Below are 57,671 nucleotides of genomic sequence, written 5' to 3'. Positions count from 1 at the left end.
AACGACCTCGACGAGCACGCCATCGCGGCACTGGGGGCGGCCCCCGTGGACTCCTATGGCGTAGGTACCAAGCTCGTCACGGGGTCGGGGCGCCCGACCGCGGCACTCGTCTACAAGCTGGTGGAGCGCGAGGGCGCCGACGGCACCATGGAGGAGGTCGCTAAGTTCTCCTCGGGCGGCAAGTCCACCGTGGGTGGCCGCAAGTGGGCCGGCCGCACCCTCACCTCCGAGGGCACGGCCTCCGAGGAGCTGGTGGTCTCCTCCAGCTCGCAGGACCAGGGACTGTCGGCGTTGAGCCAGGCCGGCGCCCGGCCGCTTCAGGTGCTCCTGGTCGATGCGGGCCGGATCATCGAGGAGCACCGCGGCAAGGAGGCCTTGAGCGCGGCGGCGGAGCGGCACCGGGCATCCCGCGCCGAGCTTCCCTATGACGCCTGGCGCCTGAGCGACGGCGAGTCGGCACTGCAGACCCGCCACGTCGATCTCGATGGGCGAGGTGCCACTCGACGCTGAACAATGGCAGAGGCGCCTTCGAACCCTGGTCAGCGCTGCTTGTCAGCGCTTGCCGACGAACCAACGCCGCAGGGTCTGGATGCGCTTCTCGATCTCCTCGGTGGAGGCCGCCGCGACCTCCGGCCCCCCGCACACGCGTCGGAGCTCGTTGTGGACGACGCCGTGGGGCTGGCTCGAACGGCGGGCCCACGCGGCCACCAGCTGGGAGAGCTCCTTACGGGCCGACGCCCGGCGCCGGGCGTCGTCGACACCTGAGTTCTTCCGCCTCTGCGCCTCGGCGGCGGCTTGCTTCTTCTGGGAGGCGATCTGCTTGTCCTGGCGCTGGCGTAGCAGGGCGGTCACCTGCTCGGGCTCCAACAGACCCGGCAGCCCCAGGTACTCCTGCTCCTCGATGCTGCCCACCACGGCACCGGTGCCGAACTCGCCGCCGTCGAAGAGCACCCGGTCGAACTCGGCCTGGCTGTCCATGGCCTCGAAACCGGGCAGCAACTCGGCCGAGGCATTCTCGGTCTTGTTGGCCTCGGCGAGCAACCGATCCTCGGGGCTGAACAGGGCATCCTCCTGCGTCGCCGAGTCGGGGCGGCTCAGGACGTGGTCACGGGCCACTTCCATCTCACCGGCCAGGGCCAGCAGCGGCGTCACTGAGGGGAGGAAGACTGAGGCGGTCTCACCGCGGGCTCGCGAGCGCACGAACCGTCCCACTGCCTGCGCGAAGAACAGTGGGGTGGAGGTCGAGGTGGCGTAAACACCAACCGCGAGCCGGGGAACGTCCACTCCCTCGGAGACCATGCGCACGGCCACCAGCCAACGGTCGGTGGAGGCGGAGAAGGCCTCGATACGACTGGAGGCGCCGTTATCGTCGGACAGGACTACGGTGGGGGGCTCGCCAGTGATGGCGCGCAGCTGCTTGGCGTAGGCCCGCGCCTTGGCCTGGTCGGAGGCGATGACGAGAGCTCCAGCATCGGGTACCTGGCGACGCACCTCGCTCAAACGCTGATCGGCGGCGGCCAGGACCGCGGGGATCCACTCCCCTGCCGGATCGAGCGCGGTGCGCCACGCCTGGGCCTCCAGGTCCTTGGTGAGGGGCTCCCCCAGACGGGCCGCTACCTCATCACCCGCTTTGGTCCGCCACCGCATCTGCCCCGAGTAGGACATGAACATCACCGGACGCACGACGCCGTCGCGCAGCGCGTCGGAATAACCGTAAGAGTAGTCCGCCTGGGAGCGCTTCGAGCCGGAAGCGTCCTCCTGGTAGCGCACGAACGGGATCGGGGAGGTGTCGGAACGGAAGGGCGTTCCGGTCAGGGCAAGCCGCCGGCGCGCCGGAGTGAAGGCTTCCCGGATCGCGTCCCCCCAGCTTAGGGCGTCCCCACCGTGGTGGATCTCGTCGAGGATGACAAGGGTGCGGGCCTGGTCCGTGCGGGCACGGTGCAGGTTGGCGTTGGCGGCCACCTGCGCGTAGGTCAGGGCGACGCCGTCGAAGCGCGATCCGAGCGCCCCTTGAGAGTTGGAGTAGGAGGGGTCGACGTGGATGCCGACGCGGGCGGCGGCCTCGGCCCACTGGTACTTGAGGTGCTCGGTGGGGCAGACGATCGTCACCTTGTGGACGTCGCCGGAGCTGAGCAGCTCGGTGGCCACCCGCAGTGCGAAGGTCGTCTTTCCCGCTCCGGGCGTGGCCACAGCCAGGAAGTCCTGGGGCATCGCCTCCAGGTATTGCCCCAGGGCCGCGGCCTGCCAGGCGCGCAGCGACCCGGCCGTTCCCCAAGCGGCGCGGCGCGGGTAGGCCGGAGGGAGGTTCTGGGCCGCTGATGTCGAGGCCCGTGTCGGGATGGGGTGGGTCGCCTGGCCGCCGCGAGCGGCGTTCACCGACCGCCTCGCCCGAACGGGAACCGGGGGAATCGGGGGCCTTTGCCGCCTGAGTCGTCCCCGCTGCGCATCTCCTCATAGATGGACTTGCAGGTGGGGCACACCGGGTACTTCGACGGGTCGCGACCGGGCGTCCACACCTTGCCGCACAGGGCGACAACGGGGCGCCCGGTGACAGCGGCCGCGGCGATCTTGTCCTTGCGGACGTAGTGCGCGAAGCGGTCCGCGTCACCGTCGTCGGTCGACTGGAGCTCCTCGCGCTCCAGGACGGCCGTACCAACGCCCTGCGTGGGCTCGGCCGCAGGGTCGGTGGGGACTCCGGGCGCTCCTGGATCAGCACTGGCGAGGACGTCTGTCATGCCGCCCAGTGTAGGTCGGACGGTGCGCACCGACAGTCGCCCACCCCACCCTGGTCCTGTGGGGAGGCTCTCCCTGAGACGCACTGCGCCTCCGTCAGGGCTTCGAGGTGAGCTGGCCGGCGGCGGCGGGATCGACCAAGACGAGGGCGTCGTCGTGGCGCTGCATGACGGTCGCCGGCCACTGGGTGCTGACCTCTCCCTCGACGAGCTGGGCGATGGCCTCGGCCTTGCCCTCGCCGGTGGCGATGAGGACTAGCTTGCGGGCCTCCATGATGGTGGCCAGCCCCTGGGTGATGCACCGGGTGGGCACGGCCTCGGCGTCACCGCCGAAGAAGCGGGCGTTGTCCCGGCGGGTCTGCTCGTGGAGCTCGCCGACGTGCGTGCGCGAGTCGAGGGCGCCGCCGGGCTCATTGAACCCGATGTGCCCGTCGGAGCCGATGCCGAGGATCTGCAGGTCGCAGTATCCGGCCTCGGCCATCTGCGCCTCGTAGTCCCGGCAGGCGGCCTCGAGGTCCTCGCTCAGCGCGTCGGGGCCGTGGAGGGCGCCGGGGCGCATGTCGACGCGGGAGCGCAGATTGGTCTCCATGAAGGTGGCGTAGCGCTCCGGATGGCCGGCGGGCAGGCCGACGTACTCGTCGAGCATGAATCCGGTGACCTCGGCGAAGCTGAGGCGTCCGGCGGCGCAGCGAGCAGTGAGCTCGTCGTACAGGGGCAGGGGTGAGGAGCCTGTGGCGGTCCCCAGCACGGCTGCCGGTTTGGCCTTGAGCAGCGCCTCGATCTCGTCGGCCGCCCGCTGCGCGATCGCCTGCGCGGATTCCAGAATGACAAGCTGCACGGTGATGTCCTCTCTGACACAGCAACTGATGGTACGGAGTTTACTAATCTCTGAGAGCCGCTACCCGAATGAGCGACTTTAAAGCAATCCTACCCCGAGTCATCAGAATCAATCACCACGCGGCAGTGTGACCAGCGCGATCACACCGGCTGGGAGTGTCCTGGCCAGGTGCGGATCGTGGCGAGAACCTGAGGCCCTCGCTGGTCCAGCATCCGCCCGCCGACGACGACTCCGCCCCACAGCAGCAGACCGCACCACGCGGTCCCTGCGACAAGTGCCACCCAGCCCCACACCGGCGCGCCTTGGACAACGCCGTAGACCGCCGCTCCCAGAACCGGGGAGCACACGGCCAGGAGAAGCAGGATCGCTGCCATCTGAATGAGCGCGGCCAGGAAGGCCGTCCCCGAGGTCCGCGAGCGCATGGGGCTGTCCCCGGGGGCGAGTGTCTCGTAGGGCAGCAGGACGCTGGCGAGGCAGGACCAGGCCAGCGCGCAGCCGTAGAGGGCCAGGCAGGCGCCGGTGACGGCGGGGAGCGCCTCCCATCGTCCTGTCCACGCGACCATGAGCAGATCGATGACGACCAGGGCGGGAGCCTGCCATACGGCGGCCCCTGTTACCCGCCCCAGACGGTCGTGTGCTCCACGGATCCCGGCACTGATATGGCTCCACAGGGCGGTGGAGTCCAGACCGAGGTCATCGTGGATCGCCCACCCCATGAAGACGGCCAGGGCGGGCGCCATGAACAGCAGCGGGGCCGGCGCGTGCCCGAGGGCGAAGCTGACGTCCACCGGCTGGCCGTTGACGCTGCCGCTGAATCGGCTGGAGTTGAGAGCGGGACCCAGAACGATCACGACGGGAAAGAGCAGGACGGACAGGAACTGAACCAGGTACCTGGGATCGGTGCGCCAGTAGCGCAGGCTGCGGGCCGCCACGGCGGCTGCGGGCACGGACAGGGCGGCGCTGAGTCTGCGGGCCCATGGCAGCACGTCTGGCAGGCCCTGATGCCGTGCGTCGGAGCCCGCGCCGTCGGCTGCGTAGGCCCGCGTCCGAGCGTGCGACGCCCCCGGAGAGGTCATCACCTTGCCCACCACGCGCTGCCACAGGGGCAGCAGGATCACGGGGAGGATCCACGCTCCGATCGCCAGCGCCAGCGCCGGCAGCACGGAACCGGTGGCCATGAGTCCGGGCGCGGTGAAGGCCCAACCGAATGGACTCAGGCCCACGACCTTTGCCAGGGTCCGGAGCTGTCGAAGAAAGCCGGTGGGATCGTCCCCGAGGATCCGGGGGATCAGATTCGGTGCCTGCGTCACCAACAGGAAGGCGACGAAGGCGATGATCGCCGTCGTCTCACGCCCCCGGCGCGAGGAGGAGACGCCCGCGGCTGTCACGATGATCCGGGACAGCAGGACGCAGGCGGCCAGGGCGGCCGGAGCGCACAGCAGTGCCAGGAGCGCCGCCACGAGCTGGCCCGCCAGCAGCCAGGTGAGGACCGGAATGAGGCAGACAGCAGCCGTGATGCAACCGGGTATCCCCAGGGCGCCGGCGGCCAGTAGGCCGAGCGCCAGCCCTCTGGACGGAGCGGCCCAGGCCGCCATGGCGCGGGGGTCCAGGGTGGAGTCGATCCCGGTGACGAGCAGGGGCACCACGGCCCAACCGGCCACCAGCAGCGCCCCAAGAGCCCCGAGAACCAGCATGATGACGTCGGGGTCGGCCTTGAGCCCCAGTCCGACGGCGCCGGCCAGCACCATGGCGAGCGTCCCCAGCCCGTAGAGGGCCCCGAACACGGTCCCGATGATGGCCCAGACGTTCTTGGTCAGCGCGTTGAGGGTCAAGCGCCACTTCAGCTTGACGAGGGTCGCAACCATGACAGCCCCTCCGTCCGCACGTGGCCCCCCACCAGCTCGGTGAAGCGCTGTTCGAGGTCTGCTCCGGCGGCGACCTGCTCCGTCGTGCCTGCGGCGACGACCCGGCCGGCATTGATGATGGCCACGTGGTCGCACAGGCGCTGCACCGTGGCCATGACGTGGCTGGAGATGACCACCGTGCCGCCGGCAGCGGCGTAGTCCCGCAGGATCGCCTGGATCGTCTGGGCCGAGATCGGGTCGACGGCCTCGAAGGGCTCATCCAGGACCAGGATGGAGGGCGAGTGCACCATGGCGCAGGCCAGGTGGATCTTCTTGCGCATACCCGCCGAATAGTCGGCGACCAGGGTGGTTCCGGCATCCCACAGCCCCAGCACCTTGACCAGCTCGGTCGCCCGGGGCACGACGACGTCGCGCTCGAGCCCGCGCAGGAGTCCGGAGTAGGTGACGAGCTCAAGGCCGTTGAGACGGTCGAAGGTGCGCAGCCCGTCGGGCAGAACCCCCAGAAGGGTCTTGGCCCGCTGAGGCTGCGTCCACACGTCAACGCCGTGAACGAGTACCTGACCGGCGTCGGGGCGGAGCAGCCCGGTGGCCATCGACAGGCTGGTCGTCTTGCCCGCCCCGTTGGGGCCGACGATGCCGTAGAAGCTGGACACGGGGATGTCGAGACTCAACCGATCCACCGCGACCTTGCGATCGAAGGCCTTGACCAGCCCCCTCATCTGAAGCGCTGGAACGGAGGCGGGAGCGGGCGAGGCCCCGGCCAGTGCGGCAACCGCGTCTGTACCGTTGGGCGAGCTCACCGCGAATGTGGAAGCAGACATGTTTCCACTGTAAAGGAATCTGCCCGTTCAGCCCTCCGCCAGCAGGAGGAGATCAGTGGCTCTCATCAGCCTTCAGGAGCGCGTACGAACATTATTCAGCAACGCGCCCTACATCACCGACCGCATATGACGACGTATGAGAGCGAGAAAACGATTCCGATCCGTCACCGTACCTCGAACTGGACAGCGACGGACCGGAATCAGGACGTCAGGGGCGCGGCCCCACGTATCACTCGGCGACAGCCTTCTTCAGCGAGGAGCCGACGGTGACCTTGACACCATAGCCGGCGGGGATCTGGATCTCCTCACCGGTACGGGGGTTGCGGCCAGTGCGTGCGGCACGCTCGACGCGCTCGATGCCCATGAGACCGGTGATCTTCACAGCCTCACCCTTGGCGACGTTCTCAACGAGGACATCCTGGAAGGCTCCCAGGAAGGCGTCGGCGTCGGTCTTGGTCAGGCCGGCCTTCTCGGCGATGGCGGCGATGAGCTCGGTGCGGTTGACGGACATGTCTTCCCTCTCGATCGTGGACGGACACCCTTATGTGGTGCCACTTCTGGTAACGCTACGCATAAAACCTTGGGTTTGTCAGGTCAGACCGGGGTGTCGCGCTGGATAGCGAGTAACAATTCGCACATTTACGTCCCAGCAGTCACACCTGTCACATGCGGAGCAAGTCGCGGAACGACGCCGTTTCGACCGCCCCTTCCGTCAGTCCTTCCACAGGGCACCGGGCAGAGCGCCGGCGAACCACGACGTGATGGTGGTCGGGTGGGTGATCGCGGTTCCGACGACGACAGCGAAGGCGCCGTGTTCCATGGCGGCCGCGGCCTGCGCCGGGGTGTGAACCCTGCCCTCAACGACGAGCGGGACCTCCGCGACACCGGCGACCTGATCGACGAGCTCGAGGTCGGGACCCTCGGTCTTGGGGCGCTCCCCGGTGTAACCCGCCAGGGTCGTCCCCAGGATGTCCACCCCTGCGTCCTGTGCGGCCTTGGCATCATCCAGGGAGCCGCAGTCGGCCATGATGAGGACCTCGGGGCGGGCCTGACGGAGGCCCTCGACGGTCTGGGCCAGGCTCAGCCCGTCGGGGCGGGGGCGCCGTGTGCCGTCCAGAGCCACGATCTGGCTTCCGGTGGCGGCCACGGCGATGGCGTGGGTGAGGGTCGGAGTGATGAAGACGCCGTTGTGCCCGTCCTTCCACAGACCGATGACAGGGACGTCAACGTGCTGACAGATGAGGACCAGATCCGCCAGCCCTTGCGCGCGAATGCCGACGGCGCCTCCGGCGACGCAGGCCTGGGCCACCTGGTCCATGGTGCGGGGGTCGCGCATCGGCTCGCCCGGGTAGGCCTGGGCGGAGGCGATGAGTCCTCCTTTCAGGCGTTCCAGGACGGGATGGATCCCTGCAAAGGCGGCCTGCGCCTGCGTTGACGACTGTGAAGGTGACTGCTCGGTCATAGGTGTGTCCTGTCTGATAGCGCCCCAGCCCGACGGCTACGGGCGGTGGTTGTCGTTGCTGCCGGCCAGGGCGAGGGCACCACGAGCCGCACCGACGATCGGCGCGGCGGTCCCCAAGGTGGCGGGAATGATCTTGATGGGGGCCAAGGGGTCGATGATCTCTGCGGCGAAGGTCTGCCTCAGGGGCTCCCACCACAGGTCGCCGGCTCGGGCCAGGCCACCGGAGACGACGACGACGTCGGGATCGATGACGGTGACCAGTCCTGCCAGCGCCCTGCCCAGGCACACCGCCGAGTCGCGGTAGACCTTCTGAGCGATGCCGTCTCCCGCGGTCGCACGTTTCTCCACCTCTCTGGCGTCGGGGACGTCGGGGGCTCCCCCCTTCTCCAGGTAGCGACGGTGGATCTGCGGGCCTGCGGTGATGCCCTCGAGGTGCCCTGGCCTGCCGCAGGTGCAGGGCTCACCCTGCGCTCCGGGAACGGGTACGTGCCCGATCTCACCCGCAACGTGGTGGGCGCCTCTACGAGTTCTGCCCTCGATGACGAGAGCCCCGCCAACGCCGGTGCCCACCGCCACCATGAGGACGACCTCGGCCCCAGCGCCGGCACCGAGCCACGCCTCCCCCGCGGCATAGGCATCGACGTCGTTCTCGACGTGGACCGGGAGCACCCCCAGCCCTGCAACGGCGAGCCTTTCCTGCACACCGGCAACGATCCGCGTGCCGGCCCATCCGGTGATGGCGTCGGTGGCCGACAGGATCATCCCGCCTTCAACGTCGACGACACCGGCGGTACCGATACCGACCGCTGCAACGGATACGGGCAGCCCCGGAGCCTCACGGGTCCCGGACGTCACAACCTGCTGCACGAGTGCACTGATGGAGTCAAGCATGGCGGCAGGGCCGTCGTGAGCCGGAGTCGAGCAGGAGGCCACCGAACCTCGCAGGACCCCATCGGCGTCCACTAGAGCTGCGGCCATCTTGGTACCACCGAGGTCGAGTCCGACGACAAGTGGGGTCTCACCGGATGACGATGAGTTGAAGGGGGCGGATGGGCGGGCATCCTGGTTCATGACGCTCTCCAAACTGGCGTGCGGCACGGATGCGCCGACTCTAAAAGGAGGAAGAAAAATAGTGTGGAATGGGGCGACAGCCACTCGCGACCGCCCAGAACCCGATCGACGATTGCCCGCCGATGCGGCTACCGGCTGCGGGCCCGACCCGTTCGACAGCGAGGCCGCCGTCGGACGCGCAGCCGGCAGAGACCTCAGATGAGGCCTTGCGCCTTGACGATCTCCAGGACGGCGTCCTTGGTCTCCCCCTGAAGCGCCTTGACCGGGAAGGCCATCTCGTTGGTGGCGATAACTCCAATCGCCTCCATGGCGGTCTTGAAGGCACCGATACCGGTCGCGTCAGCGGAGCGCCCCTGGGGAACGAAGACGATCTCGAAGCCGGCGCAGATCTCGTCCTGAAGGCGGCGCACCTCGTCCCACGCACCCTCACGGGAGGCCTTCCACATCTCGGCGTAGCGGACCGGGTCCACGTTGCCGTATCCGGGGACGAGACCGTCGGCGCCCAGCAGGAGCATGCCGTCGACGACGCACTCGTGGCCGGTCAGAAGGGCCAGGGGGTGACCTGCGGCCTCGTTGGCGGCGACCAGCCTGCGGAAGGCCACGTCGTTGCCTGATGAGTCCTTCACTCCGGCGATGACGCCTTCCCTGCCCAGCTCGACGAGGAGGTCGCAGCCGAGCTTGGCCCCGCCCAGCCGTACAGGCACGTCGTAGGCGAACACGGGAACGTCAATGGCCGCGGCGATGGCGCGGAAGTGGGCCTTGATCTCCTCGGTGTCGTTGAGCGCGTAGAAGGGGCAAGTGGCCACGATCGCCTCGGCGCCGAGAGCGGCCGCCCGACGGGCCTGGTCAATGACCCGGTGGGCGGTGGTGTCAATGGCGCCGGCAAGCACCGGAACGCGCCCTGCCGCGGTCTTGACGACTCGTTCGATGACGGCGTCGCGCTGGGCGTCGGTGAGATAGGCGACCTCTCCGGAGGACCCTAGGGCGAACAGGCCATTGACGCCACCAGCGATGAGGTGCTCAACGACCTTGTCCAGGCTGTCGAAGTCAACCTCGCCCTCGGCGGTGAAAGGGGTGACGACCGGCGGGATGACGCCGGTGAAACGGTTGTCCATGTGGTGACTCTCTTCATTGAAAGGTTATCGGACGTCTGACATCTGACGTCGATGATCATTGTTGCAGATGTTCCCGTTCCACGCCACTCCGGCACGCGCGAACGAGCGATCACTCTCGCCGCACGCACCGGAGCAGCAGGAGGGCAGGACTGGGACAGGCCCGCCGGAGGGACTATTTGACGGACCCCTCCGAGAGCCCACCAGAGATGTGCTTCTGGATAACCATGAAGAAAACGACCGAAGGGACGATCACGATCACCGAAGCAGCCATCATGGCTCCCCAGTCGAGAACCTCCGACCCCTGGAGAGAGTAGAGGCCGACTGCAACAGGCATCCTGTCCGACTCGGTGATGAACAGGAGCGCATAGAGGAACTCATTGAACGTGTTGATGAACGTGTAGACAGCGGTGGCCACGATCCCAGGAAGGACAATGGGCACAGAAATCTGCCAAAATACCCTGAACCGGTTCGCCCCATCAACGGCAGCCGCCTCCTCCACCCCGATGGGAACCGTCTGGAAGAAGCCGATGAGCATCCAGATCGCATACGGGATCGAGAACGAGAGATAGGCAATGATCAGCCCGACGTAGCTATTCATGAGCCCGATTTTAACCATGATGATGGTATACGGGATGGCCAGCAGGATGGGCGGGAACATGTAGGTGCCAATAAGGAGCTTGGTCAGCTGCCTCCCGACCCGCGGAAAAAACCGCACGATCCCGTAGGCACCGAGCATCGACACCACGACCGTGATGACTGTCGAGCATCCCGCTATCAGTAGCGAGTTCTTCAGATTCGTCAGGAACCCGATCTCCTCGATCACCTTGCGGTAGTGCTCGAGCGTCGGCGAGGTCGAGAACAGTTGCAACGGGTTCTGCGCGAGCTCATGAGAGGTCTTGAATGACGAGGAGATGACCCACACGAGCGGGAACACCGCTACGAAGGCGGCAACGACGAGAATGAGGTACACGCAGGCTGTCCCCCACGGACTACGGCCGGCACGTCTCATGATTCAACCCCTTTCCTTTTCCCAGCGATTGAGCATCCTGAAGGCACCGAAGGCCAGAGCCAGCAGGAAGATGAGCAGCAGGATCGTCACAGTGGATGCGACACCGAGCTGGCGCAGGTTCCAGCCCTCCTGGTAGGCGAAGATCGGCAGCGTCGTCGTCCTCTCCCCCGGTCCTCCACCCGTCAGAAGGAAGAGCATGTCGAAGTTGTTGAAGACCCAGATCGTCCGCAGAATGACCAACAGGCCGATCACCTCACGGATATGGGTCAGAGTGATGAACCTGAACCGTTGCCACCCAGAGGCACCATCCACCATCGCCGCCTCGTACTGCTCTTGGGGAATAGTTTTGAGAGCAGAGAGGATGTTGACCATGAACATAGGGGCGCCGAACCAGATGTTGATCAGTAGCGCAACCCAAAAGGTTGTTCCAGGATTGCCCAGCAGTGCCACATTCTTGTCAGTCACCCCGAAAGACGTCAAAAGATTCGGCAGGAATCCGTAGACGTCATTAAGGATCCATTTCCAGGAGAATGCTGTAATAATAGCCGGAAAAGCCCAGGGAACGATCAGAAGAGTGCGGAACAGCCCCGATCCTCGTGGTACCCGGTCCAGCGCGAGGGCCAGGACCATACCCACAGCGAGCTGGCCGATGATCGATGCCGCAGTCCATTTAATGGACACACCGAATGCGTTCCAGAAGCTGGAGGAACCGAGCAGGTCCGTGTAGTTGGAGATCCCGACCACATGATAGCCGGTACGCAACAGGTTCTTGTCCGTGAAGGAGTACCAGATACTGGAGAATACGGGGTAGATCAAGAGGGCAAGAACGACAATCATTGAGGGCGCGACGAAGCACACACCCGTCCAGTTCATTCGTTTGATCCGTGTCATGAGCTCACCTTTCGGACTGGCTGGCGGGAACGAGACCTCATCCCCGCCACCGCGCCGATTCACTTGATACTGGCTCCTGCGGCCTTGAACGCTTCATTGAGCTTCTTCTCGCAGTCCTTTGCCGCGGTTTCGACCTCAGCCCCGTCGATGATGATTGAGTGGTACATCTTTTCGACAAGCCCCTGACTGGTGAGCACACCAGCCTGGACGAGTGGCCCCTTCTCCATACCGATCGCGCTGCCGACGTCGACCTGGTCCTGAATCACTTTGATCGAGTCCGAGTACTTCTGGATTGTCTCGTCGCCCATATAGGTCGCGTCCTGCGAGATGTCACTGAGAACGGGGAGCATTCCTCCGGGAACCGAGTGCAGGAACTCGATGTACTTGTCCTTGGTGAACAGGAACTCCAGGAAAGCCTTGGCCTCCTTCTTGACCTTGGAGGCCTCCCACACCACCAGCGGTACATTAGACACCTCCGCCGGGTAGTTGACGGGATCGGAAGCCTTCATCCTGGGAAGCGGTGCGGCGGCGATGGAGTCGACCAGGTCGGGACGGTTGGAGGAGACCCCGGAGATGTGGAATCCGGAGTTGAAGTCGAAGGCAGTTTTTCCCTGATAGAAGAGCGTCGCCTGATCGAGAACCGCATAATCTAGGGATCCCTGCGGTGAGACCGACTTGTACAGGTCGGTCCAGTACTTGATGCCGTCCAGGGCGACCTCGGAGGTGAGGTTGGCCGTCCCATCATCCTTGAGCAGCCTCTGGCCGGCGGAGCGGACGTAGAAGCTGAGGTAGCGCGCCCCCAGCATGTCTCCCGTACCCAGGGGAACCGACAGGCCGTACAAGTCGTCAGACCTTCCGATCTCCTTAGCCGCCGCGGCCAGCTCCTCCCAGGTTGTTGGAACCGACAGCCCTTTGCCCTGAAGGAGGTCCGTTCGGTACCACATCACCTGAGCGTGGGAGTATATCGGCACGGAGTACGACTTTCCGTCCTGCTGCCCCTCGGCCAGTGCCGGCTTGGGGAACCGGTCACGGCCGATGGAGTCGATGACCTTGTCGAGTGGCACCAGCGCTTCGGAGTTGATCATCTCCACGACGTTGTTGGGCAGGGCTGTGGAGATATCCGGCACCTGTCCGGCAGTGAGCCCGGTGGTCCACTTGGTGTTGAACTCGGACCAGGAGAACTGCTCGATCTTCACCGTGACATCGGGATTCTTGGTGTGGAACTCCTCGGCCATCTTCTTCATCCAGTCGGCGCGCGGACCTTGTGTGAAGGACGACCACATGGTGACCGTGCCGCGCAGCGGACCGGTCTCCTCATCCTCGGAGGAGCTCTGACCGCCGCATGCGGCGAGCGCCCCGCAGATACCGACGCCTCCGAGGATCATGAAGCTGCGACGGTTGAAGGCGGGTGATGGGTGAGGCGGAACAGGGGTTGACGGCGCCATAACGGTTCTCCTTTGAACGGTCATTGAAACGGGGATAGGTTGAGCGGTGTGAGACGGATCGAGGCGTTGGCTTCATAAGCGCCCACCCTGATCCGCAGTGGTACGCGGCCCGATGGCTTCGATGTCGGCGTCGAACCAGCTCAGGGGAAGGCGTGAGAAATAGAGCCCCTGGCACTCGTTCTCCCAGAGCAGCCCAATCCTTCCGTCGGGTAGGACGCACATGCACTGGTAGACGTAGTGACCGGGGTTGAAGGTCCGCGAGCGCTTCCATGTGCGCCCCCCGTCAAGGCTGAGCCGAATGACGCCACAGCCCCGGAAGGGGAGCATGAGCGAGGCGTTGGCGAAGACGATGCGGTCCTCACCCTCGGCCGAGGGAAGGCGGATCGCGTTGGGTTGGCACCAGATCTCGGGGAGGTTTTCATCGAATCGGATGGCTCCCCAGGTCTGTCCCGCGTCGTGGGACTCGCTGACCGCGACGTGGCCGTGAGGGTGCTGGTTGCGCATGAACAGCAGGAGCACCCCGTCCTGCCGCTCAACGACGGCCGCCTCGTGCAGGGACCAGGTCTCATCAACGAACGTCTGCGGGTCGAGCGGGCCGTCGGAGGTCTCTCTGCCCTCGTTGGGACCGTGACTGAGCTGCCAGGTCTGCCCGTGGTCGTCGGAATAGGCGACGGTGGCGCACATCGCCAACCAGTTCCTGTCATTGTTGAAGTAGAGGGGGACAACGAGACGTCCAGCATGGGCGCCGTGCCGCAGGGCGATGCCGTTACCTGGGCAGGTGCCCAGGAACCTCATCCACGGTCGCTTCAGCTGGGAATTGAGATCTTGCGGCTTGCTCCAGGTGAGACCATCGTCGTCGGAATGGACGATCTGCAGGTAGCTGGTCGGAATGGCCAGGAGGCTCTCAGCCGGGTCCGCCCCAGGGGCGAGCTCGAAGTTCCCGGCCGGCCGGCCGTCGCGGAGCACGCTGCCGTCATCCTCAACCCGAAACTCGGTTGCCTGCCCATCGATCGTTGTGACTGCACCGTTCTCCTCGACGACGTAGCGTCCGTCGTCGAGGTCCCGCAAGAGTCTTCGTCCCTGCTCGTCGAATCCGGTGGACGCCCAGCAGTTGGGCTGCCCAATTCCACCCGGGAAGTGATCGATGAGAACGTGGATCCTCCCCGTGTTCGGGTCCTGGACCATGCAGGAGTCGATCACCGACGAGGCGTCCTCTCCGCTACCCGGACAATCGATGACGGTGCGCGCCGGTTCCCAGCTCTGCCCTCCGTCGAGGGAGCGACGTACAACGAAATTGATGTCGTTGGGAGAGTCGTTGGCGTTGGAGACGCGCTGGTCGGCCCCAGCCAGGATGGTGCCGGAGGCCAGCGCGAGGAGGGATGGGATCCGATAGGACGCCGAATCTTGGTATCCCCGGTCGAAGAGCGCATCGGTCTCGATCGGCTCGACCTCACACAGACGCTTGATCTGGGCGTCGCCGAGTGAGTAGTCGTAGATCCCCGCTCGTTGCACCTCTCCGGACAAGCGCACACCGTCGCAGTCCTGCCCGACGACGATCTCGTCAAGTCCTTCGACCTCCCCGAGGAAAAACTCGCCGGGAGCATGCTGCTCACGAAAGCCGTCAACGTAAAGATCGACCGCACCGTGCCCCACGGTGACCACGACCTCGTGCCAGCCGCCGTCGCTCCATGCGCCGCTGGCCGTGACCTCTCGGCGCCTGCCTGCCAGGCTCACGCCGGTGTAGGTGATCCCAGCAGGTCCGACCGTCACGGCGAGTTGCTCACACCCTCGCCCGCCGGCAGCGAGTAGGGCACCTTGCTGCATACGACCTCGCACCCGGAACCGAAGCCAGAACGACCCATGCCGAGAGTCCGAGAACCGGCTGACGTCGTAGGAGCTCAAACGGTTGGCGGCGAACTCGACCAGCGGCTCGGCACGTCGTGACAGTGCCATGACCTCCCGTGAGGTCAGTACTTCGGGGTGCACTGCGAAGGCGACGACCTCGGGGCTGTCCCCCTGTCCGAGCACTGTCTCTATCACCCCGGGAAGATCTTTGAGAAACGCCGTCGTCGTTCCGCAGAAGACCTGATAGCCGTCGAGATAGAGACGGGTACCGGCGGGACTGACGGTGACTGCGGCGCTATGCCAGCGCCCGTCGTCGAGCGACCGCACATCCTCGGCCTCCAACTTGTTCCACCGGTCCGGAACCCTCGCCTCGTACACGAGCGATGATCCGACAATACGTAGATCGAGTGATCGCCCCTCGGAAGTTCGCAGTGTGAACAGGTTGCCGTCGGACCTCGACCTGAAGTCGAAGGATATGGTTCCCGATTCCGCGCCGAGCATTTCTTCATCAAACCGCGTTGCGGCACATACTGCTCCCATAATTTATATCCATCTCGAAAAAGACACAGAGGTCCCTATTGATAGCTGATACCATCAACGGCACAGATCTGCTCGCATCGCAAGAGTTCAGACACGCACCGCAGGAATGATCCTGGAAAAGCCCCATTCAATGGTGCAGAATGCGGGCACGCATCAGGACGCCCATCGCCCTACAACATGACGACAAGACAGGCGGCAGGTCACTTTCAGCGACATCTCCGCCGTTCAGGCAGGAGTCTGGTTTCCGCTCAGACCTCAAGCGCAAATCAAAGAAGGGCCCCGACCTTCACGCACGACGGACTGACGACGAGCAGTCGTGGTCACACGCCATGGCGCTGCGACATACATAGGACCCTCCTTCACAAGCAACATCTTTGTTGGCGGCGCTCCATGCCGCTCTCAGTTCCTCACTGAACTGATGAAAGTAATCTACCCGACATGCGACCAGGAAGTCAATGCTCACAGACATCAGGGGCGCGCTAGATTAACGAGTCGATTTTCCCGCAATCATCAATCAAACATTTCTGCTCCGATATCGACCCTGCCCGGGAACGATGCGGCTGCTCAAACGGGTCCGTAGACATGTGAGGGGCGGACCCACAGGGGTCCGCCCCTCACAAGGAGGTGCCGGCGCCACCGGCCGCAGCCGGGACTATCCGCTCAGACGTCGAGCAGCGAGGGCACTGCCGCCAGGAGCGTTCGAGTGTACTCCTCCTGCGGATTGTTGAAGATCTCCTTTGTGGTGTTGAGCTCGAGGATCTTGCCGAAGTACATGACGGCGATCCGGTCCGAGACGTAACGCACCGTGTTGATGTCGTGACTGATGAACACCAGCCCCAGTCCCAGGGATGCCTTGAGGTCCTGGAGGAGGTTGAGCACCTGAGCACGCACGGAGACGTCCAGAGCGGAGGTGGGCTCGTCGGCCACGATGATGTCAGGATCCAGCGCGAGCGCGCGGGCAATGGCGACGCGCTGTCGCTGGCCACCCGAGATCTGCCGGGGAAGCACATTGAGAGCGCTGGGAGGCAGACCAACCAGGTGAAGCAGGTCTCGCACGCGCGCCTCTCGCTCCTTGGGCGACCCGATTCCATGGACGTTGAGCGGATCGATGAGCGTGTCGTGAACGATCATGCGTGGATTGAGGGCCGTTGCCGGGTCCTGGAAGACCACCGAGATGCTACGTCCCAGCTCGCGGCGATCCGAGGCGGAGTGTCCCAGCGGGCGACCTTTGAAGATGACCTCGCCGGAAGTGACCGGCTGCAGCCCCACCATGACCCGGGCGGTGGTGGACTTACCACAGCCGGACTCCCCCACCAGGCCCAACGTCTCACCACGCCTGACGGACAGCGACACATTGTTGACCGCGTGGACCGTGTCCGGGTTGAACAGGCCGCCAGTACGGGACTTGTGGATGACGTTGACGTCCTTGAGCTCGACGACCGGCTGGTCCTCGTTCCACGAGGTCGATGCGGAGGTGTTGGAAGGCATCAGTGGTTCTCCTTGGCAAGCAGAGCCTCGAGCTCGGGGGTGATGGCGTAACTGTGCTCGGTCGTGCCGGGAACCGGCTTGAGGACCGGCCGTGTGTCCAGACCAACTGTCGGATGGGCCGACCGAGGGGCGAAACGGTCACCTTTGACGAACTCGCTGGGCGAGGGGACCACGCCACGCACCTGGTGGAGCCGCTTGGAACCGGCCTCGATAGAGAGCACGGCTCCCAGAAGTCCTCGGGTGTACTCGTGGACAGGGTTGGACAGCAGCTCACTGGTAGGGGCCTGTTCCACCACCTGCCCCGCGTACATGACGGTGATGCGGTGAGCCAGCTTGGCCACCAGCGCCAGGTCGTGCGAGACGAAGACCATCGCGAAGCCGAGCTTCTCACGCAGTTCGTTGAGCAGATCGATAACCTGTTTCTGCACAGTCACGTCCAACGCCGTCGTCGGCTCGTCGGCCAGAACCAGTGAGGGATCGCGAGTCAGCGCCATGGCGATGAGAACGCGCTGGCGCTGACCGCCGGAGAGCTCGTGCGGGTAGCTGCGCAGCGTGCGCTTGGGGTCGAGCCCCACCAGCTCGAGGAGGTCCTCCGCGCTACGGGTGCCTCCACGCGAGGTCAGCTGAGCCATCTGGGTGCGAATGAGCATGGAGGGGTTCAGCGACGACAGAGCGTCCTGGTAGACCATGCTCATCTCGTGACCGCGCAGGGCGTTGTGCTCGTTCGGCGTCATCTCCAGGATGTTGCGCCCCTTGAACAGGATCTCACCGGAGAGTCGAGCCGACGGCGGCAGCAGCCCCATGACGGCCATCGAGCTGATGGACTTACCACAACCGGACTCTCCCACCAATCCCATGGTCTCACCGGGCCGCACGGAGAAGGACACACTGTCAACGATGTTGACATCGCCGTGCTGTTCCGGGAAGGCGATCGAGAGGTTCTTGACTTCCAGGACCGGATCCTTCCCGGTGTCTTCGTAGACCAGGCGGTCACGACGGGCCAGCTCGGCCACCCGCAGGGAGCTGAGACGTTCGGCCAGGGGGACGTCCTCGGCTGCCGGAGCGACCACGCCGGTCAGAGAACTCACGTTAGCGGCGTCGCCCTCCTTAGCAACGGTGGCGTTGGCCGTCACCGCCTCGGCTGCGTCGTCCCAGGCATCCAGCGTCTCCTGGGTCTCCATGGCCTCCTCATCGGCCTGGACGTCGGGTTTGGCCTTGATGCGGGGCGAGGCCATCGCATCAGTCAGTCCCTCGGACAGCACGTTGAGGCACAAAGTAGTGATGAGGATGAGCAGACCGGGGAAGAAGGTCGGCCACCAGTGGCCCGACAGCAACAGTTCCTTGCCCTCAGAGAGCATATTGCCCCAGGTCGGAGTGTTGACGGACTTGATACCCGCGCCGATGAAGGACAGCGAGGCCTCGAAGACGATCGCGTCTGCCACCAGGACGGTCGCGAAGACCATGATCGGGGCGATGCAGTTGCGTGCGACGTGCTTGAGGAGGATCCAGGGCACTGGCGCCCCCATCACCTTGGAGGCGGCGACGTAGTCCTCCCCGAACTGGGAGATGATGTTGGCACGCACCACGCGGGTGAGCTGAGGGATGTAGAGGACGGCGATCGAGATGATAATGACCGGCAGCATCGGCAAGCGGGTTGACATCGCCGAGACGAGCACGGCGGCCAGCGCAATGCCCGGGAAGGACATAATGACGTCGAGGACGCGCATGAGGGTCTCGGCGATCCACTTGCGGGACGTGGCGGCGATGGCCCCGAGAACGGAGGCGGCCAGGAGGGCCAGGCCGGTAGCCGTCAGGCCCACGACCAGCGAGACCCTGGCGCCGTAGACGGCCCGGGAGAAGATGTCACGTCCAGTGCCGTCGGTTCCGAACAGGTGGGACATCGAGGGAGCCACCACGGGATCGCTGGCAGTGACCTCGCCGACACCCTCGATGTAGGAAGTCGTCTTGGCCTCCGCCAGTCCGGTGGCACCGGGCGAGAAGGGGGCGATGACGGGAGCCAGAATGGCAATCAGGGCGATGAGGCCCAGCACGATGACGGCGATCTTGGAGCCGAGGGGCAGTGCCTTCCAGCCCTGGAAGCGCAGCCCGGGCCGCGAGGCCTTATCCAGTGTGGAACGGTGCAGCATCAGATGCTCCTGATTCGTGGGTTGACGAGGACGTAGAGCATGTCGACGACAATATTGATGAGAATGAACGCCAGCGCCACCGTGATGGACACGCCCTGGACGATGTTGACATCGTTACGGGTGATGCCCTGGAAGATGAGTTGCCCCATCCCCTTGATGTTGAAGATCATCTCGATGACAACAGCGCCTCCCATGGCGTAGCCGATGCGCAGCCCCAACACGGTCAGCGGGGTGATGAGGGCATTGCGCAGCACGTTGCGGGCCACCACGATGTTCTTGGGGATACCACCACCAATGGCAGTGCGCACATAGTCGCGGTCAAGCTCCTCAACCATGGCGGTGCGCACGACACGTGTCAGGGAACCGGTATTGGGAACCGCTATGGCCAGCGCCGGCAGGAACACCTGGTTCACGTACGTACCGGGGTCTTCAGTGAACGGGACCCACTCGGACACCAGCGCTGGGAAGGATCCTGTTCCACCCGGGATGTCGGAGAACCACTGGATGAGCAGGAGCGCGAGCCAGAAGGACGGGGTAGCCAGGCAGGCGATGGAGATGACGCGAATGACCTGGTCCTGCCACTTATCGCGATACAGGGCGGCGACGATACCCAGGATCGTGGCGAAGATAACGGCCACAAAGATTCCGATGAAGGTCAGCTGGAGCGTGATCGGGAAGGCTGCGGCAACCATGTCGGAGATCTTGACTCCGGTGAAGGAGGTTCCGAGGTCACCGTGGACCAGGCCCAGGAGATAGTCCCAGAACCGCTTGAGAAGTGGATCGTTGAGGTGGTGGGCGACTCGGTACTGCTCGAGGGCGTCTGACGTTGCCGACTCGCCCAGCGCCAAACGCGCCGGGTCTGCCGAGGAGAACGACATGACGATGAAGACGAGCAGCGTCACGCCCAGCACCATGACCGGCAGTGCGACCAGGCGCCGTCCGATCAGGCGGATGAGGTTGGACACTGAAATGCTCCTTTGCGTTAGCGTCCTGCCGCCGAGAAGGGCGGCTGGGTGGCATGGCGATTGGGGAGACCAATCGCCACCCCAATTGTCTGATGTCTGATGTCAGATAGCAAGTCTGCAGTACTTTTCCCCATGACATGCTATGGCGGCACAGAAACGGCTCGGGCGGTGCGGCAGGCCGTTGGAAGGCCCGTCGCACCGCCCGTGCCCTGAACTCAGGACTTCGATGACCCCGTCCCCACGAAGGACAGACCGGTCAGCGAGATCGGCTTGAAGTTCTCCAATGTCTTGGAGTCGTAAGCCGTTGGGGTCTTGCGGTGGAAGATCGGATACAGCGGAACGTCTTCAGACAACTTGTCGAAGATCTCCTGCCACTTGGCGATCTGCTTATCCCCCTCAAGTTTGACCGCCTCGTCAAGCAGAGCCTGAATCGCCACTTGGCTCTCCGAACCCTTCCAGTGCATGCGAGTCTCGGTCCACACGTCTCCGCCATACCACCAGCGCATGAGCAGATCGGCGTCGTTACCGAACACCGAGGGGTCTCCAGGAGCGATAAGGACATCCCATGCGCCCTGCGCGGAGTCGATGAAGGAGTAGGTGTCGGCAGACTTCTTCTCGTCGTAGCTGACCGTCACCCCCAGCGCCTCGAGGTTCTCACGGATAACCGGCCGCACCGCCGAGAACCAACCGTGATCCGTGCACAGCAGGTTGATGGCTGTGACTCCGGCCTCCGCCAGGAGCGACTTGGCCTTAGCGGCATCCATGGAGTAGACCGTCTTAGCCTTCTTGTAGGCCGGGTGACCCTCCTGGACGAAGCAGGTCGCCGGCGTCGCCAGGCCGGCCATACTGGTGTCGCAGATCTTGGCGTAGTCCAGCGCATAGAGCACAGCCTGACGCGCCTTGACATTGGAGAAGGTAGTGTTGTTGAACATGGCGAAGAGCAGGCCGAAGCCCTGCTGTGCCGCCACCTTGACCGGATCCTTGAGGGTGGAGAGGTTGGCCGCCGGGACGGCATCAATAGCCTGCACCGATCCGGAGCTCATGGCGTTGGTGCGGGTGGTGTCATCCGGCAGGACCTGCCAGGTCATGGACTTGGCCAGCGCCGGACGGGGCCCGTTGTAGCTGTCATTGCGCTCGAAGACAATCTTCTGACTGGCAGCGCCATTGTCGGTCATCTTGTAGGGACCAGAGCCGGTGGGGCTCATGTCGAAGGCCTTGGCGTCGGCCTCGACAATCGCCTTGGGAACGATCTTCACGACACTAAGCCGCTCCGCCACCAGCGAGAAGGCGTACTTGAGCTTGATCGTCACCGTGCTCGCGTCCTTGGCCTCAACCTTGTCGATGAAGGGCAGGAACTGGGAGTACAAGGACTTGTTGGCGGGATCGAGTACACGAGTGAAGGAGAAGACGACGTCATCAGCTGTCACGGCCGCACCATCGGAGAACTTCGCATCCTTGCGCAGCGCGACCTCGTAGGTAGTATCGTCAACCTTCTTAGGCATCTCGGAGGCCAGAGCCGCGTAGACCTCCCGAGTCGCCGGATGAAGCTCGGTCAGGCCCTCTAGGGTGTGCCAATTGGCGGCGACCGTCAGCGCCGACGATGTTGTCATGGGGTCATAGCCGTTAGTACCCAACTCGTAGGAAATGCCTGCGGTGATGACACCGTCCTTGTGAGTAACCTCTTGGTCAGTCGCCATGGCGCTGCCGGACGCCTTCGCACCACCCGAAGTCTTGCCCTTACCGCCGCATGCGGCCAAGCTGACAGCCAGCCCAGCCGCCACCCCGAGGGTACCGGTCAGCCTAATGAAGTCCCGGCGGCTAGAGCCGGCCGGAGTCGTGATCGCCATTGATTCTCTCCTGAAGTCTGACGTCTTATGTCTGACGTTGGTAGCATGACTGTAGCAGAGTTCGAGACGTCCAGACCACTCACGACCTCGCACATTCACACAATCGACCGTCACGGTTCAGCCAAACGGCGGAACTGCTCGACGATCAGATTCACACCGCAGTGATCACAATGATTGACAGCTCAGGAAGCATGGTCGACACCAAAGAGAGCGACATCATGGCCAAGGCATCCGCGCCAACAGAACCAGGCGCTTCATCAAACAAAGAGACGAGCATCACATTAAACGGGAGTATGTTGACGATCCCGCACGGCGCCTACTCCACATTGACGACAGCCCCAGCCACCCAGGCAGAGACCGCCATCACCGCGATCAAGAACTTCATTCTGCAGTCCGGCCTTCAGGTTGGCGATGCCCTGCCGACGGAGTCGCAGTTGTGCACGGACCTGGGAGTGTCCCGCTCCTCCGTGCGAGAGGCCGTACGCACCCTGGTAGCCCTCGACATCGTCGAGGTCCGCCACGGACACGGCATGTTCGTCGGCAAGATCTCCATGCGCCCCATGGTCGAGTCCCTCCTCTTCAGAGGCCTGCTCAACCCCGGAGACGACCACCGCGGACTGCGCGACATCGTCGAGGTCCGCATCACCCTCGACAACGCCCTGGCCGAGTCCGTCACCCAGGCCTGGAAGAACCGCCAGGACACCGAGCTCGACGCTTTCGTCAACGAGCTCGAAGAGCTTGCCGCGAGGGGAGAACCCTTTACAGCCGCTGACCGCTCTTTCCATATGCGACTACTCGAGCCCTTGGAGAACCACCTCTTCCTGCACCTGACTGAGGCCTTCTGGGCTGTCCACACCCTGACCACTCCTCTCCTGGGCGCCCCCAAGCCCGAGGACATGATCAGCGCCGCCCAAGCCCACCGGGCTATGCTCCAGGCCGCCCGCGCCGGAGATGTCCAGGCCTACCGCGAGGCCACCACGCAGCACTACGCACCACTCCTGGCCGCCCTCACCTGAACCGCCCGAAGACCTCCTCAGTCAAGACTGGATAGGTTCCGGCCTGCGCCACGGCCGCGACATTGAGACGCGGATCCTCAGGGCGAAGCAGTCTGTCCATCCACAGGTCGCGCGCAGCAGTGAGTCCCTGCGCCAGCCAGCGAGCATTGACGAACTCCATGGCGTGCGTGCCCCCCGGATAAACGTGAAGCTCGGCGTCCCCGCCGTCATGCCACACTTTGGAGGCGAAGGCGACGTCCTCGTCCCGAAAGACCTCGGCGGATGCCACTGAGATGAACAGCGGGGGCAGGTCCCCCAACCACGGGGCACGGGCGGGAGCCTCGTAAGGGGAAACCAGGTCCGTGCCGCGCCGCCGTCCCAACGCTGCATCCCAGGCGACGTCGTTGTAGACCATCGGCCACGTGCCGTCGTCGGGATACTGGCGTGCAGAAGCCGAGCCCTGCCAGCTCAGCAGCCCGCTGCGGTCGTCCAGCATGGGATAGTCCAGCAGCCCGCCGAGGACGGCCGGTCCCTGTCGGTCACGAGCCATGAGCAGCGTACCGGCGCTCAATCCCCCACCAGCACTTGGTCCGACGACGACTACACGGTTCGGATCTGCGCCAAGCTCCTCAGCATGCTCAACCGCCCAGCACAGAGTGGTGTAGCAGTCCTCGACACCAGCGGGTGCCGGATTCTCCGGCGCCAGACGGTACTCAGGACTGACAATGACACCCCCGTAACGCCGCAACCACGGGACGACTGTGAGCAGACCGTTGAAACGGCAGCCCATGATAAGCCCTCCCCCGTGCAGCGAAAGGAACAGAGGACCGGACCTGCTGGCAGAGACGTCTTGCGAGGTCCGGACAACCGCCACGGTGAGCCTTGTCCCATCTTCGCGAACGACGTCGGCATCCTCCAGTTCGATATCGGGATGCCGGATGAGGAACCCTGCCCGGACCTCATCAAGAGGGGCACGCCAGCTTGGGATGTTCTGCGGTGTCATGGCCCGTAAGACATCGAGCCGTTCGATACGCTCGAGCAAAGCGGCAGTAGCACTGTCATAGGGCGGACGGGCGGGGAGAGCCTCATGCGTGTCGGGCATACCACAACTGTTGCACCATGAGCTTTAGAGGAGCAACTCGATCACAATCACTCACCAAGCAGTGGTGCATATCGCCGTTGCCGACTGCAGCCCGCTCAGTTCTCCCCTCAAGTCTGAGAAACCTTCAGGGAGCCCAGCAATAGGCGGATATGTACGGACCGGCATTCAGCAGCGCGAAAGCGCCGATAGTCGGACAATGGGACTATGCAGACGTCCCGCGGTGTCATGTCAGGCCTCACCACCACCCCTATGACTCAGTCCTCCACAGCGATCGTGGAGATCAAGAACTTCATTCTCGCCAAGGGCCTTCATCCGGGGGATGCCCTGCCGACGGAGTCGCAGTTGTGCACGGACCTGGGAGTGTCCCGCTCCTCCGTGCGAGAGGCCGTACGCACCCTGGTAGCCCTCGACATCGTCGAGGTCCGCCACGGACACGGCATGTTCGTCGGCAAGATCTCCATGCGCCCCATGGTCGAGTCCCTCCTCTTCAGAGGCCTGCTCAACCCCGGAGACGACCACCGCGGACTGCGCGACATCGTCGAGGTCCGCATCACCCTCGACAACGCCCTGGCCGAGTCCGTCACCCAGGCCTGGAAGAACCGCCAGGACACCGAGCTCGACGCTTTCGTCAACGAGCTCGAAGAGCTTGCCGCGAGGGGAGAACCCTTTACAGCCGCTGACCGCTCTTTCCATATGCGACTACTCGAGCCCTTGGAGAACCACCTCTTCCTGCACCTGACTGAGGCCTTCTGGGCTGTCCACACCCTGACCACTCCTCTCCTGGGCGCCCCCAAGCCCGAGGACATGATCAGCGCCGCCCAAGCCCACCGGGCTATGCTCCAGGCCGCCCGCGCCGGAGATGTCCAGGCCTACCGCGAGGCCACCACGCAGCACTACGCACCACTCCTGGCCGCCCTCACCTGAACCGCCCCGGCCGAGACCTCTCAGTCAAAGGCTAGGACACCTTCACGACGCAGCGGAGCGGAGTTGACAGCGGACCCGTAGCGGACTCCTCCGACACCGCCATCGGAATGCCGAATCCGATGACAAGGGGACGAGACGACAGGGGGACGAACAGAGCCACCACCTTACATAGTTACATACGCGCCGAGGCGAGCATGTACCCATGCCGACTACCGGAGTAGTTGGATCCGTCGCCATCGCCTTGACCGGTCACGATGGAGATGGAACCGTCCGGTGCGCCACCGGTGCAGCGACGAGCCGCATCGTGTGTCGTCACCATGAAGACTATGACTACGCAATACTCCCAAGCCGTCCCAGTGCTGACACAGCAAATCTGCGGCGCCCCGCCATCCTTGTCGATTGGCGAGGCACCATTCCTCGTACCGAGCGATAAGCCTATCTTGTGCCCGCATTAGACACCCATAGGCATTATTCACTGAAAACTCAACTGTTCGTGGAGATGGGGGGAATCGAACCCCCGTCCGACGGGCGCACAACAGGACTTCTCCGGGCGCAGCTCGCTGGCGATTTTCTCGGCCCCGGCGTCTCACGCGAGCAAGGACGCCGACGGGCTCAGTCGATGGAAAGTCCCGAAAGTCCTATCGACACGGACTCTCAGCAGTGGCTCCCTGAATGACGCCAGGAACCGAGGCGGAAGCGATCCCCGGGCTGACGGACTTCGAAGCTCGCTCAGGCGGCGAGGGCGAAGTCGGTGCGAGTGTTATCGGCACCTATTGGTTCGCGCAGAGCGTTGACGAGATGACTGCGCATCCTCGGCCCGCTTCTCCTGAACCTACGACCGTCGTCGAAACCGATCATCCCCTATGGACTTGTTACCGGTCTTCCTGGAAATCGACCAGAACTCGCTCTCAAAGGAGCGGTGCAAGTGTACCAGGAGGAAGACGGTCGTCGTCGGAGGGCTATGCCACGTAGTACATCCGAGCACTGGCCCCCGACGTCTAGCGGTGGACACGACGCCGCTGGGTCGCCCGTTCAGCCCCGACGCCGATTGGCTGCCGCCATAGCTCGAGCCGCCTCCCGCTTGTCCTGAGCCTCACGAAGCGCCTGGCGTTTGTCCCAGTCCTGTTTACCTCGGGCGAGGGCGATCTCCAGTTTGGCCCGGCCGCCGATAAAGTACAGCTCCAGTGGAATCACGGTATAGCCCTTGGCCTGGACCCTGGTCGCGAGACGTTCTAGCTCACTGCGGTGCAGGAGGAGCTTGCGCTTGCGACGCGGGGAGTGATTGTTCCAGGTTCCCTGCACGTACTCGGGAATATGGGCGCCCTGGAGCCACGCCTCGCCGTAGCGGTCAACCTCGATCCAGGCCTCGGTGAGCGAGGCTCGCCCCATGCGCAGCGCCTTGACCTCAGTACCGGTGAGAACCAGGCCCGCCTCGTAGCGGTCCTCGATGAAGTATTCGTGGGTCGCTTTGCGGTTACGCGATACCGTCCGGTGCGCGTCGGCGGCGGCTTTAGCCCTCTGCCCAGCGGTGGGCTTGGTGGCCCTGGCAGACTTTGCGGCAGAAGTCATGACCTGTCCTTTCACGAGTACGGGATGCCGACGCGCTCACACAGAGCACTCCCAAAACATGCCTTAGAACCGGCACGGAACCACGGCGTGTACAGGACAGGAGTCTACGTACCCCGCCAAAGGAGCGACGGGTCCCTCAGAAGCCCGGGAGGGACATCGGGTCGATGTAGACTCCGTCCTGAGCTACCTGGAAGTGAACGTGTGGTCCCGTAGCGTAACCGGTTGATCCGGTCGACCCAACGACGTCACCGCGGTTGACGTACTGTCCGTCGGCGATGGCCCGTCCAGAGAGGTGGCACAGTGTGATGACATAGGAGTGTCCATCGATGATACCGCCGTTGATATCTATACCGACACCGCAGGACTCGGAGTTCCAGTAGGTGGCCACTCCGGAGACCGCGGCGTACTGCGGCGTGCCCTCACCCGCGGCGAAGTCGACTCCCTGATGCCCGGTTCCGGTACCGGTCACTGGGTGAACGCGGTAACCGAAGGGAGATGTCACCTCAAGGGAACCGGTGATCGGGTGCCCGATATACCCGTCTCCCAAGGAGTCCGAGGCGATTGAGCTGGAAGGAACCGATGGCATCGTTCCAGCGCTGGCCGCAGCCCTGTTGGCTGCGTCGATCTCCGCGACACGAGCTGCAGCGGCCGCCGCATCAGCGTTGGCCTGGTCAAGCTGCGTCTGCAGATCGCTCTTACGGTTCTCCAGGGCTGCCGCGGCGGACTGCTTCTCTGCGGTCAGCTTGGCGACCTCATCCCGCTTGGTCTGGGCTCCATCCCGAGCGGTCTTGGCATCCGCCTCAGCGGCGTCGGCCTCGGTCTTGAGAGTAGCCACCCTTGTCGTGGCGGCATTCTGCCTGGACTCGCGGTTGGCGTTCTGAGCACGTTCGATCTCAGCGGTGGAGAGCACTGCCTCCTGCACTCCAGAGCCGATCTCAACGGCAGAGGCTCTCCGATTGAGGTCCTCGACGTCTTGTGAGGCGAGAACATAACTCCACGACGTGACCGAGTTGTCTCCCTGGTAGGTGGACACCACGATCTCGGCAACGGAGTCCGAGGTCTCCGAGGCGGTCTTCTTGGAGGCGTCAGCCTCCTGCTTGACCGTATTGAGGTTGGTCTGCGCCGTGGTCAGGCGATCACTGGCGATCTGTTGCTCACGTTCCTTCTCAGCCAGGACCGCCTCGGCACTGGTCAGCTCCGTCTCAGCCACGCTCAGTGATGTCTGAGCATCCTGTAGCGAGATATACGCCTGCCCCAAGTCGGCGCTGACTCCCTCGAGAGAGGAGATGACTTCCTGCTGCTTGCGCTGCGCTTCGTTCTGGTTCGCGACAGCATCATCACGTTCATCAGCAAGAGAGATATCCCCTGAATAGAAGAAGGCGAGACTGGCGGCGGCAAGCGCACAGACCGCGGCGCGTCGGCGTGAGCGGCGGAGGAACAGACGAGACAGCATGTGAATCAGACCCTCGTGTACTTGGACAAGGAGAATGCGGATGAGACGGCGGCCAAAACGATGGACGCAAGGATGAGCCAGGGGGACAGGAGAAGAACGTCCCTGGTACTGATGAAGGCACTTGTGAAGGAGATCGAGGAGGCAAGCCATCCCTCCACGACATAGCGGACCCCCGCCCACAGAGTGACCACTGCCAGGATCGCACCCGTGAGAGCCGCGATCACGCCTTCAAGAATGAAGGGCAGTTGGATGAAGAGATTGGAAGCGCCAACTAAACGCATGATCCCTGTCTGTCGAGAGCGCGACATGGCGGACAGCCTGATGGTTGTCGAGATGAGTAGAACCGCGGCCACAGCCATGATGGTTGCCAGCCCTCCCGTGATCCAAGAGGCTCGGTTCATCACGAGGAACAAGGGCTCAAGAGTGGAGCGCTGATCAACCACCCGTTCCACACCGCTGTGTCCCTCGAACTGCTCGGCCACCAGCTTGTAGTTCTCCGCGTCCTTGAGCTTGATGCGGAAGGACACGGGCATCATGTCCTCGGTGGCGTTTCGACCCACGGCGGACTTGGCATAGGCCTTCATAAAGTTCCTGTAGGCCTCAGCCTTGGTCTCCATCTGATAGGACCTGACATAAGCAGAAGGAGCACCACTGGTAATGAGTCTCTCAACCTCACCGATCTGGGCCTCAGTGGCCTCGCCACCGGCGCAGCTGGAGGAGGCCGACGACTTCGGGCACATGTAGACGGAGACCTCGACCTTGTCATACCAATCGCCCTTCATGGTCGAGATCTGACTCTGCAGGAGGGACGAGGCACCTACGAAGAGCAGAGAGACGAAGGCGACGAGAATGACAGACACCGTCATCGCCAGGTTGCGGGACATGCCCTTGGCGGTCTCCGAAAGGATAAAACGCAATCGCACAGTTCTTCTCCTTCAGCGGTCGGAGCCGTAGACGCCACGGTCCTGGTCGCGTACAACCTCACCGCCCTTGAGCTCGATGACACGCTTACGCATCTGGTCGACGATCTCATCGTCGTGGGTGGCCATAACGACTGTGGTCCCCTGCCGGTTAATACGATCAAGTAAACGCATGATGCCCACCGAGGTCGAGGGATCCAGGTTCCCGGTGGGCTCGTCAGCCAGGAGCAGCTTGGGACGGTTGACCATGGCTCGGGCGATCGCCACGCGCTGCTGCTCACCTCCGGAGAGCTCGTGCGGGAGGCGCTTCTCCTTGCCAGCCAGCCCTACCAGATCAAGGGCCTCAGGCACAGCTGAGAGGATGTAGTGGCGGGGCTTACCGATGACCTGGGAGGCCAGAGCCACGTTCTCCAGAACGTTCTTGTTCTCCAGGAGCCGAAAGTCCTGGAAGACGAAGCCGATCTCTCGTCTCAGCTGAGGCACCTTCCACGAGGAGATCTGTGACAGATCGCGCCCCAGGACGTGAATTCGTCCCCTGGTAGGACGTTCTTCCCTCAGAACCAGACGCAGGAAGGTCGACTTCCCCGACCCCGAGGCGCCCACGAGGAACACGAACTCGTCACGCTCGACCTTGATATCGACGTCATCGAGCGCTGGACGCGCCCCTCGCTTGTAGACCTTCGAGACGTGGTCGAAGCGGATCATCTGCTCGTTGCTCCCCTGCTCGCCCCGAGCGCGGTACTCGGGTCCATTACTTCATGGTCACCGTATGCGCCCATACGCCAATTTCCGTCCGTGACACGCCCACCAGCGTTGTGGCTTGTGCTGGCAACGACAAGGTGTGATCCTCCTGTGATCGAAGGGTGCGCGAGCTCCCGTATTCCATCAGCACTCCGGTCCCAGGTCCTAGGCTTGCGCGCATGAATGCGGTCTCCCTGTCTCAGGCGTTGTCACAGGCCTTCGAGAGCCAAGTGGACCTGGGGTCCTGGTCACGTTTCACCCCGACTCTGGCTCAGTTCCTGGATCATGTGTGCACACCGTCGTCGAGGCAGACCACACAGCAGGCAGGGACACCCGAATTTGCCACCGAGTCTCTTAATGCGCCGTCCGGCGGGACCCTGCGGCTGATCGCCCCCGTCCCAATCGTCGGGGCAGAGGAGTACCCAGGGGGAGGACAGTGGTCACGACTGCGGTCGAAGTTGAGACGATTGGCTCACTCACGCCCCTCCCCCGACCGTCCGAGCGTTGTCCTCACCGGCTGCAATGAGGGGATCAAGGTCTCGTTGCCTGAACTCGATGCGCAGGGGCGAGTACTGCTCGGAACTGCCGAGCGAGGAATCTTGAACAGGATCGGTTGGCAGGAGACCGGTCACACCCTCGCTCGCGTACTGCCCAACGGCAGCGAGACCGCCGATATTGTGACACGCATTCTCATCGAAGTACTTAAGGTCGCTCATCCGGCGGATCTCGGTTATTTCCTTCTTGCGCACTCCGATGTCAACCAAGTCAACTGATCTGTGTCGATTCCTCCACCAGGTCGTCAACGAGCTCATAGGAGCGCCACAGCTCCCCGGATTCCAGGGGTGACCGCTCAGAGAGGGCAGGCGCGGCGACATCAGATGGGGTCGCGAAGATCTCAGGCGAGGCTGCGGATGGCTCCTCTCCCTGCGCCACTGGAGGCATTGAGTCATCAACCGTCTCCTCAGTCTCCCAGTGATTCGACGAAACATGGGGCTCAGGCTCGACGGTGCCGGCTCCCGAGGAGGCGGAAGGTGCAGACTCCGAGGCCCTGACTCGAGCGAAGCGGGACTCCCCTCTGGTCAAGTCATGCCCTGCGGCCTGCAGCGTGATGACGTTGGTCTCATACTTCTTGCCGTCGTTATCCCAGGACTCGTGAGAGAAGCGGCCGGTGAGTAGAACCGCGTCGCCCTTACGCACTGAGTGGCTCAGGTTGGCAGCGAGCTGGCCCCACGCCTTGGCGGTGAACCAGATGGTGTCGGCATTGTTCCAACCCTGATCAGTGCGGTAGGTCGGAGTGACGGCGACACGGAAACGGCAATAAGGACGGGCCTTGTCTCCGACACGGGACAGGACTGGATTTGTTCCGACGACGCCCTGAACGGTGAGGTCGATCTGACGAGACATGCGAGAACTCCTTGGTCGTGGGCGGGCGACGCTCTGCCACCCGCGCACCGCAACCGTGCACGTTCCGTTCCTCAGCTGCCTAACGGAAGTCATTCCGAGTCCCCACACCAGGAATAAGCAGGTGCTGCACCGTTTCCTGTGGCCACCGGCAGACGGCGGCAGAAGGTATTACAGTCCCAGGGCGGCCTGCAGCACCCGATGCTTCTCCAGGACCCGAGCAGCGGGCTTACTCAGTCCTCGCTCCACCACGGACTCCAGGCGGGCGCGTACCTGTTGTCCATACCGTTCAGCTTCGCGGCGCGCCCTGATCCGGCGACGCACCGTCGCCAGCACCGCCGCCATCAACCCGAGCAGGATGAGGCAGACCGGCACGATCTCGATGCTATGACGCAGGACCTCGATACCATCCTTGACCACAGCGGTGGTCAGCCACGACACCCCACCTATCACCAGGAGCAGACCGCCCCACCACAACAGGTCGATCACGGGCTGGCGGTGTCCTGGAAGCGGAACAGAGCCGACAGCCTCGGCTGTTTGTCCCGCCAGAGTCTCAGGCGGGACAACAGAGGACTCCATGCTTCGCGCCCAGGCCGGCGGCAACCCTTGCGAGGTGCGGTGCAGCCAGGTGGAGTGGGCCGAGGTCACCGAAGTGCGCGACGGCGGCTCCGGGCGGGCCAGTGCTCTGGGCAGAACCCTGGATAGACCGGCCCTTACCGAGTCCTCAACCGCCTGAGCACCGGAGGCTTGCAGCAGCACCTTGGTGGCGTCCTCAGTGAGATCAGGGTCGAGCTCCACAATGTTCTTGGCGACCGTGGGACGCAAACGCCGTGTGATTGCGTCGAGCTCGGCCGAGGCTGTGCGAGCCGCGTTAGACTCCCGCGCAACGCGCTGGCGCAGCAGGTCGCGCACAATATCAAGGTTGTCACCGCGTACCGCCGAGACCGGCAGCACCTGGACCCGACTGAGCCCGTCATCCTTGAGAAGCGATCCGACGTCATCGAGCAGGCTCGCCAACCCGCTCTCCGGGAGGGTGTCCACCTGGTTGACCAGCACGAGCATGTCCTCCTGGCGAGCACCGAGTCCGCGCAAGTAGCCGTCGTGCAAGGCGGCATCGGCGTACTTCTGAGGATCGACAACCCATACGAGGATGTCGGCCAACGGTACCAGCCGGTCCACCTGCAAGGAATGCTCCGTGGTCACCGAGTCGTAGTCGGGCACGTCGAGCAGGACCAGCCCCGCCATGCTCCCCTGGTCCTCGGCGTCAAGAATGGAGTCTCGCCGGATACGCCTCTCCGCGGCGACCCCAAGGAAGTCCAGGAGCGGGCCGGCGTCGTCACCCCAGGAGCAGGCGGCCGCTCGAGACGTCGTGGGCCGCCGCGCACCGACATCAGCAAAGTTCAGCTGGGTCAAGGCGTTGAACAAAGAGGACTTACCCGAGCCAGTGCCACCGAATAACGCCACCACGGTGTGATCCACTCCCAGTGCGAGGCGCCGCGCGACAGCGTCGAGGGCCTTGTGGGCGGGGATCGACAACGAGGCTGGCACCTCAGTAGGACACATGCGCAAGGCGTCGCGAACCGCTGTCAGACGGATATCGAGGTGCGTGGCATCGAGCACCCCGAAAGTCATCTGCTCTGTGGGCACCAAGGAAGAAGTGGGAGATGTGTCGGACTGAGTCATGCTGTGGCTCCGGGACGGGTGAAGGGCTTGAGCTCGCCTGAGCGCAGACGCAGCGCAGCGGCGAAACCGGGGGCGGGGGCGAGTGACGTCGCCGCCCCCTTGGGGACTGTTGCTGTCAGCGCCTCCGCGACCGCCTCCACCAGGAGAACTCCGGCCTGGGCGGTCTGCTCCTCAAGGCCCAGACGCCTGGCAGCCGAGACAGCCCCATCGACGCCTGCGGCCGCGGAGATCAAAAGATCGACGACGCTGGTAGGGGTCAGTCTACGGATCTCGTGCGGAATCTGAATATTGGCCTCGAGGTAGCCAACCCAGGCGTCAATGGTCGCCGTCGCCTCATCGTCCTGGCCCAGGATCCGGCTTGCGCGATCAGCAGCCCCCATCTCGGCCCACGCCCGCTCTGCTTTGGCACGCAGTGACACGATCGCAGCCTGGAGCTGGTTGGTGAGTGCCTCCCGGGCATCGCTGGACAGCTGAGCAAGCCCCTGAGCGCGAGTCTTGTCCGCCCTCCCCAGGAAGCCTCGCCGCAATCTACCCCCCTGCGCCAGCGAGGCCAGTGGACCACCGGAGGAGGCTAGAGTGATCCAACGAGTAGCGGTGGCACCCTGACCCGCAGAACCAGCCTTGATGTCTCCGCTCAACGACTCGATCGCAGCGTCTCTCAACGCCTGGCACTCCTTCTCCAGCTCCTGCGCCGCCGTCTCCTGGGCATCGACGTCGTTGGCCAACTGCTCCAGATTGGTACGCAGTGTGCTCCACACGCCCCTACCCGTGCGACGCACGAGCCCGGCTGCACGGTGACGGCCTGCGAGAAGATGCAACCAATCACGCAACTCGGCCACGCCATCACCCGACAGAAGCCCCTCATGCGGCCCTGCGTCCGGGATAACGAAGAATGGAGCCTCAGACAGTCCCAGTCCCTGCAGCCGAGTGATGAGATCCCGACGCACCTCGGACAGAATCGTCGCCGGCACCCGGTTGAGAACCACTCCGATGGGGGTCTCGCGCCGAGCCGCCTCCTCTAGAGTCACCCATGGCGTCTGGTCACCGTAACGAGCCGCGGTGGTAACGAAGAGCCACAGGTCGGCGGCCTCCAGCAGTCTGCCCGCCAACGCCCGGTTGGCCTCCTGGACGGAGTCCAGATCCGAAGCATCAATGAGGGCCAGGCCCGCCGGTATAGCAGCAGAGACCTCCTGGCGACAGACCTCCGTCAGAGGGTGTTCACTGAGCGACTTCACATCCTCGGGGTTGGCCACCAGAACCGGGATTCGCGTGGTGGGCCTCAACACCCCGGCGTCAGAGACCTCCTGGCCAAGCACAGAGTTGACAAGGGTTGACTTTCCGGCGCCCGTGGATCCCCCGATCACCACGACGGAAGGGATATCGGCGTCCTGGAGACGGGGAATGACCTGATCACGAACCTGTCCGATAAGACCGTCACGCAGCGTGCGCGCAGCCTCAATGCCATGGGCACTCAGGGCCAGGTCGAGACGCTCGAGATCTCTGACCAGGTCGGTAAGGACTTCGAGAAGCTGAGCGCGACTCAACGAAGAGACGGGGGCGTCATCCTCGGAACGGCGTGAGGGGACAGGAGCGGGCATGTGCCAACACTATGAGCACAGGGCAGCAGAGTCGACGATTGATCTCAACGGTTCACACCACAGGCACTGTCAGGGCACCGAGTACCTCTTGTTACTCCGTCGTGACGGGCGGAATCGGATGCTGACCGACTCAAAGGAAACGAAACGCACGCCCCAAGTCCACAGTCAGCGGAGCCTCCAACGTCAGTCACCAGGCAGAGGAGGCCAACCGGCCATCAGCACGACGGCCATCGCCACGCCACTCGCCTCAGCGACCCACATGGTGGATAGTCGGCAGAATTTCAACATTCCTTGAGAATTCTTTCCAGCGCCCCCGGCCGGACTCGAACCGGCAACCTGCGGATTAGAAGGCCGATGCTCTATCCATTGAGCTACGGAGGCGTGCGCAAGCGCTCGATCAGCCTACGCCATCTCCTCCTGGGTGTTCATCCCCGTCGAAGGTCACATCAACGTCGCCTTCAACACCTGCCGACGATCACAACAGAGTCACACTCGCATTACAAGAGCAGATCAAACCTGCCGTACAGGCGATTTAGTGGGGCGATAACCATCCATCGCCGAACCAATCATCACCCACCTCGCAACTCGACTGTAATAGCACTGCAACCGCTCCGTGACCGGGCGAGCAACACGCCGGAGCAAGTTCCACCCCGTACAGAAAGATTTCATGTCAGCAACATCACAACGGGGAGCACTCACTCTTAGCAACGACGGCAAAAGACCAGTATCGTGACCTGAACTCCCATCGCAGCACCCTGGAAGGACCGCACCTTGCCTACTTCCGCACTCATTGTGCGTTCACTCTCGGCTCAGGCCTCACTGGAGCCTCACACGTTCACCACATCTTTCACCGTGGGAAGATCGCCCGACAGCGACGTACAGATCGTCCATCCCCTCGTGTCTCGGACACACCTGCTGGTGACTCCCACACCAACAGGATGGACGGTGAGCTGCCAGGGACGCAATGGCATGCTCGTCAACGGATCCGTCAATCGCGAGGCACTGATCACTCAAGGCACTCGAATTCAGCTGGGCGATGCCTCCGGACCGGCTCTTGGACTCACTCCGGTCGTATCCGGTACCCCGTCCGCGCCACAGGCCGGTCCCCACCCCCAGGTCGCCGGCTACAGGGCTGCCGCCCCAGCACCCGTACAGCCCCCTTCAGGCCTGGCCCCAACCACAGCCGTCGCAGCTCATGCCCGCCCGGCGCCATCGACAATGGGCCCGCCCACATCCACTGCCTCCCGCATCTCCTCCGGCGGTCCTCAGGCAGCACCATCACCAACCTCGGCAAGCTCGGGCGCATTCCCCTCATCGAGGCATACGCTCAAATCCTTCCGTATCAACTCCTCGGGAACCATCGGTCGAGCCCCGGACAACACCTTGGTCCTGGATGACCCACTCATCTCCAAACATCACGCCCGCATCGACGTCTCAGCCAACGGTATGGTCATCACCGACCTGGGCTCCACCAACGGCATCTACGTCGCCGGCCAGCGCGTCTCCCAGGTCCAGGTGACCCAGCCCGTGCTCGTCGGCCTGGGCTCAACCTTCATCGCCCTCAGTCCAGACGGGCTTTGCGAAGTGCAGGTCGCAGGAGGTGCCGGCGGTGAGCTGGTGGGTAAGGACCTGACCTTCCGCGTCAACAACGGCAACCTGACCCTGCTCGACGGCATCTCCTTCTCCCTGCCGGGCAACGAGCTGCTGGCCGTCGTCGGCCCATCGGGAGCGGGAAAGTCGACACTGCTCAAGGCTCTCACCGGCGAGCAGAAGGCTCAGGAAGGCCAGGTGCTCTTCAACGGGCTGGACGTCTACGAGCACTACCCGGTCATGCGCAACAAGATCGGTGTGGTCCCTCAGAGCGACGTCATCCACTCCGCGCTCACCGTCCGCAAGACCCTGGAATACGCTGCCGAGCTGCGCTTCGCCAAGGACGTCACCAAGGCCGAGCGGCGGCAACGCATTGCCGAGGTCCTGGAGGACCTCGACCTGACTGCGCACGTGGACAAGCGCGTCAAGAAGCTCTCCGGAGGCCAGCGCAAGCGCGTCTCCACCGCCATCGAGCTGCTTACTCGCCCCAGCCTACTGTTCCTGGACGAGCCCACCTCCGGGTTGGATCCCCAGCTTGACCGCGATGTCATGGACCTGTTGGCATCGCTGGCCCACGGCACCCGCCCTGGTGACAGCGGCCGCACCGTCGTCGTGGTCACCCACAATGAGAACCACATCGACCGTGCAGACAAGGTCCTCATCCTGGCTGCTGGAGGAAAGCCCGTCTACTACGGATCCCCCCGTGAGGTACTCCCCTACTTCCGTCAGCGGCTCAACGAGATCGCCTCCCAGGGCCGCCTCCTGCTCAACACCCCCAAGGGCACACTGCCCGACCCGCCCGCGGTGGACGGCTATGCCGACGTCTATGCCCTCATCCGCAACCACACCGCAGAACTACGTCAGTACATGGAGGCCACGGTGCCCTCGACGCGCCGCGGCGGGGCGCCTGCGGCGGCAGCGGGCCCGGCTGTCCAGGAACGGCCCCCCAAGCAGCAGTCCGTATTCAGGCAGGTCTCAACCCTGGTGCGCCGTCAGCTGAGGATCGTCGCAGCAGACCCCTCTTACCTCGCCTTCATGCTACTGCTCCCCATCATCATGGGGCTGTTGACCAAAGCGATCGAGGGAAGCGACGGGTTCGCGGTTCCCGACTACCCCGAGCCGACGCCGGAGAATCCCACCCCCACAATCATCAAGTACTCCAGCCAGGCCCTGCAGCTACTGGTCATCCTCATCACGGGGGCGGCCTTCTCTGGGATGTCGGCCACTATCCGCGATCTCATCGGGGAGCGGGACGTCTTTCTGCGGGAGAAGGCGGTCGGTTTGAGGTCTGGTGCCTACCTCTTCTCCAAGACAGTCATCCTGGCTCTCATCTCCGCTGTGCAGACCGCGCTAATGATGGGAATCGCTCTTGCACTCAACAAGGGCCCGAGCGACGCCGTCATCCTGGACGGGTGGCCAGGAGTGGAATTGGCCTTCTGCTGCTGGGCCGTTGCCTTCGTCTCCGGCCTTCTAGGGCTGGCGGTCTCGGCAATGGTCTCCTCCTCAGAACAGGTGATGCCGGTTCTGGTGGTCTCCATCATGGCTCAACTGGTCCTATCCGGCGGCATCATCCCGATCTCAGGTCGCGCGGTCTTCGAACAGTTGGCATGGTTCATGCCATCTCGTTGGGGTTATGCGATGGCCGCCTCCACCTTGGAGATGCTCGCTATCCTACCCAACCGTGACGACGCGTTGTGGAAGCATGAGACCGCGCAGTGGCTGACGGACTACGGTCTGCTCTCAGCCATCGGCCTGACCTGCATGGTGGTCTGTTACATTGCTCTGGCCCGCCGAGGGCGACGCTGACTACTTGCCATCGTTATGAGGCCGAAAGGCCCCACAGGGCTTCAGGCTCCCCACGGACGAGAAGACCGACGATGGCGGCTAGAGTGGGGCCTGTGAGCAAGCAGATGACAACCTCCGACCCATTGGTGTGGATCGACTGTGAGATGACAGGCCTGGATCTGAGCGCCGACGCGCTCATCGAGGTCGCTGTTGTCGTCACCAACTACGAGCTCGAGCCCCTAGCCGAAGGAATTGACGTGCTCATCAAGCCGCCTGCCGCGGCACTGGAGCAAATGGGCGACTACGTCCGGTATATGCACACCTCCTCAGGACTTCTCACCGACCTGGAGGACGGGCTGACTATGGAGGAGGCTCGCAAGACGATCTTGGATTACGTGACGCGTCTCGTTCCAGACACCAGAACCGCCCAGCTGGCGGGAAACTCCGTAGGCACCGACAGGGCCTTCCTGGCCCGCGACATGCCCGAGCTCATCGAGCACCTTCACTACCGGATCGTGGACGTCTCCTCGCTCAAAGAGCTGGCCAAGCGCTGGTACCCCAGAACCTTTTTCCACGCCCCGAAGAAGGCCGGCGGGCATCGTGCGTTGGCGGACATCCTGGAGTCCATCAACGAACTGCGCTACTACCGTGCCGTCCTGTTCCCCGACGGCGAAGGGCCGAGTTCGCAGGAGTGCAAGGCAGCCGCCGAGCGCGTCCTGGCTGATCCCATCAGGTGACCCGACCGAAAGATCCCTTGAAGTGACGTAGTGCATCAAATTTGGTTTGGTAGGCGAGGAGATGAACAGATACACTACCGACTCGTTGCGGCAGTGCCGCACATGGTGGCTGTAGCTCAGTCGGCAGAGCGCCTGGTTGTGGTCCAGGAGGTCGCGGGTTCAAACCCCGTCAGCCACCCCACCGGTCGATTCCGGTAGTTCCCACAACGATCTTTCTCGCCGAATAGCTCTACATGTCACCCCACCAGGATGACGGGATCCCCGAGATCAGTCCTTGAAGCAGTAAGTCGTCGGGCACTCCTCTCTTTCACGATGTTCAGTACGCAGGCTGCCTGACATTCCGGCAACCTCGCATTCAAGAAGGTCCCATGCAACGACGCGACTTCCTGCTTGCCCTGGCCGCCGGGACCGCAGGCTTCCTCACCGCCTGCACCACCGAGCACCCGACAGCCCGCGTCAACTCATCAAGTCCGTCCCTCACGCAACCGCCAGCATCACCCTCGACCACCGTCCCCCTGTCCCCTAGCCCGTCACCGACACCGTCACTCAGTCCGCTTCACCTTCAGGACGGACCGCCCCCACTGCCGGCCCCCAGTCCCGCGGATTCCCTGATCACCGGACTGCCGGAGAACGTCGGCAATATCGTGGCCATTACGGTTGACGATGGCACCGACTCATCAGTGGTGGACGCCTACCTGGACTTCGTCAAGGACTCAGGAGTCCGACTGACTTTCTTCGTCACAGGGGTCTACCCGAGCTGGACCGACAACCGAGACAAGTTACTGCCCCTGGTGGAGTCGGGACAGGTACAGTTAGCCAACCACACCTGGACGCACCCGGACCTGACCACCCTGTCAGAGGGAGCACTCATTGACGAGCTCACTCAGTGCGAAGACCTGCTGCGCAACACCTACGGAGTTACCGGGGCCCCTTTCATCCGGCCTCCATACGGCAAGCGCAACTCCTCCACCGATGCAACCTGCGCGAAACTGGGGTACACAACCGCCGCCATGTGGTACGGCTCATTCGGAGACTCCGGACTGCTTACTGAGGATGTACTCCTAGGTGAGGCACAGAAGTGGTTGCTCGCCCAGCATATCGTCATCGGTCACGCGAACTTCCCTACCGTCACTCACCTCTACGGCCAGATCATTGACATCTTGCGGCAACGCTCCCTGCTGACAGCTACGCTCGACGATATCTACTTCGGCCCTGGGCACAACCGCCGCGTCTAAAGCGACTCACGGCACTCGAGCTGTTTCAGCATCACAGCACTCCCGCGTACGAGAGGTGTCAATCTCCGGCGTCCGCGGCAGGTAGACGATCTCGCAGCGCCCCTCCAGCTGTTCATTGAAGGTGTCAATCCAGTCGTCGCCAATGACGAAGACATCGATCCCGTACTCCTCTATGTCCTGACTCTTCTGCCCCCAGGTCTGCTCGGGGACCACCAGGTCCACGTAGCGAATAGCCTCGAGCATCGTCTTACGCTGATCGTAGGAGAAGTAGGCGCGCTTCCCCTTGGATGCGCTGAACTCATCGGTGGACAGCGCGACGATGAGATAGTCACCCATCGCCTTGGCCCGACGCAGCAGCTCGATATGCCCATAGTGGAGCAGGTCGAAGGAGCCGTAGGTGATCACACGTTTCATCAAGATTGTCCTCAGGATCGGAGCCACCAGAACTTGTGTAGATCATACAAGAACTGGTCGCATTGTCGTTGGTTGCGCGTATGGCAGCTGAACGCGCTCGCCGTTAAGTCTAGGCAGTCCCCTTCCCCCCAAAATCCTCTGTTACCCCTCCGAAGCAGGCGTTCGGCTATGGCGGCCATCACCCGTCATCACTTACCCCAATGCATACGCCGAAGGGCACTCCTCACCTCGACGCAGGTCTCGCACAGCTGAGGCCATCATGTGACCGACCCTCCGCATTCCCTGATATCGCAACGATTACAAGGTATTTCAGCGTCGTCACAGCACGCCCCGAACATCACAGTCCGATTGCAGACCCTTTGATCATGACAGCGCTCGCCTTTCCGGACGTCCGACGCAACTACGGTTATGAGAAAGCGAATAGAAGAGGCCTTCCTACCGAGCCTCACTCATCTCGAATGTTTGGAGGTCGCCCGTGACCGCAGCACTCCTGCTCACAGCCTTCACGGGCCCCGTTCTCACACTCATCGGAACTTCACCCCCGGACCAGTACCGCCCCCTGCTCCCTCACCAGCTCCTCAGAAGCACACCGGGACATGATGCGACTGACTCGCTGACGTCAACTGAGAACGTTTATCAAAATACTCATGTCGAGACCTCGAACCCCCTGCCCTCTCACACCATCGATGAGAGTCGTTGCCGCAGTCCTCGCCAAGACGACGGCCATGCCCACAGCCATGGCTCTGACAGCAGACCACAGGTGCCTGCACGCAACAACAGAAGGCTCGGCGAGACATTCCGAGGATCCGACGCCACTGCCCCCGAGGGTCTCGCACACCGGCCGCCAGACCCTCTGGCGCAGCCGACTCTTCGTGCCATCGATGTCGGCACAGGCGGTCACGATGCGGACCAGGCGCCGACAAGATCTATCACGGACAGAGGCGGACCCCAGCACCCTACACATGCAGGAGACCACGTCGAGATCAGCGCCAGAGCGCACCGATACCACTTGTGCATGCCCGTCGATGCGCCCCTGGGACCCGCAAACCCTAGGAATACCCGAGCGCCGCTGCATGTGCGCTGAACGACATACCAGGAACTACGACGCGTCATGTTGCACATGGTTTCAGATGACCGACAGGTCCGCCAGTCAAGAGAATACAGGTTTGGACTCTGCGCGTTTTTCACCGTCACGGGAATAGAAGACCGATATTATCGTCATTCCCTTGGGATCAGATCAAGCGTCTCGTCACCCAAATATCAACCCCCGACAAATAGCGCCTGTAGCGCCAGGCAGACCGATACTTGCCTCTGCACTTTCCTCACCCAAGAATCGAACATCCCAATGAACACCCCAATCCCACTAATGACGCCACACATTGGTAGGAGTGGAAATTGACCGGGGTGCGCAGCATCCTTTCAATGGGACGCAATCCTTCTTATCAACACACTCAAGGAGTATAACAATGCGTGATACGGAAATGGCGATCAGGGGTCGAATCACAGTCTACGGCTCCCACGTCGCCAGAGATTCTGCCGCAGAATTGGAGAGGAGGGGCTGGACCGTTGAGCGTCATGTAGCCCGCCAGTCCCTCATTAGCGCAGGGAGACCGGCAGCCGCTGGTGACCTCGACCTTTCGGTACTGTCATCGCCTTTCGCTCGCCGTTCCTTCCTGTCCGACATGGTAGGTAATCTGGAGGCACAGTTGACAGCTATCGCCGCATGCACGGATCTTCTGCTGTGGGACCTTGGCGACGAGCGTCTCGGCGTCCTGGAGACGGCCCCCGCAGCCTTCCTAACCCGTTCGACGGAGGCCATGGCTGCAGGCCTCTACCAGAGAATCACCGCACGTCTCATTGAGATGGGGACAGCGGAGCACCTACATCTGTGGAGGCCCGCTCTTCTACATTTCAACGCTCTTCTGAACCGGCTCAGCCTGGCAGACAAGACAGTTCTAATCCATGCACCACGGATAACAAGGGCCTCCTCCAACCACTCGATGGCCCCAAACCGGGGAGGAACGATGCCGGAAGCCAACTGGGTGATGGCCCGCTACGTTGACCTTGTCCGTCAGGAGACCGACATACGGATCCTCCAGGTGCCCGACGAGCACATGCTCACCGACGACGCGGACCAACGGGACTCAGCTCCTCTCCAATACGTCGACGCCCTGCACACCTGGATGGCAGACGAGCTGGAGGCGACTCGCTCACTTCGCAGTCCCGCACCGTCGCCCTGAACCTCGTCCACGCCGTACGCTGACCCATCTCAAAGGCACCGGAAAGAACTTCCCACAGGCCGGGGTCAGAGTCGGGTGGTCAGGCCGAGGAGGCCGGCGCAGAACGCGAGCCAAAACGCCGTGGGCACTCCGGACGTCAGATCATGTGGCGCTGAAGCAACCTGGTCAGGCGAGCGCAGGCTTCGGCGTCGGCCAAGATGAGGTCCTCAGGGGCGACGAGACGACCGCAGACGACGTCGTCGACCACCTGACATACCTGTGAGGAGGTGGCAGCGCAGACGGCGCCGATGGCCTTGTGCCGAGCGCGGTAGCGGTCCGTATCCGGCCGGTCGTAGGGGTCCCAGACGACACCGACGCAGCCGGCGACCATCCCCTCGTCAAGAACGGAGGATCGGTCGGAGACGACAGCCCAGGACCTGGAGATCACCTCAGGAAGTTCACGACCCGTGGTCACCGGAACTCCTAAGGCCTTGAACCATTCGGGAGCGACCAATGCGAGCTTGGGGTGGGCGAAGAGGACAGGATGGTGGCCGATCCCGACCAGGTCTGAGGCCAGCTCGAGCCAGCGCCGATAGAAGTCGCTAAGAGACCCGACGACGTCTGAAGTGGTGTCCAACGCACGTAAGATCTCCGGGGCCAAGGAGGGCGCAAGTAGAACGCGGTCGCGGTCGCGTCCCAAGAAGCCGTAGAGGCGATCGTGCCGGGGGAAGCCGGTGCGCCAGGTCTCTCTGTCGGTAAGAGTGTAGGAGGTACCGTCCGCAGTGAACCCGAACTGTTCGGGAACAGTGGCACAAACCACGACATCCAGGCGAATACCGTTGAGCCAGCGCCACATGTCACGCATGGTCACGCCGTTCTGAAGAAGGACGACGCGTTGGTCGGCATTGGTTCCCTCCTCGGTGAGCCGGTGCTCGATAAGAGGATCACCGGCATCGGACAGGAGAATGGTCTCGGCACCGCTCCAGGCGGCATCGAAACCCGGTCCGCTGGGGTCGATAAGGATGAAGCCTTCCCTCGCGAGCCGGTCCCAGTCCGGGGATGAGCGTTTCATGACGAAGATGTGCCGGACGCTGGGCGCATGGGTGCGGGCATAGCGGTACAGAGGTTCAGCATTGTCGCCAGCGCTATCGTGTCGATCCATGTAGAGCCAGGTACGGGGCCAGTCGGTCGGAGACGAGGGTGTATAGGGCGAAGGCGCATTGACCTGCTGCACCTGGAGAGCCGGACTTCCACGGCTGAGGAGTCGAGCCAGACGCTGCCACAGTCCTGGCGACGCTGAAATGTCGTGGCGTCGGCCGGGCATCGTCTCAGGTGGCTCGGGGCTGACCCTGTAAGGGGTCACCGCAAGCTCCTGGCCGTTGATGACGGCGGCGATCTCTCCCTTGGGCAACCAGACGATGCGCTCATGGAGTACTACCTCGTCGAAGTAGCAGTGGTCAACTGTCTTACTACTGGTGGGAGTGACCCAAGCGTCGTTGACCTTCCACTGCTCCTTGGGAATAGCCCCGGTGTGGAAGTAGGTGGCTTTCTGGTCGCAGCGGAACCTGCGGGCCAAAGGCAGGATCGGTGCCGGCATAGCACCGCCCGCCATAGCGACCAGGGCAGTGCGGTGCTCCACGGCCAGTGGCGTCGAGCAGTACGCCTCAATCTGATCGGAGGGGATGCGCTGGGTGACAGTGCGCAGAAGACGCGCAACCTCGGCACGCTCGGCAGCAGTCAACTGCGCTGAGGGGTAGTACAGCCCCCGGTCGGCCTCAAGCACCTGGATCAGGCGGTGGATGACAAGCTGGTAGATCCAGGCGGGGGGTGGATTGTCGGCCTGCAGCCACGCCGGTAAAAGCGTCCCCAGCAGGTGGCGGTAGTGCGTGATATCCCCCCACGTCCCAGGGGTCTGCGGGGCAGGCCGGATGACGGCGGGGCCGTCGTGGAGGCCGAGGCGGTTGCCTGTAGCAATGATATGGGCAATAAGTCCGTTCAGGCCGACGTTCTCGCCATCCCTGTTGACGCTGTCGATGTCGTCGGCACCGCGGAGAGATCCTGTTCCACCCCAACTGCCCCAATCCGGTAGGCCTCGACCCGGGACGGTAAGTACCACGCCACTGATGGTGTCGGGGAAGATATGGGGCTCGGCGGTCAGGTCTACACTGCGGCGGCTGTGATTGAAACGCCACCGGAGGCGGTCATTCTTGGTTCCGTCGGAACGGACGTCCATGGTCGGGGTGAGAAGGGTACCAACGACGTCGCTTTCACCGCGGCGAGCCAGCGAGGCGAGGTAGCCGGGCTCGACCCGGTCACCTGCCTTCAGAAAAAGGATCTGGCTTCCAGCCGGCAAGGACATGAGGACACGGGCAACGTCCGCCGGATCAGGGCAACTGATAGGGACGATCTCGGTTTCAGGTAGGTCCTGGTGCAGACTGTCGAGCGTATCCTGGCCACCTGCGGAACCGATGATGACGACGTGAGTGGTCTCGGTGCTGCGGATGTTCATAAGATGGGTATCTCCATTTCGTGAGGCAGTCCCCATGACTAATGGTGGACGTCGCCAGTACTTCTGTGTTGGAGATGTCCCAGGTGTGTCTAGATACCGCTCCCCGGCAGCGGAGGATCCTGGCGTCCACAGTCAAGACGTGGCCACAGCTACGCGACGACCGTCCTCCGGGACGGCGATGTACATCCAACTAGGCTGCCAGAACGGCCTCAGGGGCGGGAGACGGACGAACGACTGGCGCCAAATCCGGTTGACGACCCCCATGGCCGGCCTCCTATAGAGAATCTGCTGAAAGAGGATGGGTACGATCGACATGGGCAAACACAAGTTTTCTGTTGCGCCTACAAATATCCCTTCAGCCCTTCACCCCCGGAGCCCATAATCACCTTGCCCCACCGTTCCGTTTCGCCCCCACCTCAAGGAACCCTTTTAACGCTGCCGATATAGTTTTTAATCCGCATCGTAGAAACCTCAGGAGTGCGGGGAAGGTAAACGATCTCACACAGCCCCTTGAGCTGATCATCGAATTCACCACTCCAATCGTCTCCCATGACGAAGATATCGATGCCATACTTGGAAATATCTCCAACTTTCTGTTCCCAGGTCAACTCGGGCACCACGAGATCAACATATTTAACAGCCTCAAGCATCGCCTTGCGCTCATTGTAGGAGAAGTATGCTTGTTTTCCTTTTCCAGCATTGAACTCATCACTGGAGAGCGCCACCACAAGAAAGTCACCAAGCGCCCGAGCGCGCTTCAGTAATGCAATATGACCATAGTGAAGCAAATCATATGTACCATAAGTGATAACACGCTTCATCGGGACACTTCCTGGCTGGACATTCAAGGGCCGCCCACATGATGACGTACCAAGCAAACTCCATTAGTATCACCCGACTATCAGCCAATTTCGATGGATTCGCTGAACCGATGCCATACTGATATATGACCGCAACATATTTCCCCTCCCTCACCGCACGGCCACCACAGGCCCGCCATCACACCCCAGCGACCGCCTAGACGTCGACAGGCACTCTAGCTCCACAGCGAGCAGGAGACCGCAGGACGATAAAGGCCTGTGGCGGCACAGAAAGACAGCTTCCGAAGGCGCCAGGCAAAACCTCTCGATTGGGGCGCCATATCAGATGTGGAGCATGATGGCGGACTGGACACCGCCAAAGGCCCCCGCTACAGAAGCCGATACGGCCGACCATGGCCTTGATGTCACTGCTGCGGACGTAGCCTTCACCAACGCAACCGGAAGAAGGCACATCCGTTTGCTTTAGGAACGAGGCGACACAAGCTGGTACATCCATCCGTATGGGTCCTCGGCGCGGCCCGCCTGAATGGAAGTGAGTCGGTCATGGATGTGCCGAGTGACTTCATTGCCCTCGATACGGACATCGAACCCCTCCCCTTTGAGACGACCCAGAGGAACAACGACAGCGGCGGTACCACAGGCGAAGATCTCGGAAACGCAGCCCGACTCGATGCCTGCGAGCAGTTCGGCCAGGCTGATGGTGTCCTCAATGACCGTCCGACCGGAGTCACGCAGCATGCGGATGATGGCGCTGCGGGTGGAGCCCTCGAGAATCGTGCCGGTCAGACGCGGGGTGCGCACCGTCCCGTCGGCGTCAACCACCATGATGTTCATGCCGCCGAGCTCTTCGAGATTCTCCTGCAAGACATCGTCAAGAAAGCAGACCTGATCACAACCTTGTGCATAGGCCTCCCGCTGAGGAAGCAAGGAGGAGGCGTAGTTACCCCCGGTCTTGGCCGCACCCGTGCCTCCACGGCCGGCACGGTGGTATTCAGTGGAGACCCAGATGGAGATGGGCTCGAGGCCATTGGAGAAGTAGGAGCCCGAGGGCGAGGCGATGACGTAGTAGTCAACGATCTTCGAAGGGCGCACCCCCAGGAAGGCCTCAGAGGCGAAGGCGAAGGGACGTAGATAGAGTGACTCCCCCTGCCCTGAGGGCACCCAGGCAACATCGGCACGCACCAGATCCACCAGGGAGGCGACAAAATCCTCCTCTACCAACCCAGGCAAAGCCATACGTCGGGCTGAGGCGTTGAAACGGGCCGCATTGTAACGGGGTCGAAAGGTCCACACCGAGCCGTCATCGTGCCGGTAGGCCTTGATGCCCTCGAAGATCTCCTGGCCGTAGTGGAGTACGGCGGTCGCCGGGGACAGGCTGAGGTTGCCATAAGGGACAACGCCATAGTCACCCCACCCCTCAGCCTCAGTCCAGCGAGCGTGGGCCATATGGTCGGTGAAGTAGTCACCAAAGTGGAGGTTAGCCAGGACCACCGCACGCTCATCCTCAGCGACGGGCGACGGGTTGGCGGTCAGCGGGAAACGACCGGCGATCGCATCGGCCTCAGGCACGGGAACCTCTGCGGCGCGCGCCAAGGATGTGGATGCGAAGTCGTTCGAGGTGGCGTCTGTCTCGGGCATGGCCCCACCCTACCGCCGAGACCACTGTTCGGACACATCCTTCCCATATTCTGACTTGCGAACAGGCAGCCCCGGCTCAGCCTCTTGCCGCCACGGCCGCAGCAATGGCATCACCGATCTGACCGGTGGAGCGCTTCAGCCCCCGAGCACGGGCGACCATATCGGCTTTGACGCCGGCCTCCACCCGCAAGGCCGCATCGGGAAGTCCCAGGTGATCGAGCATGAGGGCCACGGCGCCGATGGTGGCGGTCGGGTCAGCCTTACCCTGCCCGGCAATGTCCGGAGCCGAGCCGTGGACGGGTTCAAACATGGAGGGGAAGACTCCCTCGGGGTTGATGTTGCCCGACGCAGACAGCCCGATGCCGCCGGTGATCGCACCGGCCTCATCGGTGAGAATGTCACCGAAGAGGTTATCGGTGACGATGACGTCGAAGCGGCCAGGGTCGGTCACCATGTAGATGGTGGCGGCATCCACATGACAATAGTCAACGACAACCTCGGGATACTCGGCAGCAACTGTCTCAACGGTGCGTCGCCACAAATCCCCGGCATAGACGAGCACATTGTGCTTGTGGACAAGCGTGAGGTGCTTGGCCGCCCTGACCTGCGCCTTGGCGAAGGCATACCGAACCAGGCGCTCCACCCCGTAGGCCGTGTTGACACTGACCTCAGTGGCGATCTCGTGCACCGTCCCCTGCCGCACGACTCCGCCGTTTCCGCAGTACAGACCTTCAGTCCCCTCCCGCACCACGAGAAAATCGATATCGCCGGGATCGACCAGCGGTGTCGGTACTCCCGGATAGTGAACCGAGGGACGCAGATTGACGTAGTGGTCCAGAGCGAAGCGCAGACGCAGTAGCAGGCCACGCTCAAGGACTCCTGAGGGAACGGACGGATCACCGACAGCACCCAGCAGGATGGCGTCGTGAGCCTTGATGGCCTCAAGGTCCTCATCAGTGAGAGTCTGCCCGGTTCGACGCCAGCGCTCAGCACCCAGGTCGAAGATAGTTGACCGAACCGAAACTCCAGTACCCTCCAGCGCCCGGTCGAGAACCTTGAGCCCCTCAGGGACAACCTCTTTGCCGATGCCGTCACCCGGGATCACTGCCAGTTTGATGGTCTGCCTCATGAGATCACCTTAAGACATGATCATAATACGAGATATTACGTCCACATTATGAAAAGAGAGGTGAGTTCGCGTTTCGACCGACGGTCGGTTAGTCTTGTCCCAGCAAGTACATCAAGGAGGAGCCATGCCACGCACCCACCGTTCCGCTGCTCAACGTCGCGAGGAGATCCTCAACGCCGCACACACCCTGTTCACCACCAAGGGATTCCAGCCCACCACCATGGAGGACATCCTGGGGGTCGTGGGCATCGCTAAGGGGACGCTCTACTACCACTTCCCCAGCAAGGAAAAGATCCTCGAGGCCCTCGTCCTGCGCACCATAGGCCGGGTGGAGCGGCGTGCCCGTGAACTCGCCGCGTCATCGGCTCCGGCAGTGGACAAACTCAAGGCGATCATGGCCGCGATGCAGGTCGAGGGCACCGAGTCCGAGCTCATTGAGCAGTTCCACGCCCCCGGCAATGCCGAGCTCCACCTGCTATCCATCACTGAGATGATCAAACATCTGACGCCGATCATCGCCGACGTCATCATCCAAGGGGTGGATGAGGGAACTTTCAGTACAGATAGACCCCATGACGCTGTCGAACTACTTCTGAGCGCCTCCGGAATCCTCTTGGACCACGAGATCATGGAGCCCAGCCAGGCTGATCTCGCCCGCCGGACTCAGAGCATCATCTGGGCGAGCGAGCTGCTTCTGGGAGCCCGTCCCGGCATTTTGTCCCCCATGCCGGAGGCAGACCTATGAGACGCGTCGGGCTGCTTGTTCTAGGATCATTCATCAACTCGTTGGGCACAGGCCTGACCGCCTTCGGGTTGGCTATCGTCATGCTGCGCACCTACGGAACGGCATCATCAGTATCCGTCGTCCAGATGAGCTCCTTCGCCCCCATCGTGCTTCTGGCCCCTCTGGCCGGCATCCTGGCAGATCGTTATGACCGCCGCCTCATGATGATCATTGGCGATACAGGTTCGGTGCTAGGGCTCGGCATTATCCTTATTGCCCTGTACTCGCCCCGTCCATCGCTGGCCTGGGTCTGCGCCGGTGCCGTCGTCTCCTCGTGCCTGGCCGCCCTCACCGAACCCGCGCTGAAGGCCAGCGTCACGGACCTGGTGACCGAGGAGGACTATGTACGTGCCTCAGGGCTCCTCCAGCTGGCCTCGGCGGCCAAGTACCTGTTAGCCCCCGCCGCAGCAGGGTTCCTCATGCCCATCATCAGCGCGAGGGGGCTCGTCCTGCTCGACGCCAGCACCTGTATCGTCACTGTGCTCTGCACGATCACCGTACGCCGGGCCCTGACCGCGGAGGCACCGCAGCATACCGCCGTCCAGCTAGGTGATGACCACGACGTCATGGCCGGATGGCGGACCATCATGTCCTCACCCGGTCTACGCACCCTTGTGACCCTCATGACTCTAGCCACCCTGGCCATCGGAGTTATGCAGGTACTCATCAAGCCGATCCTGCTTCCCATCGCGAGCACCTCGATGGTGGGCGTATTCGAGACAGTGGCGGCAACCGGCCTGCTCGTGGGAGCAGCACTGGTGACCGTCCGGAAGAATGCTCAGCCGACGACGCTGCTGGCCGCAGGGCTGGCCGGCACCGGCGCCGCAATGGTGCTGGTCCCCCTGGGGCCGGGCGCCTGGTGGGTAAGTGCATGCGGATTCCTCACCTTCGCGAGCCTGCCCCTGTCCCAGGCCGGGGCGGAGGTCCTGGTCCGCACCCGCGTCGACAATGCCCGGCAGGCACGCACCTGGGGAACCATCAGCCTGGTGACCCAGATGGGGTACCTGGTGGCCTATCCCTGCTCGGGAGTGCTGGTCGATCGGGTTCTTCAACCCCTGTTGGAGCCGGGGCAGATGCTATACACCAGTATCGGAGCAGTTGTCGGTACCGGTGCGGGACGCGGCGCCGCGCTACTCGTCGGACTCATGGGCGTGGTTATGGCCCTGGTGGCCCTCAGTGTCCATGTTCGACGCCATAGGCTCACCTAAAGTCAGGCAAGCATTGTAGAGACGACAGAGCAACACGGTGCCCCCGATGATCTGAGTCGAGTCATCAGGGGCACCGCTTCTAGACAACCTCAGCGGGCCACAGAGCCCTCGGTGTAATCCGCGTCAACATCGGCACGCCAGGCGAACATGGAACGCACCTCACGGCCGGTGGCCTCGATGGGGTGTGCCTCGCCCTCGGCGCGGAGCTTCTTGAACTCTGGGGCGCCGGCGGCCTGGTCGTCCATGAAGCGCTTGGCGAAGGTCCCGTCCTGAATGTCGGCGAGGACCTCCTTCATGTGGTCCTTGACCTCGGGCGTGATGACGCGCGGACCGGAGACGTAGTCACCGTACTCGGCGGTGTCGGAGCAGGACCAGCGCTGCTTGGAGATGCCGCCCTCGTTGATGAGGTCGACGATGAGCTTCATCTCGTGGCAGACCTCGAAGTAGGCCATCTCGGGCTGGTAGCCGGCCTCGACCAGGGTCTCGAAGCCGTACTGGATGAGCTTGGAGACGCCACCGCACAGGACGGTCTGCTCGCCGAAGAGGTCGGTCTCGGTCTCCTCGCGGAAGGTGGTCTTGATGGCACCAGCGCGCGTACCGCCGATGGCCCTGGCGTAGGACAGCACAAGGTCCCAGGCGGTGCCGGTGGCGTCCTGCTCCACGCAGACGAGCACGGGAACACCCCGGCCGGCCTCGAACTCACGACGCACCGTGTGGCCGGGGCCCTTGGGAGCCACCATGACGACGTCAATGTCCGCGGTCGGCTTGATGTAGTCGAAGTGGATGTTGAAGCCGTGGGAGAACAGCAGGGCGGAGCCGGCCTTGATGTTCGGCTCGATCTCCTCGCGGTAGAGGGCGGCCTGCACCTGGTCAGGGGCCAGGACGGTGATGACGTCGGCCCAGGCGACCGCCTCGGCGATCGGCTTGACGGGCAGGCCCACTTCCTCGGCCTTGGCCACGGAGGAGGAGCCCTCGCGCAGGCCGACGACGACCTCCACGCCGGAGTCGCGCAGGTTCAGAGCGTGAGCGTGCCCCTGGGAACCGTAGCCGATGACGGCGACCTTCTTGGACTGGATGACGGACAGGTCGGCGTCGTCGTCGTAGAACTTCTCAGCTGCCATGATTGCTTCTCACTTCTCCTTGAGTTGATCGGTGATGGATCGTGGGCCGCGCGTGATCGCCACGGCACCGGACTGGACAATCTCTTTAACGCCGTACGGCTGGAGAGCCGTCAGCAGAGCCTTGACCTTGGATTCTGAGCCGATGGTCTCGATGACCACCGACGTCGGGGCGACGTCGACGACATGGGCGCGGAACAGGTCGACGACCTGGAGCACCGCGGTGCGGTTGGCATCATCCGCGTGCACCTTGATGAGGTAAAGCTCGCGCTCGACAGAGGTGTCGGGATCCAGCTCGACGATTTTAAGAACGTTGACCAGCTTATTGAGCTGCTTAGTGACCTGTTCCATGGCCAGGCCCTCGGCGTCGGCAATCACCGTGATGCGTGAGATGTCCTCGTGCTCAGTGGGGCCGACGGCCAGGGAGTGGATGTTGAAGCCCCGACGTGTGAACAGCGCCGACACCCGGGTCAAGACGCCTGGCTTGTTCTCCACCAGGACGGACAGTGTGTGCTTCTCGCTCACGGCGCTCACTCCTCTTCCCACACCGGGCTCATGCCGCGGGCGTGCTGGATCTCGTCATTGGAAACCCCGGCGGCGACCATGGGCCACACCTGGGCGTCCGCGGAGACGATGAAGTCGACGACAACGGGGCGGTCGTTGATGGCATTGGCCTGCGCGATGACGTCGTCCAGGTCCTCCAGGCGCTCACACCGCAGCCCGACTGCCCCGTAGGCCTCGGCCATCTTGACGAAGTCGGGAACTCGCTTCGTTCCGGCCCCGGTATGCAGGTCGGTGTTGGAGTAGCGCTGCCCGTAGAACAGGGTCTGCCACTGCCGCACCATTCCCAAAGAGGAGTTGTTGATGACAGCGACCTTGATGGGAATGCTGTTGAGGGTACAGGTGGCCAGCTCCTGGTTGGTCATCTGGAAGCAGCCATCCCCGTCAATGAGCCACACCGGGCGGTCGGGGCAGGCCTCCTTGGCACCCATGGCGGCGGGCAGGCCGTACCCCATGGTGCCGGCACCGGCGGAGGTGAGCCAGGAGTGGGGGCGATGAAAAGTGAGGTAGTGCGCCGACCACATCTGGTGCTGCCCCACACCCGTGACCCAGATGGTGTCCTCGGATGCGGCCCGGTTGAGGTGCGTAATAACCTCCTGAGGCTGGAGCAGTCCGTCGTCGGTGTCGGTCCAGTCCGTTGGGTAGGTGACCTGGATGCGCTCGACCTCGCGCCGCCACGGGGTGATGTCCACTCGCCCCTCAGCGCAGACGTGGTCACGGAATTCAGCACTCAGGGCGGGGACGACGTCGGTCAGATCACCGACGATCGGGACGTCGGCGGCGCGTATCTTGGAGATCTCGGCCGGGTCGACGTCGACGTGGATGATCGAGGCCTTCGTGGCGAAGGTATCTGGCCTACCGGTGACCCGGTCATCGAAGCGGGCCCCAAGGCAGACGATGACATCGGCCCGCTGTAGGGCTCCGACAGCGGCGACGGTTCCGTGCATTCCGGGCATTCGCAGGTTGAGTGGATGCTCACTGGGCATGACGTCCAGCGCGGTCAACGTGGTGACGAATGGCGCCCCAATGAGATCGATGAGCTCGGCCAGATCATCGGAGGGCACCTGTGCACGGTTCAGGCCACCGCCGAGGTAGAGGACGGGACGATCGGCGGCCGCGATCACCTCGGCGGCCTGAGCCAGGCGCCGCTGATTGGGTTTGCCGGGCAGACGGTAGCCGGGCAGGTCCCGGACCGGGGGCCATACGAACTCAGTGGGCCCCTCCTGGGCGTCCTTGGAGATGTCGATGAGGACAGGTCCGGGGCGCCCGGTCGAGGCCATATGGAAGGCCTCAGCCACACGCGGAACGATGTCCTCGGGACGGGTGATGAGGAAGGAGTGCTTGACGAAGGGCATCGTGGCACCGACGATGTCAGCCTCCTGGAAGGCATCCGTCCCGATTCCACGACTTCCGACCTGGCCGGTGATGGCCAACATCGGCACCGAGTCCATGTGTGCGTCGGCGATGGCGGTGATGAGGTTGGTAGCCCCGGGGCCGGATGTCGCCACGCAGACTCCGGGCCGGCCTGAGACCATGGCATAGCCCTCGGCGGCGTGACCGGCACCCTGCTCGTGGCGCACCAGAACGTGCCTGATCCTCGCCGAGGCGAGCAGTGGGTCGTAGAAGGGCAGAATGGCACCGCCCGGCATCCCGAAGATGTCGGTGACACCAAGCTCTTCCAGCGCGCGCACCAGAGCCTGGGCGCCTGTCATGACCTGTTGGCCCTGACGTGCGGGAGCGTCATCGCGGGTCATCGCTCGCTCTCCTTCTCCGTGCTTACCGCCCGGCGACCTGCCGGGTAATGAACGTTAGATCAGTGTTAACAGAGAGTCATATCGAGACGCCCGTTGTCTCATATCGTGGAATCACGGCCGCGGTGGGGTCGCCCGCGACCCGCCACACCCCGCCCTTTCCAAGAGCGTCCCCAACCGACGAGTGCCGGACCTTGGTACGCCATAAGCTCCGCCAGAAATGACACAATAACCCTGTTTCATGACAAACATCCGCCGCATTACTGTCTGCGGCGAGACGGAAGGCGGCACAGCGACGTGGTCATCACTGTCCTGCACTATCTGTTAGACAACCCGGTCGTCATCGTGCTCCTCATGGCTGGCGCCGGACTGCTGCTCTGGCGCGCCAGGCGCAGGAGCATACGCGTCCCGGCGACGATCCTCCTAGCCGCCAGCACCGCTCTCCTGGGCTGGAAGGTGGCGCACGCCAATATCCTGCACCACTTGTCCGAGAACGTGGTCCTCGTTCTTTTCCTCCTGGTCGGCACCGGGATGCTGTTGGGACATGTCAAGATCAAGGGAGTGAGCCTCGGGGCTGCGGCGGTACTGTTCTGCGGCATCGCAGTGGCGGCCTGGGGAACGTCTGCCGCAACGCCGATCGAGGTTCCCCGAGAACTGGGAACACTGGGGCTGGCGATCTTCACCTTCGCCATCGGAATCCAGTCCGGGCCGAACTTCTTTCACGTCATCCGAACCGCCGGTGGTCCGTTGGTCATCCTCCTGGGCGTCCTGAGCGTGGCGACCCTAGCAGCCGTGGGGGTAGGACGTCTCCTCGGCCTCAAGGCATCGATGATCGCCGGCGCTTTCGCCGGTGCTGTTACTAATACTCCTGCGCTGGCGGCGGCCGGTAACGCCGCCGCCATGGCTGGTGACAAGGCCGGACCGGGAGACGCCACCGTGGCCTATGCCGTCACCTACCTCTACGGTGTCATCGGCATGCTGTTCTTCTGCCTGCTGGCACTGCGTTACCGGCGCAGTGACAAGGACACCCCTTCTCCGCTCATCAACCGCACTATCCGGGTGGAGCGCGAGGACGGCCCGCTCCTTGGCAACATTGTCGAGACCATCTCGGGGCAGCTGCGATTCTCTCGCCTGCGTCGGGGCGAGAAAGGTCCAATCACCCGACCGACGAACGACGACCGACTGTACAAGGACGATCTCATCACCGTCGTCGGCACCCAGGACGCCGTCAACCAGGCGATCAAGGCGGTGGGCCACGGCTCCTCGCACTCACTCATTGAAGACCGCAAGTACCTCGACTTCCGCCGTATCACGGTCTCGGACCCGAAGCTGGCCGGCCGCACCATCGGTGACCTCGACATCGACCACCGTTTCGGGGCAACGATCTCGCGGGTACGCCGCGGCGACGTCGACATGGTGGGCACCCCGGATCTGGTGCTGCAGCAGGGAGACCGGGTTCGCGTGGTCGGCCCGACCGGACGTATGAAGGAGATCTCAACCTACTTCGGTGACTCGTCACGAGGGCTGTCCTCCATCAATCCAGTGGCGCTGGGCCTGGGGATGGCACTGGGCATCTTCATCGGCGAGTGGAAGTTCCTCACGCCCACCGGCGCGACCTTCTCCATTGGATCCGCCGCCGGAACGCTCCTGGTCGGGCTCATCTTCGGTCGCATCGGACGCATCGGAAAGTTTGTGACAGCCATGCCCTTCACTGCCACGGCGGTGCTCTCGGAATTCGGACTTCTGGTTTTCCTGGCCCAGGCGGGCACCAAGGCGGGTGGCGAGATCGCGCACGCATTCACCGGAGGTGACTGGTGGAAGATCTTCGTGACCGGCTTCGTCGTCACCACCATTGTGGGCCTGGCGATTTACGCCTCCATGCGCTGGGTGGTCAAGATGGGCGGCACCCGTCTGTCCGGCCTCATCGGCGGTGTTCAGACGCAGCCGGCAATTCTGGCCTTCGCCAATGAGCGCACCGGCGCCGACCCGCGAGTCGCCCTGGGTTACGCGATGGTCTATCCCGTGGCGATGATCGTCAAGATCTTCATCGCCCAGGTCCTGGGCGGACTCTGAGCCCTACGTCCTACTGTACTGAGAGCATCACCTGGCACTCGACCCATCTGCAACAGTGGCCCGCCACTGATATGAAGCGGTGGGCCACTCTCGCATCAGTTGAGCACTGCAAGGCCCGGCGTCAGCCCTCCAAGGACTGCGATGCGGCCTCGGCACGGTCGCAAGGAAGCGTCATGTGCTTGGAGGTGGCCACATCATGGCGCCAGTTATGGTCGGTAATAATGCGAGCCAGGGCGAGGCCGACACCAATGGCCGTGATGACGAAGAAGACCTCAGCCAGATTCGTGGCCGCGTCACCGACGTCGACGCCCTTGTCCACCGATAGCGTGTTGAGTGCAGAAATCGCCCGGTAAAAGGGAACCCCGGGAATCATGATGACGACGGCGGGTACGGAGAGCGCCACCCTGGACAGGGATGCACGGGAAACAAAGAGCTGGGCCAGCAGACCAATCGTCACCGCGGCCAGCCCCACAGCGAGCTGCCACGGGACATGGAAGACGTCGATGAGAAGCAGCCTTCCCGTGTTGGCAAGAGCCCCAACCACCGCGGCCAACGCACTGGCCTTAACGCCTGCATTGAACAGCATGGCGAACCCGTAGGCGGCGATGAAGGAGCAGAAGCATCGCAAAACGTAGAGAAGAGGACCGTCGAGAGCGGCGCCACTAGCCGCAGCAACGTCCCAGCGGAAGATGAAGGTCACGGTCCAAACAGCAACACCCGCCGCCGCCATGACCATGAGGACGTAAGCACTGCGCGACAGAGCCGAGGAGAAGTCCTGTCGAAACAGATCGAGCATCGCCGTCACCATGGGAAAGCCGGGAATGAGAAACAAGATGGCGGAAATGATGCCGCCCTGATGGTTTCCTGTCACCACACCTGCAGTGTTCAGCGCCGTCACGATTCCCATATAAGTGCCGGAGGCAGCGACGCCGCAGACAAGCCAGGTGAAGAAGTGCTGGTAGTGACGCTCAAGCATCTGCCGGCGAATGAACTGGCCCAGACATGCGGACACAAGCACCGTCAGACACTCGACCCATCCGCCCTTGTTGAGAAAGCAGAATCCTGCGCAGGCCACGCCGGAGGCCGCCGCGTTGGCGAAGGCGTTGTAGCGAGCGTGCATTTTCTCGACCTGCTCAAGCTTGGCCTCGAGGTGCTCAACGGTCTCGTGCGCTCGCAGATCGTGGACGATCCTGCGAAGCGCCTCCAAACGGCCAACATTGACGCCCACCCGACGCACCTCGCAGGCCTCAGTGCGAAAACGGCTACCGACGTACGAGGACGTGACGATCTCGGTCATTGTGACTGTGGCCTCGTGACGGTCCAGTCCGACGGCGGACGCCGCTCTGGCCATCGAGGACTTAATGCGGTAAGAACCAGCACCTGCGGCCAGCATGAGACGACCAAGATGCAGCACGACGTCTGACTGCTGCATCAGCCGGTCGGCATCGAGGCTCTGCAATGAGGTAGAGGTAGGAGGTAGGTCGGTGTCATTCACAGTGACAATGGTGCACCGTGACATGCCCCTGTGTCAGATCGAGCGCTCACTCACCGTGCCATCTACCTTGGGTGGTGTTTGGGTGTGGGGCCCATGAGATTGTGTTGTTCTCATGGGCCCCACAGTGGTGTGTGCTC

The 57,671-nt window shown here is 63.2% G+C and carries 46 protein-coding genes, 2 tRNA genes and 1 other RNA gene (1 of these 49 running past the window's edge); 12 read left to right on the top strand and 37 right to left on the bottom strand.

Annotation, left to right across the window (positions count from 1 at the left end):
- A protein-coding gene (locus RWR81_RS02755; RefSeq protein ID WP_314454042.1) for a nicotinate phosphoribosyltransferase crosses the window boundary here: on the top strand, window positions 1-510 show its final stretch. The gene continues 909 nt to the left of window position 1, outside the view; 510 of the gene's 1,419 nt are visible here — the last part of the coding sequence; the start codon falls outside the window, past its left edge; the stop codon is at window positions 508-510.
- Window positions 511-552: 42 nt separating this feature from the next.
- Here RWR81_RS02755 and RWR81_RS02750 read toward each other — a convergent pair whose 3' ends face one another.
- The 18 genes from RWR81_RS02750 to RWR81_RS02665 all read right to left on the bottom strand — a co-directional run bounded on the left by RWR81_RS02750 (window position 553) and on the right by RWR81_RS02665 (window position 22,361).
- Window positions 553-2,376: a DEAD/DEAH box helicase gene (locus RWR81_RS02750; protein ID WP_314454039.1), complete on the bottom strand. Its 1,824-nt coding sequence runs from the start codon at window positions 2,374-2,376 to the stop codon at window positions 553-555.
- Window positions 2,373-2,735: a DUF3039 domain-containing protein gene (locus tag RWR81_RS02745; RefSeq protein WP_314454037.1), complete on the bottom strand. Its 363-nt coding sequence runs from the start codon at window positions 2,733-2,735 to the stop codon at window positions 2,373-2,375. Before RWR81_RS02745 ends, RWR81_RS02750 begins: the two co-directional genes overlap by 4 nt.
- Before the next feature lie 94 nt (window positions 2,736-2,829).
- Entirely contained in the window at window positions 2,830-3,570 is a 741-nt protein-coding gene (gene nagB, locus RWR81_RS02740; RefSeq protein WP_314454034.1) for a glucosamine-6-phosphate deaminase, read from the bottom strand.
- 140 nt (window positions 3,571-3,710) lie between these two features.
- Window positions 3,711-5,435 (bottom strand): transporter, encoded by a 1,725-nt coding sequence (locus RWR81_RS02735; protein WP_314454031.1) that lies wholly within the window; start codon window positions 5,433-5,435, stop codon window positions 3,711-3,713.
- Window positions 5,411-6,154, bottom strand: coding sequence for an ABC transporter ATP-binding protein (locus RWR81_RS02730; RefSeq protein WP_010614844.1), 744 nt, complete (start codon window positions 6,152-6,154; stop codon window positions 5,411-5,413). The genes RWR81_RS02735 and RWR81_RS02730 overlap by 25 nt, the downstream gene beginning before the upstream one ends.
- Before the next feature lie 331 nt (window positions 6,155-6,485).
- Entirely contained in the window at window positions 6,486-6,767 is a 282-nt protein-coding gene (locus tag RWR81_RS02725; protein WP_003783064.1) for an HU family DNA-binding protein, read from the bottom strand.
- 201 nt (window positions 6,768-6,968) lie between these two features.
- The gene (locus RWR81_RS02720) at window positions 6,969-7,718 is read right to left on the bottom strand and encodes an N-acetylmannosamine-6-phosphate 2-epimerase (RefSeq protein ID WP_314454025.1); all 750 of its coding nucleotides are present in this window, start codon (window positions 7,716-7,718) and stop codon (window positions 6,969-6,971) included.
- 36 nt (window positions 7,719-7,754) lie between these two features.
- Entirely contained in the window at window positions 7,755-8,789 is a 1,035-nt protein-coding gene (locus tag RWR81_RS02715; protein WP_314454023.1) for an ROK family protein, read from the bottom strand.
- Between the two features lie 194 nt (window positions 8,790-8,983).
- Window positions 8,984-9,904 carry a dihydrodipicolinate synthase family protein gene (locus RWR81_RS02710; RefSeq protein WP_314454018.1) on the bottom strand — a complete coding sequence of 307 codons (921 nt, stop codon included), beginning with the start codon at window positions 9,902-9,904 and terminating at the stop codon, window positions 8,984-8,986.
- Between the two features lie 172 nt (window positions 9,905-10,076).
- The gene (locus tag RWR81_RS02705) at window positions 10,077-10,874 is read right to left on the bottom strand and encodes a carbohydrate ABC transporter permease (protein WP_399497882.1); all 798 of its coding nucleotides are present in this window, start codon (window positions 10,872-10,874) and stop codon (window positions 10,077-10,079) included.
- A gap of 42 nt (window positions 10,875-10,916) precedes the next feature.
- Window positions 10,917-11,804, bottom strand: a complete 888-nt coding sequence (locus RWR81_RS02700) for a sugar ABC transporter permease (RefSeq protein WP_314454012.1) — start codon at window positions 11,802-11,804, stop codon at window positions 10,917-10,919.
- A 59-nt stretch (window positions 11,805-11,863) separates the two neighbouring features.
- Window positions 11,864-13,249: a sugar ABC transporter substrate-binding protein gene (locus RWR81_RS02695; RefSeq protein ID WP_314454009.1), complete on the bottom strand. Its 1,386-nt coding sequence runs from the start codon at window positions 13,247-13,249 to the stop codon at window positions 11,864-11,866.
- Between the two features lie 72 nt (window positions 13,250-13,321).
- Window positions 13,322-15,634: an exo-alpha-sialidase gene (locus tag RWR81_RS02690; RefSeq protein ID WP_399497880.1), complete on the bottom strand. Its 2,313-nt coding sequence runs from the start codon at window positions 15,632-15,634 to the stop codon at window positions 13,322-13,324.
- Window positions 15,635-16,294: 660 nt separating this feature from the next.
- Entirely contained in the window at window positions 16,295-17,122 is an 828-nt protein-coding gene (locus RWR81_RS02685; protein ID WP_314454003.1) for an ATP-binding cassette domain-containing protein, read from the bottom strand.
- Window positions 17,122-19,269, bottom strand: coding sequence for a dipeptide/oligopeptide/nickel ABC transporter permease/ATP-binding protein (locus RWR81_RS02680; RefSeq protein WP_314454000.1), 2,148 nt, complete (start codon window positions 19,267-19,269; stop codon window positions 17,122-17,124). Before RWR81_RS02680 ends, RWR81_RS02685 begins: the two co-directional genes overlap by 1 nt.
- Window positions 19,269-20,234, bottom strand: a complete 966-nt coding sequence (locus tag RWR81_RS02675) for an ABC transporter permease (RefSeq protein WP_314453993.1) — start codon at window positions 20,232-20,234, stop codon at window positions 19,269-19,271. The genes RWR81_RS02680 and RWR81_RS02675 overlap by 1 nt, the downstream gene beginning before the upstream one ends.
- Before the next feature lie 215 nt (window positions 20,235-20,449).
- Window positions 20,450-22,081, bottom strand: a complete 1,632-nt coding sequence (locus tag RWR81_RS02670; RefSeq protein ID WP_314453991.1) for an ABC transporter substrate-binding protein — start codon at window positions 22,079-22,081, stop codon at window positions 20,450-20,452.
- 151 nt (window positions 22,082-22,232) lie between these two features.
- Window positions 22,233-22,361 carry a hypothetical protein gene (locus RWR81_RS02665; RefSeq protein WP_314453988.1) on the bottom strand — a complete coding sequence of 43 codons (129 nt, stop codon included), beginning with the start codon at window positions 22,359-22,361 and terminating at the stop codon, window positions 22,233-22,235.
- A gap of 13 nt (window positions 22,362-22,374) precedes the next feature.
- Between RWR81_RS02665 and RWR81_RS02660 the strand changes: the two genes are divergently transcribed.
- Window positions 22,375-23,097, top strand: a complete 723-nt coding sequence (locus tag RWR81_RS02660) for an FCD domain-containing protein (protein ID WP_314453985.1) — start codon at window positions 22,375-22,377, stop codon at window positions 23,095-23,097.
- Here the strand turns inward: RWR81_RS02660 and RWR81_RS02655 are convergent.
- Window positions 23,090-24,178, bottom strand: a complete 1,089-nt coding sequence (locus tag RWR81_RS02655; protein ID WP_399497877.1) for an alpha/beta hydrolase — start codon at window positions 24,176-24,178, stop codon at window positions 23,090-23,092. The genes RWR81_RS02660 and RWR81_RS02655 overlap by 8 nt on opposite strands.
- Window positions 24,179-24,382: 204 nt before the next feature.
- On the opposite strand from RWR81_RS02655, the gene RWR81_RS02650 reads away from it, so the two are divergent.
- A complete protein-coding gene (locus RWR81_RS02650; protein ID WP_314453982.1) occupies window positions 24,383-25,102 on the top strand; it encodes an FCD domain-containing protein in 720 nt (239 codons plus the stop codon).
- Between the two features lie 491 nt (window positions 25,103-25,593).
- Here the strand turns inward: RWR81_RS02650 and ssrA are convergent.
- The 5 genes from ssrA to ftsE form a co-directional block, all read right to left on the bottom strand.
- Window positions 25,594-25,964: a transfer-messenger RNA gene (gene ssrA, locus RWR81_RS02645) on the bottom strand.
- A 170-nt stretch (window positions 25,965-26,134) separates the two neighbouring features.
- The gene (smpB, locus tag RWR81_RS02640) at window positions 26,135-26,671 is read right to left on the bottom strand and encodes an SsrA-binding protein SmpB (RefSeq protein WP_314453980.1); all 537 of its coding nucleotides are present in this window, start codon (window positions 26,669-26,671) and stop codon (window positions 26,135-26,137) included.
- 136 nt (window positions 26,672-26,807) lie between these two features.
- On the bottom strand, window positions 26,808-28,124 hold the full coding sequence (locus RWR81_RS02635; RefSeq protein ID WP_314453978.1) for a peptidoglycan DD-metalloendopeptidase family protein: 1,317 nt from the start codon (window positions 28,122-28,124) through the stop codon (window positions 26,808-26,810).
- Between the two features lie 5 nt (window positions 28,125-28,129).
- The gene (gene ftsX, locus RWR81_RS02630) at window positions 28,130-29,047 is read right to left on the bottom strand and encodes a permease-like cell division protein FtsX (protein WP_314453975.1); all 918 of its coding nucleotides are present in this window, start codon (window positions 29,045-29,047) and stop codon (window positions 28,130-28,132) included.
- 12 nt (window positions 29,048-29,059) lie between these two features.
- On the bottom strand, window positions 29,060-29,749 hold the full coding sequence (gene ftsE, locus RWR81_RS02625) for a cell division ATP-binding protein FtsE (RefSeq protein WP_314453973.1): 690 nt from the start codon (window positions 29,747-29,749) through the stop codon (window positions 29,060-29,062).
- 215 nt (window positions 29,750-29,964) lie between these two features.
- On the opposite strand from ftsE, the gene RWR81_RS02620 reads away from it, so the two are divergent.
- Complete coding sequence (locus RWR81_RS02620; protein WP_314453969.1) at window positions 29,965-30,558, top strand: hypothetical protein; 594 nt, start codon at window positions 29,965-29,967, stop codon at window positions 30,556-30,558.
- On the opposite strand, the gene RWR81_RS02615 is transcribed toward RWR81_RS02620, so the two are convergent.
- The 4 genes from RWR81_RS02615 to RWR81_RS02600 all read right to left on the bottom strand — a co-directional run bounded on the left by RWR81_RS02615 (window position 30,551) and on the right by RWR81_RS02600 (window position 34,848).
- On the bottom strand, window positions 30,551-31,189 hold the full coding sequence (locus RWR81_RS02615) for a single-stranded DNA-binding protein (RefSeq protein ID WP_314453966.1): 639 nt from the start codon (window positions 31,187-31,189) through the stop codon (window positions 30,551-30,553). The genes RWR81_RS02620 and RWR81_RS02615 overlap by 8 nt on opposite strands.
- 168 nt (window positions 31,190-31,357) lie before the next feature.
- Window positions 31,358-32,869, bottom strand: a complete 1,512-nt coding sequence (locus RWR81_RS02610) for a GTPase (protein WP_314453963.1) — start codon at window positions 32,867-32,869, stop codon at window positions 31,358-31,360.
- On the bottom strand, window positions 32,866-34,467 hold the full coding sequence (locus RWR81_RS02605) for an ABC transporter (protein ID WP_314453960.1): 1,602 nt from the start codon (window positions 34,465-34,467) through the stop codon (window positions 32,866-32,868). Before RWR81_RS02605 ends, RWR81_RS02610 begins: the two co-directional genes overlap by 4 nt.
- 308 nt (window positions 34,468-34,775) lie before the next feature.
- Window positions 34,776-34,848: transfer RNA gene (locus RWR81_RS02600), tRNA-Arg, on the bottom strand.
- 390 nt (window positions 34,849-35,238) lie between these two features.
- Here RWR81_RS02600 and RWR81_RS02595 point away from each other — a divergent pair.
- The 4 genes from RWR81_RS02595 (at window position 35,239) to RWR81_RS02580 (ending at window position 39,814) form a co-directional block, all read left to right on the top strand.
- Window positions 35,239-37,863: an ATP-binding cassette domain-containing protein gene (locus tag RWR81_RS02595; protein WP_314453957.1), complete on the top strand. Its 2,625-nt coding sequence runs from the start codon at window positions 35,239-35,241 to the stop codon at window positions 37,861-37,863.
- 104 nt (window positions 37,864-37,967) lie between these two features.
- Complete coding sequence (gene orn, locus RWR81_RS02590; RefSeq protein WP_314454137.1) at window positions 37,968-38,579, top strand: oligoribonuclease; 612 nt, start codon at window positions 37,968-37,970, stop codon at window positions 38,577-38,579.
- A 105-nt stretch (window positions 38,580-38,684) separates the two neighbouring features.
- Window positions 38,685-38,760 (top strand) — tRNA-His (locus RWR81_RS02585).
- Window positions 38,761-38,947: 187 nt separating this feature from the next.
- The gene (locus RWR81_RS02580; RefSeq protein ID WP_314453954.1) at window positions 38,948-39,814 is read left to right on the top strand and encodes a polysaccharide deacetylase family protein; all 867 of its coding nucleotides are present in this window, start codon (window positions 38,948-38,950) and stop codon (window positions 39,812-39,814) included.
- Between the two features lie 6 nt (window positions 39,815-39,820).
- Here RWR81_RS02580 and tagD (RWR81_RS02575) read toward each other — a convergent pair whose 3' ends face one another.
- Entirely contained in the window at window positions 39,821-40,228 is a 408-nt protein-coding gene (gene tagD / locus RWR81_RS02575) for a glycerol-3-phosphate cytidylyltransferase (RefSeq protein ID WP_314453950.1), read from the bottom strand.
- 1,466 nt (window positions 40,229-41,694) lie between these two features.
- On the opposite strand from tagD (RWR81_RS02575), the gene RWR81_RS02570 reads away from it, so the two are divergent.
- A complete protein-coding gene (locus tag RWR81_RS02570) occupies window positions 41,695-42,468 on the top strand; it encodes a DUF6270 domain-containing protein (protein ID WP_314453948.1) in 774 nt (257 codons plus the stop codon).
- Window positions 42,469-42,604: 136 nt separating this feature from the next.
- Here RWR81_RS02570 and RWR81_RS02565 read toward each other — a convergent pair whose 3' ends face one another.
- The 4 genes from RWR81_RS02565 to RWR81_RS02550 all read right to left on the bottom strand — a co-directional run bounded on the left by RWR81_RS02565 (window position 42,605) and on the right by RWR81_RS02550 (window position 48,544).
- Window positions 42,605-44,956 (bottom strand): hypothetical protein, encoded by a 2,352-nt coding sequence (locus RWR81_RS02565; protein WP_314453945.1) that lies wholly within the window; start codon window positions 44,954-44,956, stop codon window positions 42,605-42,607.
- A 416-nt stretch (window positions 44,957-45,372) separates the two neighbouring features.
- On the bottom strand, window positions 45,373-45,777 hold the full coding sequence (gene tagD / locus RWR81_RS02560; RefSeq protein WP_314453942.1) for a glycerol-3-phosphate cytidylyltransferase: 405 nt from the start codon (window positions 45,775-45,777) through the stop codon (window positions 45,373-45,375).
- A gap of 462 nt (window positions 45,778-46,239) precedes the next feature.
- Window positions 46,240-47,415 carry a branched-chain amino acid aminotransferase gene (locus tag RWR81_RS02555; protein ID WP_314453939.1) on the bottom strand — a complete coding sequence of 392 codons (1,176 nt, stop codon included), beginning with the start codon at window positions 47,413-47,415 and terminating at the stop codon, window positions 46,240-46,242.
- 76 nt (window positions 47,416-47,491) lie between these two features.
- The gene (locus RWR81_RS02550; RefSeq protein ID WP_314453937.1) at window positions 47,492-48,544 is read right to left on the bottom strand and encodes a 3-isopropylmalate dehydrogenase; all 1,053 of its coding nucleotides are present in this window, start codon (window positions 48,542-48,544) and stop codon (window positions 47,492-47,494) included.
- A 124-nt stretch (window positions 48,545-48,668) separates the two neighbouring features.
- Between RWR81_RS02550 and RWR81_RS02545 the strand changes: the two genes are divergently transcribed.
- Both RWR81_RS02545 and RWR81_RS02540 read left to right on the top strand, forming a co-directional pair.
- Complete coding sequence (locus RWR81_RS02545; RefSeq protein ID WP_314453934.1) at window positions 48,669-49,289, top strand: TetR/AcrR family transcriptional regulator; 621 nt, start codon at window positions 48,669-48,671, stop codon at window positions 49,287-49,289.
- Window positions 49,286-50,536, top strand: a complete 1,251-nt coding sequence (locus RWR81_RS02540; protein WP_314453931.1) for an MFS transporter — start codon at window positions 49,286-49,288, stop codon at window positions 50,534-50,536. The genes RWR81_RS02545 and RWR81_RS02540 overlap by 4 nt, the downstream gene beginning before the upstream one ends.
- An 89-nt stretch (window positions 50,537-50,625) precedes the next feature.
- Here RWR81_RS02540 and ilvC read toward each other — a convergent pair whose 3' ends face one another.
- From ilvC to RWR81_RS02525, 3 genes are read right to left on the bottom strand one after another with little or no spacing between them, the layout of a single operon-like run.
- Window positions 50,626-51,657, bottom strand: coding sequence for a ketol-acid reductoisomerase (gene ilvC, locus RWR81_RS02535; protein WP_314453927.1), 1,032 nt, complete (start codon window positions 51,655-51,657; stop codon window positions 50,626-50,628).
- Window positions 51,658-51,666: 9 nt separating this feature from the next.
- Entirely contained in the window at window positions 51,667-52,179 is a 513-nt protein-coding gene (gene ilvN, locus RWR81_RS02530; protein WP_003784785.1) for an acetolactate synthase small subunit, read from the bottom strand.
- A 5-nt stretch (window positions 52,180-52,184) separates the two neighbouring features.
- A complete protein-coding gene (locus tag RWR81_RS02525; RefSeq protein WP_314453924.1) occupies window positions 52,185-53,969 on the bottom strand; it encodes an acetolactate synthase large subunit in 1,785 nt (594 codons plus the stop codon).
- A 351-nt stretch (window positions 53,970-54,320) separates the two neighbouring features.
- Between RWR81_RS02525 and RWR81_RS02520 the strand changes: the two genes are divergently transcribed.
- Window positions 54,321-56,039 carry a TrkA C-terminal domain-containing protein gene (locus RWR81_RS02520; protein WP_314454127.1) on the top strand — a complete coding sequence of 573 codons (1,719 nt, stop codon included), beginning with the start codon at window positions 54,321-54,323 and terminating at the stop codon, window positions 56,037-56,039.
- 121 nt (window positions 56,040-56,160) lie between these two features.
- Here the strand turns inward: RWR81_RS02520 and RWR81_RS02515 are convergent, their stop codons facing one another.
- On the bottom strand, window positions 56,161-57,534 hold the full coding sequence (locus RWR81_RS02515; RefSeq protein WP_399497869.1) for a threonine/serine exporter ThrE family protein: 1,374 nt from the start codon (window positions 57,532-57,534) through the stop codon (window positions 56,161-56,163).
- Between the last annotated feature and the right edge of the window lie 137 nt (window positions 57,535-57,671).

This window comes from uncultured Actinomyces sp., from assembly GCF_963526355.1.
Taxonomy (GTDB): Bacteria; Actinomycetota; Actinomycetes; order Actinomycetales; family Actinomycetaceae; genus Actinomyces.
Note: the sequence above shows the minus strand (reverse complement) of the source record. Positions and strands in the feature narration are given on the sequence as shown.

Excerpts from the sequence above, each read along its gene's own strand:
- RWR81_RS02730 (WP_010614844.1), bottom strand. The coding sequence starts at position 6,154 with ATGAGGGGGCTGGTCAAGGCCTTCGATCGCAAGGTCGCGGTGGATCGG.
- RWR81_RS02580 (WP_314453954.1), top strand. The coding sequence starts at position 38,948 with ATGCAACGACGCGACTTCCTGCTTGCCCTGGCCGCCGGGACCGCAGGC.
- RWR81_RS02550 (WP_314453937.1), bottom strand. The coding sequence starts at position 48,544 with ATGAGGCAGACCATCAAACTGGCAGTGATCCCGGGTGACGGCATCGGC.
- RWR81_RS02680 (WP_314454000.1), bottom strand. The coding sequence starts at position 19,269 with ATGCTGCACCGTTCCACACTGGATAAGGCCTCGCGGCCCGGGCTGCGC.
- RWR81_RS02720 (WP_314454025.1), bottom strand. The coding sequence starts at position 7,718 with ATGACCGAGCAGTCACCTTCACAGTCGTCAACGCAGGCGCAGGCCGCC.
- RWR81_RS02545 (WP_314453934.1), top strand. The coding sequence starts at position 48,669 with ATGCCACGCACCCACCGTTCCGCTGCTCAACGTCGCGAGGAGATCCTC.
- RWR81_RS02555 (WP_314453939.1), bottom strand. The coding sequence starts at position 47,415 with ATGCCCGAGACAGACGCCACCTCGAACGACTTCGCATCCACATCCTTG.
- RWR81_RS02735 (WP_314454031.1), bottom strand. The coding sequence starts at position 5,435 with ATGGTTGCGACCCTCGTCAAGCTGAAGTGGCGCTTGACCCTCAACGCG.
- RWR81_RS02655 (WP_399497877.1), bottom strand. The coding sequence starts at position 24,178 with ATGCCCGACACGCATGAGGCTCTCCCCGCCCGTCCGCCCTATGACAGT.
- RWR81_RS02695 (WP_314454009.1), bottom strand. The coding sequence starts at position 13,249 with ATGGCGCCGTCAACCCCTGTTCCGCCTCACCCATCACCCGCCTTCAAC.
- ilvC (WP_314453927.1), bottom strand. The coding sequence starts at position 51,657 with ATGGCAGCTGAGAAGTTCTACGACGACGACGCCGACCTGTCCGTCATC.
- tagD (WP_314453950.1), bottom strand. The coding sequence starts at position 40,228 with ATGAAACGTGTGATCACCTACGGCTCCTTCGACCTGCTCCACTATGGG.
- RWR81_RS02635 (WP_314453978.1), bottom strand. The coding sequence starts at position 28,124 with ATGCTGTCTCGTCTGTTCCTCCGCCGCTCACGCCGACGCGCCGCGGTC.
- RWR81_RS02620 (WP_314453969.1), top strand. The coding sequence starts at position 29,965 with ATGAATGCGGTCTCCCTGTCTCAGGCGTTGTCACAGGCCTTCGAGAGC.
- RWR81_RS02725 (WP_003783064.1), bottom strand. The coding sequence starts at position 6,767 with ATGTCCGTCAACCGCACCGAGCTCATCGCCGCCATCGCCGAGAAGGCC.
- RWR81_RS02570 (WP_314453948.1), top strand. The coding sequence starts at position 41,695 with ATGCGTGATACGGAAATGGCGATCAGGGGTCGAATCACAGTCTACGGC.
- RWR81_RS02605 (WP_314453960.1), bottom strand. The coding sequence starts at position 34,467 with ATGCCCGCTCCTGTCCCCTCACGCCGTTCCGAGGATGACGCCCCCGTC.
- RWR81_RS02710 (WP_314454018.1), bottom strand. The coding sequence starts at position 9,904 with ATGGACAACCGTTTCACCGGCGTCATCCCGCCGGTCGTCACCCCTTTC.
- RWR81_RS02540 (WP_314453931.1), top strand. The coding sequence starts at position 49,286 with ATGAGACGCGTCGGGCTGCTTGTTCTAGGATCATTCATCAACTCGTTG.
- RWR81_RS02525 (WP_314453924.1), bottom strand. The coding sequence starts at position 53,969 with ATGACCCGCGATGACGCTCCCGCACGTCAGGGCCAACAGGTCATGACA.
- ftsE (WP_314453973.1), bottom strand. The coding sequence starts at position 29,749 with ATGATCCGCTTCGACCACGTCTCGAAGGTCTACAAGCGAGGGGCGCGT.
- smpB (WP_314453980.1), bottom strand. The coding sequence starts at position 26,671 with ATGACTTCTGCCGCAAAGTCTGCCAGGGCCACCAAGCCCACCGCTGGG.
- RWR81_RS02610 (WP_314453963.1), bottom strand. The coding sequence starts at position 32,869 with ATGACTCAGTCCGACACATCTCCCACTTCTTCCTTGGTGCCCACAGAG.
- RWR81_RS02715 (WP_314454023.1), bottom strand. The coding sequence starts at position 8,789 with ATGAACCAGGATGCCCGCCCATCCGCCCCCTTCAACTCATCGTCATCC.
- RWR81_RS02685 (WP_314454003.1), bottom strand. The coding sequence starts at position 17,122 with ATGCCTTCCAACACCTCCGCATCGACCTCGTGGAACGAGGACCAGCCG.
- RWR81_RS02700 (WP_314454012.1), bottom strand. The coding sequence starts at position 11,804 with ATGACACGGATCAAACGAATGAACTGGACGGGTGTGTGCTTCGTCGCG.
- RWR81_RS02670 (WP_314453991.1), bottom strand. The coding sequence starts at position 22,081 with ATGGCGATCACGACTCCGGCCGGCTCTAGCCGCCGGGACTTCATTAGG.
- RWR81_RS02520 (WP_314454127.1), top strand. The coding sequence starts at position 54,321 with ATGGCTGGCGCCGGACTGCTGCTCTGGCGCGCCAGGCGCAGGAGCATA.
- RWR81_RS02690 (WP_399497880.1), bottom strand. The coding sequence starts at position 15,634 with ATGGGAGCAGTATGTGCCGCAACGCGGTTTGATGAAGAAATGCTCGGC.
- tagD (WP_314453942.1), bottom strand. The coding sequence starts at position 45,777 with ATGAAGCGTGTTATCACTTATGGTACATATGATTTGCTTCACTATGGT.
- RWR81_RS02745 (WP_314454037.1), bottom strand. The coding sequence starts at position 2,735 with ATGACAGACGTCCTCGCCAGTGCTGATCCAGGAGCGCCCGGAGTCCCC.
- RWR81_RS02660 (WP_314453985.1), top strand. The coding sequence starts at position 22,375 with ATGTTGACGATCCCGCACGGCGCCTACTCCACATTGACGACAGCCCCA.
- orn (WP_314454137.1), top strand. The coding sequence starts at position 37,968 with ATGACAACCTCCGACCCATTGGTGTGGATCGACTGTGAGATGACAGGC.
- RWR81_RS02565 (WP_314453945.1), bottom strand. The coding sequence starts at position 44,956 with ATGAACATCCGCAGCACCGAGACCACTCACGTCGTCATCATCGGTTCC.
- RWR81_RS02650 (WP_314453982.1), top strand. The coding sequence starts at position 24,383 with ATGCAGACGTCCCGCGGTGTCATGTCAGGCCTCACCACCACCCCTATG.
- RWR81_RS02615 (WP_314453966.1), bottom strand. The coding sequence starts at position 31,189 with ATGTCTCGTCAGATCGACCTCACCGTTCAGGGCGTCGTCGGAACAAAT.